The sequence below is a fragment of the Paracraurococcus ruber genome (assembly GCF_004353985.1).
GTDB lineage: Bacteria > Pseudomonadota > Alphaproteobacteria > Acetobacterales > Acetobacteraceae > Paracraurococcus > Paracraurococcus ruber.
This window is the reverse complement of the sequence record NZ_SMOA01000021.1, coordinates 1-46362: the sequence shown is the minus strand read 5'-3', so window position 1 is coordinate 46362 and position 46362 is coordinate 1. Positions and strand designations below refer to the sequence as shown.

The following is a 46362-nucleotide window of genomic DNA, read 5'->3' as shown; positions in this document are numbered from 1 at the left end:
CCGCGCCGCGCGGCGCCGCGCGCCACCGCCGGGACGGCCTGCGCGCCGCTGCTGGCCCGCCTGCAACTCGATGAAAGACCCAGCGATGGCGATCGTGCCCGGATCCGTGCCGCCTGTGCGCCGGCCCCCTGACCGCCGGCGCCGCGGTGTCCTGGCCCTGGCCGTGGCGCTGCTCGCCGCGCTCGGTGCCTGCGCCGCGCCGCCGGCCCGCCTGGCCGATGCCCCGCCGCCGCCCAAGGCGGCGCTGCCCTTCGATGACGCGGTGCTCGCGCTGGCGGAGGCGACCCTCGCCGGCGCCCGCACCCTGCCGGAGATCGCCGCCGGCGGCCGCCGCATGCTGGTCATCGACCCGCTGATCGACCGCGCCAGCGGCGCCGAGACGGCGGCGACCCGGGGCATGGAGGCGCGCATCGCCGCGCTGGTGCGCGAGCGGCATCCGGAATTCGACCTGCAGCCCTTCTCGCTCGCGGCGCTGGAGGCGCAGCCGCTGATCCTGCTGGGCGCCATGACGCCGGTGGAGGCGCCCGGCAGCCTGGCCAATGCCACGGCGCCGACCGACACCTTCCGCATCTGGGCGGTGCTGGGCGACCTGCGCAGCGGCACCATCCTGGCCCACCCCACCGCCTGGGTGCAGGGCGGGACGGTGGATGCGACGCCCACCGCCTTCTTCGCCGACAGCCCGGCCTGGACCGAGGACGCGATGGTCGCCGCCTATCTCCGCACCTGCGCCGGCGCGCCGGGCACGCCGATGGACCCCGCTTATCTGCGCGGGCTGCGCGCCCAGGCCCTGGTCGCCGAAGGCGTGGCGGCGCAGGAGGCCGGCCGGCCGGAACGCGCCCTGGCGCTGTTCCGCCAGGCCGGGACCACCGCGGGCGGGCGGCAATTGCGGGCGCTGAACGGCATCTACCTGGCCAACCAGGCGCTGGGCCGCGAGACGGAGGCCGAGCAGGCCTTCGCCGACCTGGTCGAGGTCGGGCTGGAGCAGGAGCGGCTGGCGGTGAAGCTGCTGTTCCGCCCCGCCACCACCGAATTCGTGCGCGACCCACGGGTGAGCGGCCCCTATCCGATGTGGCTGCGGCAGATCGCCGAACGGGCCGAGGCGCGGCGCGCCTGCCTGCAGGTCGTCGGGCATGCCAGCGTCACCGGCGGCGCGGCGGCGAATGACCGGCTCTCCCTGGCGCGGGCGGGCCGGGTGCGGGCGCGGCTGGTCGCCGCCGAGCCGCCGCTGCGGCCCCGCACCGCGGCGCTGGGCCGCGGCGCGCGGGACCCGATCATCGGCCTCGGCACCGACGACATGCGCGATGCGCTGGACCGGCGGGTGGAGTTCCGGCCGCAGCGCTGCGACCAGCTGGTCGCGGCGCGCTGATCCGGGCGGCGGACGGGCTCAGCCCTCGCCCGCGACGAAGGCGCGGAAGGCCTCGGCGTGGTCGGGGTGCCAGCGGGACAGGGCCGGGCGGTTCTCCACGATGTCGCCGGCGGCCCAGAGGATGCGCTTCTCGTCCAGCGCCCGCGGCACGTCGTTGTCCGGGCAGAGGATGTAGAAATCGCCGGCCGCCAGCCGGTCCAGCATGAAATCCACGGTCTGCTCCGGCGTCCAGGCGGCCGCCGGCTTCTCGGCGCGGCCCTTCGCCGTCAGCGGGGTGAAGACGAAGCCCGGGATCAGCAGGTGCGCGCCGATCCTGGCGCCTTCCGTGCTGCGCAGCTCATGCGCCAGGGCCTCGGTGAAGGCCTTCACCCCGGCCTTGGCGACGTTGTAGGCGGGGTCGCCCGGCGGCGTGGTGATGCCCTGCTTCGACCCGGTGTTGACGATCCGCCCCGGCCGGCCGCGCGCCAGCATGCCGGGCAGGAAGGCGCGGCAGCCATGGATGATGCCCCAGAGGTTCACCTCCAGGACGCGCCGCCAGGTCTCGAGGTCGCCGGGGATGGCGCTGCCCGGCTGGATGCCGGCGTTGTTCATCAGGATGTCGGTGCCGCCGAAGCGGTCGCGCACCGCCGCCTCCAGCCGCTCCACCTCCTCCGGCCGGCTGACATCGGTGGCCCGGGTCATCACCCCGGCGCCCGGCACGGCGGCGGCGACGGCGGCGGCGGCGCGCGCCAGCCGGTCCTCCCCCAGGTCGGCGAGGCAGACCCGGCAGCCCAGCCCGGCCAAGCGGATGGCGGCGGCGAGGCCGATGCCGGAGGCGGCGCCGGTGACGGTGGCGACGGGATCGGGCGGCAGGTCGAGCGCGGGCATGGTCGGGTTCCCTTCGGGCATGGTCGGGCGTGGCAACGCGCGAGCGGCGCCGGGGATGGCGGCGGCGGTCAGCCGGCCGGCCGCGGCCGGCCGCGCGCCAGCAGCACCACGCCGATCGCCGCCGCCGAGGCCGCCATGTAGAGGCCGAAGGCATTGGCATAGCCGATCATCGCGGCCTGCCGGTCGATCTCCCGCGACAGGCGGGCGAGGCCCTGCAGCGTCTCCAGGGTCCAGCCGCCCATCACCTGCGGCGCCGACAGCGCCTCGTTGTAGGGCGACAGCAGCTCGGTCATCCGGCCGTAATTCATCGCCTGGGAGCGGATGATCTCGGTCACGCTGACGGCGATGAACAGGCTCGACCCGAGGTTGCGCAGCAGGTGGAAGACCGACATCGCCTCGGCCGTCGCGCCCGGCGGCAGGGTGCGGAAGGTCAGCACCGTCAGCGGCACCCAGATGATGCCGACGGCGACGCCCTGCAGCACCGAATTCGCCAGCAGCACCCCGGTGCCGACATTGAGGTCGAGGCTCATCAGCCAGAGGCCGGAGACGACCAGCAGGCCGAAGCCGAGGCTCATCCCGATGCGCGGGTCGAAGCGGCCGATCAGCAGCGTGCTGCCGAAGCCGACGACGCCGCCCAGGCCGCGATAGCCGACGATCTCGCCGATGATGCTGTCTGGGTAGCCGGCATGCGACTGCAGCAGGCCGGGCAGCAGCACGATGGGGGTGAAATTCACCATGCCGTAGATGGTGACGAGGACGAGGCCGAGCGCGTAGTTGCGGTCCAGCAGCAGCCGCAGGTTCAGGAAGGGCCGCGGCGCCGTCAGCGAATGCGCCAGGAAGATCCAGAAGGCGAGGAGGGCGAGCAGCACCTCGATGACGATCTCCGCGCTCTCGAACCAGTCGAGCCGCTGGCCGCGGGAGAAGACGAGCTGCAGGCAGGCGATGCAGGTGGCCAGCGCCAGGAAGCCGGTCCAGTCCAGCGGGACCCGGCCGCCCGGGCGGTCCCGCGGCAGCACCAGCCATTGCGCGAAGGCGGCGACCGCGCCGGCCGGGACGATCATGTAGAAGGCCCAGCGCCAGCCATAGGCCTCGGCCAGCATGCCGCCGAAGACCGGGCCGATGACCGGACCCAGCACCACCGTCATGCCGAAGATGGAACTGACCAGCCCGGCCTGCCGGCGCGGGAAGCTGTCCAGCACGATGGCATTGGCCAGCGGCACCATGGGCGCGCCGAGGCCGCCCTGCAGCACGCGCCAGAGCACCATGGCCTCCAGCGTCTCCGCCTGGCCGCACATCCAGGTGGCGAGGGTGGAGCCGATGGTGCTGGCCAGCATCACCCGCCTGCGGCCGAATCGGGCGGCGAGGAAGCCGCTCATCGGCGTGGCGATGGCGGTGGCCAGGATGTTGAAGGTGGTGGTCCAGGCGATCTCGTCCGGCGTCGCCGCCAAGCTGCCCTGCATCTGCGGCAGCAGGGTGGAGGCGACCAGCAGGGTGGTGGCGTAGAGGGTCGAGCCCAGCACCGCCGCGGCCAGGATCAGCACCCGGCGCAGCACCGGCAATTCCAGGGCGTCGGGCGGGTCGGCCATGATCGCTGCCACGTAACCTTGACGAAAGTCTGCCGGGCGATGATGAGTTAGGCAACAATCCAGGCGAGCCCGCCATGCCCCGCCCAGGACCAGCCCGCCAGCCTCCCCCAGTTCCGGCCCCGGCCCCGGTCGCCGAGGATCGCCGCCAGATCGGCTTCCTCATCGCCGACGTGGCCCGGCTGATGCGCAGCGCCTTCGACCGGCGGGTGCGGCGGATCGGGCTGACCCGGTCGCAATGGCTGGTGCTCAGCCGCCTGCACCGCAATCCCGGGCTGAGCCAGTCGGAACTGGCGGAGATGCTGGAGGTGGAGCGGGCGACCGCCGGGCGGATGATCGACCGGCTGGAGCCGCGCGGCTGGCTGGTCCGCCGGGCGGACCCGGCCGACCGCCGCATCAACCGCCTCTACCTGACCGAGGAGGCGGAGCGGGTGCAGGCCGAGATGGGCCGCATCGCCGAGGAATTCCTGGACGACGCCATGGCCAGCCTGGACGAGGCCGAGCGCGAGGTGCTGAGCGACATGCTGGAGCGGATGAAGGCGACCCTGCTGGAAGGCGGCGCCCGCCGCCCCGCCGCCGCCGCGGCCGAGGCCCGCGCGGCCGCCCCATGAGACGCAAGCTGCTGCGGCCCCTGCTGCTGCTCGGCGTGCCCCTGCTGGTCCTGGCGGCGGCCGCCATCGCCTGGCAGCGCGGCGGGCGCTACGTCACCACCGAGAATGCCTATGTGAAGGCCGACATCGTGCAGGTGGCGCCCGAGGTCGCCGGCCGGGTGCTGGAGGTGGCGGTGCGCGACCATACCCGCGTGCAGGCCGGCGACCTGCTGCTGCGGATCGACCCGGAGCCCTACCGCCTGGTGCTGGCGCGCGCCGAGGCGGAGCTGGATGCCGCCCGCACCCTGGTGGAGACCGCCCGCGCCACCTACCGCGAGACCGAGAGCGAGCTGGGCGAGCTGCTGAGCCGCGCCGAATTCCTGCAGCGCCAGGCGCGCCGGCAGCAGGACCTGGCGCGCGGCGGCGTGTCGGCCGCGGCGAAGCTGGAGGAGGCGCTGAGCGATGCCGAGGTGGCGCGGGAACGCGTCAAGGTGGTGCGGCAGCGCCTGGCCCGGCTGCTGACCACGCTGCAGGGCAACCCGGACCTGCCGGTGGACGAGCACCCGACGGTGCGGCAGCGGATCTCCGACCGCGACCAGGCGCGGCTGGACCTGCGCCGCACCGAGATCGCCGCGCCGGTCGGCGGCACCATCGTCAACATGCGGCTGCAGCGCGGCGAGCAGGTGAAGGCGGCGACGCCGGTCTTCGCCCTGGTGTCGGAACGCCGGCCCTGGGTGGAGGCCAACCTGAAGGAGACGACGCTGACCCATGTGACCGTGGGCCAGCAGGTGCAGGTGATGCTGGACATCTACCCGGACGTGACCTGGGTGGGGGAGGTCGAGAGCATCAGCCCCGCCACCGGCGCCGAGTTCGCCATCCTGCCGCCGCAGAATGCCTCGGGCAACTGGGTGAAGGTGGTGCAGCGGCTGCCGGTGCGCATCCGGCTTCAGCCCTTCCCGGGGGAGCCGCCGCTGCGCGCCGGCATCACCGCGACGGTGGCGATCGACACCGGTCGCCAGCGGAGGTTCGAGGATGTGGCGGCGATGGTCGGCGGGTGGTTCCGCGGCAGCGCCAGCGCCGCCGGCGGCCCGGCGGAGATCGCCACGCGGTAGTGGGCGAAGCCGGCCGGCCCCGGTGCCCTCGCCTGATCGCGGGCCGTTGAAACCGCCTGCCGGACCGCGCATATCGCCGCCCGTCCGAGGCGGGGGCCGGACATGACCTGCCCCCGCCGATCCGTAGCCGGAGCGGCAGCGCGCCGCCGGGGCCTGCCCGGCCCGCCGCCAGCCGCTCCCGACCGAAGGGGGAACACGGTGAGCGAGAGCCTGGAGCGGCATGAATTTGGCGCCGAGGTGGGGCGCCTGCTGGATCTGGTCGTCCACGCCCTCTATTCCGAGCGCGAGATCTTCCTGCGCGAGCTGGTCGCCAACGCGGCCGACGCCGTCGACCGGCGGCGGTTCGAGGCGCTGACCCAGCCCGATCTCGGCCTGCCGGCCGAGCCCAAGCTGCGCATCGTGCCGGACAAGGCGGCGCGCACCCTGCTGATCAGCGATTGCGGCATCGGCATGGGCAAGGCCGAGCTGGCCGAGCACCTGGGCACCATCGCCCGGTCCGGCACGCTGGCCTTCGCCAAATCGCTGGCCGAGGCGCCGGCCGAGCAGAAGCCCAGCCTGATCGGCCAGTTCGGCGTCGGCTTCTATTCCGCCTTCATGGTGGCCGACCGGGTGGAGGTGACGTCCCGCCGCGCCGGCACCGGGGAGGCCTGGGTCTGGGCCAGCGAGGGCAAGGGCGACTACACCCTGGCCCCCGGCGCGCGCGACGATGCCGGCACCGACATCCTGCTGCACATGAAGCCGGATGCGGAGGAGTTCCTGGAGCCCTTCCGGCTGCAGGCCATCATCCGCAAATGGGCCGACCACATCACCATCCCGATCACCGTGACGCGGGACGGGCAGGAGGAGGCGGCGAACGAGGGCACCGCGCTGTGGCGCAAGCCCAAGGCGGAGGTGAGCGAGGAGAGCTACACCGAGTTCTACCGCCACCTTGGCCATGTCTTCGACAGCCCCTGGGCGACGCTGCACTGGCGGGCGGAGGGCATGCTGGAATTCAGCGCGCTGCTCTTCGTCCCCGGCATGAAGCCCTTCCAGGCGGTGGAGGGGGAGCGGGAGAGCCGCGTCCGCCTGCATGTCCGCCGCATGTTCATCACCGACGAGGCCGGGCTGCTGCCGCCCTGGCTGCGCTTCGTCCATGGCGTGGTGGACACCGAGGACCTGCCGCTGAACGTCTCGCGGGAGATGCTGCAGGCGACCCCGGTGCTGGCCCGCATCCGCAAGTCGGTCACCGGCCGCGTGCTGTCCGAGCTGAAGGCCCGCGCCAAGGATGCCGAGGACTATGCGAAGTTCTGGGAGAATTTCGGCGCCACGCTGAAGGAAGGCGTCTGGGAGGATGCCGAGCACCGCAAGGATGTCGCGGCGCTGCTGCGCTTCCGCTCCTCGGCGGTGGAGGGCTGGACCTCGCTGGCCGACTACGTCTCCCGCATGAAGGACGGGCAGGAGGCGATCTACACCCTGGCCGGCGACGATGCCGCGGCGCTGGCCGGGTCGCCGCAGCTGGAAGGCTTCCGCGCCCGTGGCGTGGAGGTGCTGCTGCTGACCGATCAGATCGACACGTTCTGGCCGGAACGCCTGGGCGAGTTCGAGGGCAAGCCGATCCGCAGCATCACCCAGGGCAGCGTGGACCTGTCGAAGCTGGGCGAGGCGACGCCGGCGGGCGAGGCGGCCGATGTCGCCGACCTGCTGCCGAAGCTGACGGCGGCGCTGAAGGACGCGGTGTCCGAGGTGCGGGCGACCGACCGGCTGGTGGACAGCGCCGTGGTGCTGGCCGCGCCGCAATACGGCCCGGACCTGCAGCTGCAGCGCCTGCTGCGCCGCGCCGGCCGCGAGACCGGCGGCGCCCTGCCGGTGCTGGAGATCAACCCGCGGCACCCGCTGATCCGCAAGCTGGCAGCGGCCGGGGAGGCGCAGGTGACCGAGGCCGCGGGCCTGCTGCTGGATCTGGCGCGCATCCAGGACGGCGACGCGCCGCGCGACCCGGCGGGTTTCGTGCGGCGCGTGGCGCAGTCGCTGTAGCCGCGCGTCCCTGGGAGGGGCTCTGCCCCTCCCGGACCCTCCCCGCCGGGCGATGACTCAAGGGTTCCAAGGGCCCTTCGGCCCTTGGCGGGAGGAGCTTGAGGAGGGCGGCGCCCGCCTCAATCGCCGTCACCGGAAGGGCGGCTCGTCGAAGCTGCGCAGCTTGCGCGAGTGCAGCGACGCGAGCTGCCCGCGCAGGATGTCCAGCGTCGCCAGCCCGATCATCAGGTGCTGGCCCACCGCGCGTTCGTAGAAGGCGCTGGCCGTGCCTGGCAGCTTGATCTCGCCGTGCAAGGGCCGGTCGGAGACGCAGAGCAGCGTCCCGTAGGGCACCCGGAAGCGGTAGCCCTGCGCCGCCAGCGTGCCGCTTTCCATGTCGACGGCGATGGCGCGGGAAAGGTTGATGCGCCGCCGCTCCCGCGACCAGCGCAGCTCCCAGTTCCGGTCGTCATAGGTGACGACGGTGCCGGTGCGCAGGCGCCGCTTCAGCGCGTCGCCCTCCTCGCCGGTCACCCGCGCCGCCGCCTGCTGCAGCGCCACCTGCACCTCGGCCAGGGCCGGGATCGGCACCTCCGGCGGCACCAGCTCGTCCAGGATGCGGTCGCGGCGCAGATAGCCATGTGCCAGGACGTAGTCGCCGATGGCCTGGGAATGCCTGAGGCCGGCGCAGTGCCCGACCATCAGCCAGCAATGCGGCCGCAGCACTGCCAAGTGGTCGGTGATGGTCTTCGCGTTGGAGGGGCCGACACCGATGTTGACCAGCGTCACGCCGCCCGTGCCGTCGGCGCGCAGCAGGTGGTAGGCCGGCATCTGGAAGCGGTGCCAGGCGGTGGCGGCGACCAGCGCCTCGGCATCCGGCGCCTCCCCCCGCGCCACCGCGACCCCGCCCGGCAGCACCAGGCGCTGCCAGGGCGATCCCTCCCGCGCCAGCTCCGCCAGGCCCCAGCGGATGAACTGGTCGACGTAGCGGTGGTAGTTGGTCAGCAGGATCCAGGGCTGCACCTGCCGCCAGTCCGTGCCGGTGTAGTGCACCAGCCGGCGCAGCGAGTAGTCGACCCGCACGGCATCGAACAGCGCCAGCGGGAAGGGCGCCTCCGGCAGCTGCCGCCACAGGCTGTCCGGCACCTCGTCGCCCACCTCGGCCAGCGAGGGCGCCGGGAAATGCCGCGCCAGCAGCGCGCCCGACACCGCATCGCCGTCGAAGGCGTCGCCGCGTTCGAAGACATAGGGATAGGGGATTTCTTGCGTGCTGGGGCGCACCGCGATGTCGGGGGCGAAATCCGCCGCCAGATGCTGCAGCTGCTCCAGCAGGTAGGGGCGGAAATGCCCGGGCTGGGTGACGGTGACGGCGTAGCAGCCCGGCTGCTGGAACCGCGCCCAGGCCCGGCGCGTCGCCGGCGGCGCGCCGGCCGGCGGGCTGCCGGGGGTCTCGCCCGGGGCCCAGGTCAGCCGCAATTCCGGATAGGTGAAGCGGGCGCGCTCGGCCGCGTCGGGCGGCGGGCCGCCGGCCAGCAGGCGCTCGAGTGCCGCGCGCTGCGCCGCCACGGCCTCGGCGTGCAGCGCCTCCAGCCGCGCCACCGCCGCTTCGGGCGTCAGGGAAGGGATCGGATGGTCCATGGCGTGCTCCGAACGCGCCATCCTGCCGCGGGATCGCCCGGCGTTGCTACCGGCCCAGTGCCTTCTTGAGCGCGGCCTTGTCCATCCGCGACCGGCCCTGGATGCCGCGGCGCCTGGCCTCCTCCAACAAATCCGCCTTGCTCGGCTCCGCGCCGTCCTGGCGGTGCCGCGCCGTCTTGCGCGCCACATCCTTGGGCTGGTCGGAAAATTGCCGCCCCGCCTGCATGTCGCGCCGCTTCTTCGCCGAGGTGCGGCGGTATTCGGCGGGGGAGAGGTGCTCGCGCGCCTCCTTCGGCAGGTAGCGCTCGCCGCTGTCGCGGCTGCGCCGGCCCGAGCCGGTGCCCCATTCCTCCTTGGTCCAGTGCTGCAGGCTGTTGTCGGCGCGCTTGCGGCCTTCGTAGCCGCCGCCCTGCCGCTTGTAGTCCTGCACCGCGATCTGCGCCTTGCGGGCCGACCATTGGCCCGGCTCGCCGCCCTTGTCGCCTGCCGTCACCGCCCGCTTCACCCGGTCCCACAGGGCCGGGTCGCTGCGCTTCGCCGTGCTGCCCATCGCCATTCCATCCGCTGCTTCGCCGCAGGTGGGCGGGTGCGGCCGGCTGTCAGCGGGGCCGCCCCCGCGCCGCCACGCGGTCGTGATGCGGCGGCCCATGGCAACGGCAATGGATGGTCCCGTCATGCCGAGCGCCCGGACGGGCGCCGCGGCCCATGCCGCGTCGCCAGGGTCTGCGGCGCAAGCCGCCCGGCGATCGGGGGGGGGCCGTTGACCGGTCACGGTCAACGGCCGTCGGCATCAGCCGATCAGCCAGTAGCTGCCCGGGTTGGGCAGCGCCGCCGAGGCGACGGGGCTGCCGCCGCTCATGATCCAGGCCACCGTCTCGCCGGCCTGGCCGTGCCAGACTAGGTCCGCCTGCCGGTCGCCGTTGATGTCGCCGACGCCCTGCAGGGTCCAGTAGGTGCCGGGATTGGGCAGTACCCGCGCATCGATCACCGTCCCGCCATCCAGCTGCCAGGTCGCCACCTCGCCATTGGCGCCGCGCCAGATCAGGTCGTTCCGCCCGTCGCCGTTCAGGTCGGCGGTCGCCGCCAGGGTCCAGCCATTGCCGGGATTGGGCAGCGTGGCGCTGCCGAGGATGTTGGCGCCGTCCAGCGCCCAGATCCCCACCTCGCCATTCGTGCCGCGCCAGATCAGGTCGGCCTTGCCGTCGCCGGTCACGTCGGCCAGGCCGGCGACGCGCCAGTTGGGGCCGGGATCCGGCAGCGCCGGCGTGGCGAGGACGTTGAGCCCGTCCATGGTCCAGATCGACAGCCCGCCCGCCTGGTTGCGCCAGAGGATGTCGGCGCGGCCATCGCCATTGGTGTCGCCGGTCGCCGCCACCGCCCAGGCGGTGCCGGGGGTGGCCAGGGATGCGCCGGCCAGCGGCGTGGTGCCGTTCAGCAGCCACACCGCCGCCTCGCCCGCCTGGCCGCGCCAGAGCAGGTCGGCGCGGCCATCGCCGTTGAAGTCGCCGGTATCGGCCACGGACCAGTAGCTGCCCGGGTTGGGCAGCAGGCCGCCGGCGACCGCGCCGCCGTTGAGCTGCCACACCGCGACATCGCCGCCCTGGCCGCGCCAGAGCAGGTCGGCCAGCCCGTCGCCGTTGAAATCCGCCGGGTGCACGGCCTGGGTGTGCAGGTAGAGCCCGGCGGCCGGCCCGCTGGCCGGCATGCCCTGGTCGTCATACACGGCATGGCCCTGGGCATTGCCGCCGAACGCCGTCTGCGCATTGCCGAAGCCGTAGTAGAGCCGGCCGCCGGTCGGCAGGTCCTGCCCGAAGCCCAGCACCAGCGTGTTGGCGCCGGTAATGGTCGCGCTGGTCGCCGCCGCCACCGCATCGCCGTTGCGCACCGACCAGTTCAGCCCGCTGGCGGCGCCGGCATCCAGCGCCGCCAGCGTCGCCGCCGCATCATGCTGGAAGGTGACGGTCAGCTGGCGGTAGCCGGACGGCAGCGCCTGCACCGCCTGCGGCCCCGTGTCGTCGATGTTGCCGCCGCCGGCCGCGACCGGCGAGCCCGGCTTGGCATAGGCGGCGAATTCCTCGGCGATGCTGCGCGCCGCCCGGGCGGCGACGATCCGCGCATCGGCATCCGACATGTGCCCGCCGGCGCCGAAGACATCCGTGTTCATGTCGAGGTCGAAGGTCGAGGCCGTCATGTCGGCGTTGAAGGCCGGGTCGGCCGCCAGTTCCGTCATGCCCAGCCGGATCGCCTGCGCCCCGGCATCGGTGCCCGAGACATAGGGGATCGGCTTGACGAAGATGTAGGGCACGTCCTGGCCGAAGGCGGCGCGCACCTGCGCCGCGTCGAACCGCACCGCGCTTTCCCAGGCGGCGGCGGTCAGCCCGGCATTGCCGCTGTCGTATTCGTTGTGCAGCCACAGCACCACCGTCGGCTCGGCCTTGGTCGATGGCGGCAGGGCGTTGACGTAGTTCAGCAGGCCCTGTTCCAGGGTGTTCACCTGCCAGCCATTGCCCACCGGCCGCAGCCAGTCGCCGATCAGGGCCGTGCCGCCGACCGAGGTGTTGGCGCCGGTCGGCGACAGCCATTCGAATTCCACGCGGACCGTGTCGGTGCTGCCGTTGAATCCCAGCAGCCGCTGCACCTCGCCGGAGATGGCCCCGGCATTCTGCTCGGCCCAGCCGAGGATGATGGAATTGGACTGGCCGCGCAGAAGGATGTTGAGGTTCAAAGCGCTTCTCCGAATTCGCGCCTTGGTTGCGGCGCAGCATGCATCGAAGGGAGCGCAGAATGGCGCGGCCGTCGCCCAAAGAGAGCGCCACCGCCCGACACAAGCCCGTCAGACACCGCAATGCGTGTTGCACGCGGGTAACTCGCCTCAGGCGGCGGGGCCGTTCCAGCGGACCGCGAGCAGGGTGATGTCGTCCGCCTGCTCGGCCGCGCCGGCATGGCGCGCCACCGCGGCCGAGACGGCGCGCAGCCCCGTCGCCGGGTCTGCCGGCCGCGCCTCCCGCAGCGCCGCCAGGAGCCCGGCCTCGGCGAACTGCGTCATGCCGGGATCCACCGCTTCCGTCACGCCGTCCGAATAGAGCAGCAGCGTGTCGCCGGGTTGCAATTGCAGCCGCCCCGTCGCGCCCTGCGCGCCGGCCATGATGCCGGCGACCGCGTTGGCCGGCAGGGGATGGAAGGCGGCGCCGCCTTCGGGGCCCAGCAGCACCGGCGGCAGGTGGCCGTAATTGGCGAAGGACACCTCCCCGCTGCGCAGGTCCAGCACCGCCAGCAGCAGCGTGACGAACATGGAAGCCGGGTTGTCCGCCGCCAGCGCGCGATTCACCCCGGCGGCGATGCCCGCGGCGTCCGCCGTCTCCGCCGCCTCGGCGCGCATCAGGGTCAGCGCCCGCACCATGAACAGCGCCGCGCTGATGCCCTTGCCGGCGACGTCGCCGATCGTCAGCAGCAGCCGGTCCGGGCCCAGCATCTGCGCATCGTAGAAATCGCCGCCGACCAGCCGCGCCGGCTCGATCAGCGCCGCCATGTCGCAGCGCCGCTCGGCCGGGAACCAGTCATCGGGCTGGCGCAGCATGCCCATCTGGATCTCCCGCGCCAGGGTCAGCTCGCGCGCCAGCGCCTCATGCTTCAGCCGCTCGCGCAGCGCCTCCGTCAGCCGCAGCGCGTCGGCGCGCAGCAGGCCGCTGAGCTGGCGCATGATGTCGCGCGCGGCGCCCGGGGCGGTCACCACCTCCTCCCAGAACACCGGCGCCGGCACCAGCAGCACCCGGCACGCCGTCCCCGCCAGCACATGCGCGGAGACCGGCAGCCCGTCGATCACCGACATCTCGCCGAACATCCGCCCGGCCGGGATGGGGATGGGCCGGGACCGCTCGGCCAGGTCGAAATGGATCTCCGCCTGGCCGGCGAGCAGGAAATGCAGCGATTCGTTCTGCTGGTCGCGGACCAGGATGGCCTCGCCCGGGGCGAAGCGGGCGATGCGGCAGCGCGCCAGGATGCGCGCCAGGAGGGGCGGCGGCAGCCCGCCCAGCAGGGCCAGCCCGGCGCAGTCGGCCGGCGAGGGCCGGTCTGGCGCGCCCTCTCGAGGTTCGGTCATCACGGCAGCGTGGCGCATTTCCGCGGCCGCCGTCGAGATGCCGCTGCGGCTGGCGCCGGCGCCTTGCCGTCAGTCGTCCGGTGCGCCGGGCAGGGTTTCCGCGACGCCCGGCGGGTCGGGATAGAGGTCGGACGGCACCTTGGCATCGGGGTTCCGGGTGGTGTTGCCGCGCTGGACCTCGGCCGCGGTGGTCTTGGAATCGGGGTCGCTGGTGCTCATGCGCTCGCGGCTGCCCTCGGGCCGGCCTTCGGTGGGGTTGGTCATGGCGATCTCCCTCGCACCCGCAGGCAACGCGCCAGAGCGGATCGCGGAGCGGCGGGACCGGCGCATAGCGTGAATCCGCTCGTCAAATGCGCGGTGCGGATCGCGGAGCGGCGGGACCGGCGCATAGCGTGAATCCGCTCGTCAAATGCGCGGTGCGGATCGCGGAGCGAAGTGGACGGCGCGCAGCGTCGATCCGTCCCGCGACCAGGGCGCCGCGGCGGTGAAGCGTCCATGCCGGACCGCGAGCCGCCATGGGCGCGGCAGCGTCAGCCGCCGGCCACCAGCCGCGCCGCCGTCAAATCCGCCAGCGCGGTGCCGACCGACTTGAAGACCGTGATCTCCGCCGGCCCGGTGCGGCCCGGCGCCTCCCCCCGGCAGAGGGCGCCGAGCGGCGCCACGGCATCCGCCCGCAGCACGCCTTCGGCCAGGGGGGCGATCAAGTCGCCGGATTCGGCCAGCGCCGCCGGGTTGTCCACCGCCACATGGGCGGCGCGGGCGAAGGCGGCGCTGTCCGCTTCCCGCATGCCGGGCGCGAAGCCGCCGATGAGGTCGAGATGCGCGCCCGGCCGCAGCCAGGCGCCTGCCAGGATCGGCGCCGTGGCCAGGGTGGCGCAGCTGACGATGTCGGCCTCGGCCGCCGCCGCCCGCGCATCCGCCACCGCTTCGGCGGCGAAGCCGGCATCGCCCAGCCTGGCCGCCAGCGCCTCGGCCCGGGCGGGGCGGGGGTTCCAGACCAGCACGCGGCGGATCGGCCGCACCGCGCGCATCGCCGCCGGGACCATGCCGGCGATATGCCCGGCGCCGAGCAGCAGCAGCACCTCCGCCCCCGGCGGCGCCAGCAGGTCCGCCGCCAGCGCCGAGACGGCGGCGGTGCGGCGCCCGGTGATCTCGTTGCCGTCCAGCAGCGCCTGCGGCCGCCCCGTGACCGCATCCGACAGCAGGTAGGTGGAGTGCAGCGCCGGCTCGCCGCGCGCGGCATTGCCGGGGAAGACGGTGACGAGCTTCACGCCCAGCGGCCCGCCCGGCTCCCAGGCCGGCATGACCAGCAGGGTGCCATCCGGCGCGCCGGGGACGGGAATGCGGTGGTTGGCGCGCGGCGGCGCCTGCACCGTGGCGGCGGCGAAGGCGGCGCGCAGCGCGGCGATCAGCCGCGGATAGGGCAGGGCGGCGGCGACCGCGGCGGCATCGAGGACCGGGAGGGTGGTGGCGGCCGCCATGGCATCGGTCTCCGGGCAGGGGATGGCCGCGGGCGGCGCGGCGGGCCATGCCCGCATAGCGCGTCCGCCGCGCCGCCGGCCAGCCGTGCCGCGCGCTGCCCGCGAAACTCGCAGCCCCTGGCCGCGCCGGCAGCGGATCGGCGCCGGATCGACGAGGGCGGCCCGGGATGCGCGCCGCCGGGGGCATGGCATGGATCGTGCTTTCTCCGACCATTGTGCGATCATCGTGCGATGCTGGCGTGGCGAGGGGGGAGACCCACCCATGGCGAAGCGGCGGATCCGGCTGGGCGTGTCCATGATCGGGCTGGGCTACCATCTGGCGGCTTGGCGCCATCCCGATGCGCCGGCCGGCGGCAACATGGAGCTGCCGCATTTCGTCCGCGTCACCCAGGCGGCCGAGCGCGGGCTGTTCGACATGGCCTTCCTGGCCGACGGCGTCGGCATCCGCTTCCATGACGAGCCGAAGGGCGCGCTGTGCCGCACCAGCAAGAACGTGCAGTTCGAGCCGCTGACCCTGCTGTCCGCGCTGGCGATGGTGACGCGGCGCGTCGGCCTGGTCGCCACCGCCAGCACCACCTACAACGAGCCCTACCACGTCGCGCGGAAATTCGCCTCGCTCGACCATATCAGCGGCGGCCGCGCCGGCTGGAACGTGGTGACCAGCGTCACCGACATGGAGGCGCGGAATTTCAACCGCGACAAGGCGCCCGGCTACGATGTCCGCTACGACCGCGCCGCCGAATTCGTCGAGGTGGTGCGCGGCCTGTGGGAAAGCTGGGAGGACGATGTCTTCGTCCGGGACAAGGAGAGCGGGATCAATTATCGCCCCGAAGGCCTGCATGTGCTGGACCATCAGGGCCCGCATTTCCAGGTCAAGGGCCCGTTGAACGTCGCCCGCACGCCGCAGGGCGCGCCCGTCATCGTCCAGGCCGGCGCCAGCGACCAGGGGCGCGAATTGGCCGCCGCCACCGCCGATGTCGTCTATGCCGCGGCGCAGACGCTGGCGGATGCGCAGGCCTACTACCGCGACGTGAAGGGGCGCATGGCACGGTATGGCCGCGACCCGGACCACCTGAAGATCATGCCGGGGCTGATGGCGGTGCCCGGCCGCACCCGGCAGGAGGCGCAGGACCGCTACGAGGCGCTGCAGCAGCGCGTCGATCCGCTGGTCGGGCTGGCGGCGCTGGCGAACTACCTCGGCGACCTCAGCGGCTACGACCTGGACGGGCCGGTGCCGGAACCGCCCAACCGCCGCATGCACAGCCGCGCGCAGATCTTCCTCGACATCGCCCGGCGCGGCAACCTGACGATCCGCCAGCTCTACCTCTCCATCGCCGGCGGCAACGGGCATCGCCTGGTCATCGGCACGCCGGCCGATATCGCCGACGCCATGGAAGAGTGGTTCCACCAGGACGCCGCGGATGGCTTCAACATCCTGCCGCCCTGGCTGCCGGGCGGCCTCGAGGATGTGGTGGACATGGTGGTGCCGGAACTGCAGCGCCGCGGCCTGTTCCGCACGGCATACGAGGGGATGACCTTGCGGGAAAACCTGGGCGTGGCGCCGGCGACGCATCGGCGGGCCGAGGCGCGCAAGCGCGCCGCCATGGCCGCCGCGCTGGGGAGCGCCGCGCAGTGAAGCGCCTGTTGCTGCTTTGCCTGCTGCTGGCGCTGCCGGCCGAGGCGCAGACGCTCCGCATCGCCTTCAAGGCGGCGGTGGATGCGGCCGACCCGCATCTGACCTTCACCCCCAACCGCAATGTCCAGCTGCATGTCTGGGAGACGCTGGTCACCCAGGATGCCACGCTGCGGCCGCTGCCGGGGCTGGCGGAATCCTGGCGCGCCCTCGACCCGCTGACCTGGGAGTTCCGGCTGCGGGAGGGCGTGGCCTTCAGCGACGGCACGCCGCTGACCGCCGCCGATGCCGCCTTCTCCATCCGCCGGGCGCAGCAGGCGCAGGGGCCGCGGACCTATGCCGCCTCCGTCAGGCACATCACCGCGGTGGAGGTACCGGACGAGCGCACCCTGATCGTCCGGACTGGCCAGCCGACGCCGCTGCAGCCCGACCTGCTGGCCGCCATCGCCATCCTCAGCGCGCGCGCCGCGGTGGATGCTTCCGACGCGGATTTCAACGGCGGCCGCGCCGCCATCGGCACCGGCCCCTATCGCTGGATCCGCTGGACCCCGGCGCAGGATGTTGTCCTGGAACGCAACCCGGCCTTCCGCGGCCCGGCCGAGCCCTGGCAACGCGTGGTCTTCCGCTTCGTCCCGAATGACAGCGCCCGCGTCGCCGCGCTGCTGGCCGGCGATGTGGACGCCGTGGATTACGTCCCCGCCGGCCTCTACGCCCGGGTGCGGGAGAATGCCGAGACGCGGCTGGTCACCGGCGATTCCATCTTCACCCACTATCTCTACCTGGATGCGATGAGCGCCCGCATCGGCAATGCGACCGGCGCCGATGGCCAGCCCCTGCCGGAGAACCCGCTCCGCGACCCGCGGGTGCGCCATGCGCTCTCCCACGCCATCAACCGCGCGGGCCTGGCGGAGCGGGTGATGGAGGGCAGCGCCACCGCCGCCGGCCAGGTCGCCGCACCCGGCTTCATCGGCCACGACCCCGGCATCCCCGTCCCGCGCTTCGATCCCGCCCTGGCGCGGCGCCTGCTGGCGGAGGCCGGCTACCCGCAGGGCTTCGGCCTGACCCTGCACTGCACGCTGGACCGCTTCGCCGGCGATGCCCGCACCTGCCAGGCAATCGGCCAGATGTTCAGCGCCATCGGCATCCGCACCCAGGTGGAGGCGCTGCCGATGCCGGTCTATCTGCGCCGCAGCGCCACGCTGGGCGGTGACGGCGCGCCGGAACTCTCCGCGCATCTCTCCATGTTCGGCTCCTCCACCGGCATCGCTTCGGAGGGGCTGACGGCGCTGGTGCGCACGCCGAACCTCGCGCAGGCCCAGGGCACCTGGAACCGCACGCGCTACTCCAACGCGGCGATGGACGCGGCGCTGGCGCGGGTGGACGCGATCTTCGACCCGGCGCAGAGGGAGCAGGCGATGCGCGAGGCCGTGCGGCTGGCGGTGGAACAGCCGGCGCTGCTGCCGGTCTTCCACGTCAAGGCCTCCTGGGGCCTGCGCCGTCCCCTCTCGCTCACGCCGCGCGGCGATGCCTACACCATGGCGACCGAGATCCGACCCGCACCATGACCCAACCCCGCCTGAAGCTCGCCGCCTTCTTCTTCACCCCCGGCAGCCATTCCGCGGGCTGGCGCCATCCGGAAGCGGTGCCGGAGACGGACATGTCCTTCGCGCACTACGTCTCCATGGCGCAGACGGCCGAGCGCGGGCTGATGGACTGCATCTTCTTCCAGGACACCGCGGCGCTGAACGGCAGCGCGGCGCTGGATGGCGGCAGCCCCTGGCGGACGGCGGCGGGCCGGCAGGTCTTTCCCGAACCGGCGACGCTGATCGCCGCGCTGGCGCCGGTGACGACGAATCTCGGCCTGGTCGCCACTGCCACCACCACCTATGGCGATCCGTACACCATCGCGCGTCGCTTCGGTTCGGTCGACCATATCAGCGGCGGCCGTGCCGGCTGGAACCTGGTGACCAGCCAGATCGAGGACGAAGCGGGCAATTTCGGCTTCGACCGCCACCCCGACCACGGCCACCGCTACGAGCGCGCGGAGGAATTCTTCGACGTCGTCGCCGGGTTGTGGGACAGCTTCGAGGACGGGGCCTTTCCGCGGAACAAGGAGACGGGTCAGTTCCTCGATCCGTCCAAGGGCCATATCCTGAATCACCAGGGCGAGTTCTTCCGCGTGCGCGGCCCGCTGAACCTGCCGCGCAGCCCGCAGGGCCGGCCGGTGGTGGCGCAGGCGGGATCCTCGGAGCCCGGGCGCCGCCTCGCCTCCCGCGTCGCCGACATGATCTTCACGGCGCAAAGCGTGTTGAGCGAGGGGCAAGCCTTCTACCGCGACATCAAGGCACGCGCCGTCGCGCATGGCCGCCGGCCCGACGACGTCAAGGTGATGCCGGGCTTCATGGCTATCACCGGGCCGGACGAGGCGGCGGCGCAGGCGCGCTACGAGAGCCTGCAATCCCTGATCGACGACACCACCGCAATGCGCCTCCTGGCGCGGCTTTGCGGCGACCTGGACATCCACCGCTTCCCGCTGGACGGCCCGCTGCCCGACCTGCCGCCCAGCAACGCGGCGCGCGCGCGGCAGGAGCACCTGGTGGCGAAGGCGCGGCGGGAGAACCTGACCATCCGCCAGGTCGCGCGCTATCTCGGCACCTCGCTCGGGCACCAGATGGTGGTCGGCGCGCCGGCGCGGATCGCCGATGTCATGCAGGAATGGCTCGAGGCCGGGGCGGCCGACGGCTTCACCCTGCTTTTCCCCTACTACCCCAAGCCGCTCGAGGATTTCGTCGAATTCGTGGTGCCGGAATTGCAGCGCCGGGGGATCTACCGCACGCAATACGAGGGGAAGACCTTGCGGGAGAACCTCGGCGTGGCGGTGCCGGCGAACCGCCATGCGCGGTAGCGCCCTGCTGCTCGCCGCGCTGCTGCTGGCGGCGCCGGCCGCGGCGCAGGAACTCCGCATCGGCATGAAGGCGGCGGTGGACGGCTCCGACCCCCACCAGAGCTACAGCCCCAACCGCAACGTGCAACTGCATGTCTATGAACCGCTGGTCTTCCAGGACCCGCAGCTACGGCCCGTCCCCGGCCTCGCCACCGCCTGGCGGCCGGTGGACGAGACGACCTGGGAATTCACCCTGCGCGAGGGCGTGCGCTTCCATGACGGCACGAAGCTGACGCCGGCCGACGTGGTCTTCTCCATCCGCCGCGCGAAGGATGCGGTGGGGCTGCGCACCTATGCGCCCTTGCTGCGCGCCGTCACGGTGGCGGAGGTGGTGGACGGCCGCACGGTGCGGCTGCGCACCCGTGGTCCGGCGCCCATGCTGCCCTCCGGCCTCGCCTCGGTCGGCATCGTCTCCGCCGCCGCCGCGGTGGATGCGGGGGAGACCGAGTTCAACGGCGGCCGCGCCGCCATCGGCACCGGCCCCTATCGCTGGGTGCGCTTCTCCCCCGGCGCCAGCGTGGTGCTGGACCGCATGCCGTCCCATTGGGGGACGGAGCGCGAGCCCTGGGAGCGCGTGACCTACCGCTTCATCCCGAACGACAGCGCCCGCGTCGCCGCGCTGCTGGCCGGCGATGTCGAGGTGATTGACGCCGTGCCCGCCACGCTGCAGGCGCGGGTGCAGGAGGATGCGCGGACGCGCCTCGTTGCCGACACCTCCGCCTTCAATTTCTACCTCTTCCTCGACACCCATCGCGAGCGCCCGCTGCACGCGACGCGGATCGACGGCCAGCCGCTGGACCGCAACCCGCTGCGCGACATTCGGGTGCGCCGCGCCATCTCCCATGCGCTGAACCGGCCCGCGCTGGCGGAACGCGCCATGCAGGGCGGCGCCGTCGCCTCGAACCAGATCGCGCCGCCCGGCTTCATCGGCCACGACCCGGAGATCCCGCCCGTCGCCTACGACCCCGCGCTGTCACGCCGCCTGCTGGCGGAGGCGGGCTGGCCGCAGGGCTTCGCCATGACCATCCATTGCACCGGCGACCGCTTCCCGGGCGATGCGCGGTCCTGCCAGGCGATGGGGCAGATGCTGACGGCGGTGGGCATCAAGACGGCGGTGGAAACGCTGCCGGCGGCGATCTTCTTCCGCCGCGCCACCAATGGCGCGAATGGTGAGCCGGAATTCACGGCATCCGCCAACATGTTCGCCTCCACCACCGGCGTGGCGGCGGAGGGGATGACCTCCATCCTGCGCACGCCCGATCTGGTCCAGGGCCATGGCGCCTCCAACCGCGGCCGCTGGTCGGACCCGGCGCTGGACGCGCTGCTGGCGCGCATCGAGGCCACCTTCGACGATGCGGCGCGGGAAGCGCTGATGCGCGAGGCGGCGCGGCGGGTGATGGCGGAGGCGGGCGTGCTGCCGGTCTTCTACGTCAAGGCCGCCTGGGGATTGCAGCGCGGCCTGACCCTGGTGCCGCGCGGCGACCAGTACACCATGGCGACGCTGATCCGCGCCGCCCCCTGACGAAAGGCAGCGCATCATGGCCGGCCGCAAGCCCCAACTGAAGCTCGGCGCCTTCCTGTCCGTACCGGGCAACCACCTGGCCGGCTGGCGGCACCCGGATGCGGTGCCGGACTGCGACATGGACTTCGCCTGGTACATGCGGCTGGCGCAGATGGCGGAGCGCCACCTCTACGACACAATCTTCTTCCAGGACACGGTGGCGGTGGCGGGCAGCGATGCGCTGAAGGCTGGCGACAGGACGCGCACGCGCCTGTCGCGCATCGTGAAGCTGGAGCCGACCGCGACCCTGGCGGCGCTGGCGGTCGGCACCAGCCGCATCGGCCTGGTCGCCACGGCGACCACCACCTTCAACGAGCCCTACAACATCGCCCGCCGCTTCGCGACCATCGACCATATCAGCAAGGGCCGCTGCGGCTGGAATCTGGTGACCAGCCAGATCGAGGACGAGGCGGGCAATTTCGGGCTCGACACCCATGTGGACCACGCCCTGCGCTACGAACGCGCCATCGAGTTCTACGAGGTGGTCAGCGGGTTGTGGGACAGTTGGGCGGAGGACGCCTTCCTGCGCGACAAGGAGAGCGGCGTCTGGTTCGACCCCGACCGCATGCGCTTCCTCGACCACAAGGGGAAGCATTTCGCCTGCCGCGGCCCCCTCAATGTTCCCCGCACGCCGCAGGGCCGCCCGATCGTAGCGCAGGCAGGATCCTCGGAGCCGGGGAAGGAATTGGCGGCGCGCACCGCCGACGTGGTCTTCACCGCGCAGACCGAGCTTCAGGCGGCACAGGAATTCTATGCCGATGTGAAGGGGCGGACATATCGCTACGGCCGCACGCCGGACGACATCAAGATCATGCCCGGCATCACGCCGGTGCTTGGCCGGACGATGGCGGAGGCGCAGGAGAAGTACGACCAGCTGCAGTCGCTGCTGCCGGACGAGGTCGCCCTGGCCGCGCTGGCCCGCTTCACCCGCGGCGTGGACATCTTCAGCTACCCGCTGCACGGGCCGATGCCGGAGCTGCCGGAGGCGAATTCGGCGAAGAGCCGGCAGAAGCTGATCATGGACATGGCGCGCAAGGGCAACCTGTCGCTCATCCAGACCGCCCGCGCCGTCTCCGCCGCCCAGGGCCACCGCGTGCTGGTTGGCACGCCGGACTACATCGCGGACGAGCTGGAGGAATGGCTGCGGAAGGGCGGCGCCGACGGCTTCAACGTGATCTGCAACTACTACCCCGGCCCCTTCCAGGACTTCTCCGAGATGGTGATCCCGGAATTGCAGCGCCGCGGCATCTTCCGCACGGAGTATGAGGGGACGACGCTGCGGGAGAATCTCGGCCTGCGCGCGCCGCCCTCGGTCTGGACCTGAGCCGGCTCAGCCGCCGCCATCCACGCTCAGCACCTGGCCGGTGACCCAGCCGGCGAAGGGGCTCGCCAGGAACAGCACGGCGTTGGCGATGTCCTGCGGCGTGCCGAGGCGGCGGAGGAAGATGCCCTCGACCAGCCGCTGCTTGCCCGCTTCGCCATAGGCCTCGTACTGCGCGAGGGTGGCGGGGTTGGAGAGGACGAAGCCCGGCGCCACGCTGTTCACCGTGACGCCATGCGGGCCGAGTTCGTGAGCGAGTTGCTTCGTCAGCCCGACCAGCCCGTGCTTGGCCGCGCAATAGGCCTGGATGCCGGTCTTGCTCGGCTTCAGGCCGGCGCCGCTGCTGATGGTGACGATGCGGCCCGCCTTTGCGCGCTTCATGCCCGGCGCCACGGCGCCGGCGAGGGCGAAGGCGGCATGCAGGTTCACGTCGAAGATGGCGTGCCAGTCCTCCTCCGGCACCTCATCGACCGGCCGCATCACCTGGCCTCGCACGCCGCCGGCATTGCTCACCAGAACGCCGATGGGGCCGCCGGTCGCGTCCTCGATGCCGCGGATCCACCCGGCGGCAGCGCCCTTGGCCGTCAGGTCGAAGGCGCTGGTCGTGATTTGGCCCTCGGCGCCCGCTGTCCCGGCCAGCTCGGCCTCCGACAGGTCGCAGGCGAAGACGCGGGCACCGAGCGCCGCGAAGCCGCGGGCGATGGCCTGGCCGAAGCCATGCCCGGCGCCCGTGACCGCGACGGTCACGCCATCGAACCGGATCTGCATGCGGGGTTTCCTCCTGAGCATTTTGGCGCGCAGCCGCCATGCCAACCCTGCGCGCGACGCCGCCATGCAGACGGAAGGACGTCTGCTCGGCGGCGTCAGGCATGGTGGCACGCCACCAGCGTGCCGTCCGCGCGCGGCGACAGCGCCGGCCGCTGCGCGCGGCATACATCCGTCGCGGCCGGGCAGCGCGGGTGGAAGGCGCAGCCGGCCGGCGGCGAGAGCGGCGAGGGCAGTTCGCCGCGGATCGGCTGGAATTCCACCGCCGCGCCGTCCAGCGACAGCTTCGGCACGCTGGCCAGCAGCCCGCGCGTATAAGGGTGCCGCGGCGCGGCATAGACCGTCGCCGCCTCGCCGATCTCGACGATGCGGCCGAGATACATGACCGCGACGCGGTCCGACACATGCCGCACCACCGCCAGATCGTGCGAGATGAACAGGCAGGTGAGGCCGAGCGCGCGGTGCAACTCCAGGAACAGGTTCAGCACCTGCGCCTGGATGGAGACGTCGAGCGAGGCGACCGGCTCGTCGCAGACCAGCACCTCCGGCTGCATTGCCAGGGCCCGGGCGATGGCGACGCGCTGGCGCTGCCCGCCGCTGAACTGGTGCGGGAAGCGCTGGGCATAGGCGGGGTCCAGCCCGACCCTCGCCAGCCAGTCCGCCGCCAGCTTCGGCGCCGCGGCGCGGGTGACGAGGCCATGCGACACGGGGCCCTCGGCGATCGCCTCCCCGATGCGCTGGCGGGGGTTGAGCGAGGCGAAGGGATCCTGGAACACGGTCTGGATGCGCGTGGTGGTCTTGTGCCCGGCGCGCATGGGCGGCGCGCCGTCCAGCAGCACCCTTCCCTCGCTCGGCGGCAGGATGCCGGCCAGCATGCGGCCGAGCGTGGACTTGCCGCAACCACTCTCGCCGACCAGGCCCAGCGTCTCGCCGCGCGTCACCGCCAGCGAGACATCGGTCACCGCCTGCACCGCGCGCCGGTCCACCCGGGCGCCGAGCGCGGCGGCGATGCGGTCCCCCAGCGTGACGCGCGGGGCGAAGCGGCGCGTCACGCCCTCGGCGGCGAGGATCGCGGTCATGTCAGAGGATGATGGCACAGCGCCATCCTCCCTTCAGTGCCCACCACGGGCGGGTCCTGCGCGCAGGCGGCGTCGGCGCGCGGGCAGCGCGGCGCGAAGGGGCAGCCCGGCGGCAGGCTGAGCAGCGAGGGCGTGCTGCCGGGGATCTGCGCCAGCATCTCGCCCGGCCGGCCCATGGCCGGCAGGCTGTCCAGCAGCCCGCGGGTGTAGGGATGCAGCGGCGCGCGCAGCACCTGCGCCACCGGCCCGCTCTCCACGATGCGGCCGGCATACATGACCAGCACGCGGTCGGCGAGCGAGGAGACGGTGGCGAGGTCGTGCGAGATCCAGACCAGCGCCGTGCCGTTCTCCCGCGCCAGCGCCTTCATCTCCGCCAGGATCTGCGCCTGGATGGAGACGTCGAGCGCGGTGGTCGGCTCGTCCGCCACGATCAGGTCCGGCTGGTGCAGCAGCGCGATGGCGATGGCAACGCGCTGGCGCATGCCGCCGGAGAATTCATGCGGGTAGGCGTCCAGCCGCGTGACGGCATCGGGGATGCCGACTCGCGCCAGGCTGCGTGCCGCCAGGTCCCGCGCCGCGCGGTCGCCGCCGCCACCATGCGCCTGCACCGCCAGCGCCATCTGCGCGCCCACGGTTAGCACCGGGTTCAGCGTGGCGGCCGGGTCCTGGAAGATCATCGCAATCCGCTTGCCGCGCAGTTCGCGCAGCCGCGCCGGCGGCAGGCCGACGAGTTCCTGCCCCTCGAAACTTATGGAGCCGCCGGCGATGCGTCCCGGCGGGTCCACCAGGCCCAGCAGGGAGAAGCCGGTGACCGACTTGCCGGAGCCGCTCTCGCCGACCAGGCCGAGGATCTCGCCGCGCGCGAGGGTGAAGGAGACGCCGTTGACGGCGCGCAGCACGCCCGCGCGCGTGTGGAATTCGGTGCGCAGGTCGCGCACGTCGAGGAGGGGCGCTGTCATGAGGGGGGCGTTGCCCCCCTCACACTCCCCCCACCAGGGGTCAAGCGACCCCTGGACCGGCCTGAGTCATCGCTGGAGGAGGGGCCCCTCGATGGGGGCCCCTCCTCCAGCGATAAACTCGCACGGGGGCCCGGGGGTCGGTTCGATCCCCGGCGGGGGAGGGTGCGGGAGGGGGCAGAGCCTCCTCCCGTGACGGCGATCCCTCCGATCACCGCCGCAGCCTCGGGTTGAACTGGTCCCGCAGCTGGTCGCCGACGATGTTGATCGCCGTGATCATGATGATCAGCGCGACGCCGGGATAGACGGAGATCCAGGTCCGCCCGCTCATCATGTACTGGAAGCCGTTGGAGATCAGCATGCCGAGCGAGGGCTCGGTCGGCGGCAGGCCGAGGCCGAGGAAGGACAGGGTCGCCTCCAGCGCGATGGCATTGGCCACCTGCACGGTGCCGACGACGATCAGCGGCGGCAGGCAGTTCGGCAGCAGATGGCGCAGCACCACGCGCCAGCCGGGCAGGGGGGTGGCGCGGGCGGCCTCGACATAGTCCTTCTGCCGCTCGGCAGTGGCGGCGCCATAGGCGGTGCGGGCGAAATAGGCGTATTGCGCCGCCACCAGCGCGATGACGAGCTGCGCCTTGCCCTGCCCCAGCACCGCCACCAGCACCAGCGCCAACAGGATGGCGGGGAAGGAGAGCTGCAGGTCCACCACCCGCATGATGGCGCCCTCCACCCAGCCGCCGGCATGCGCAGCGAGGATGCCGAGCAGCGCGCCGACCGCCATGGCGCTGGCGCCGGCGACGAGGCCCATCTGCAGGGAGATGCGCAGCCCGTAGAGGATGGCGGAGAACAGGTCGCGCCCCTGCGCATCCGTCCCCAGCCAGTGCGCGTAGCCGGAGGACCCGACGAAGCCCGGCGGCCGCCGCGCATCCATCAGGTCCAGGTTCGCCAGGTCGTAGGGGTCCTGCGGCGCGATCCAGGGCGCCGCCAGCGCCGCGGCCACCACCAGCAGGACGACGGCGAGCGCGACGAGCGCCACGCGATTCTCGGCGTATTCCTTCCAGAACGCGGTCATGCTTGGCGAAGCCGGGCCCGGCCCCCGGTGCCCGCCGCCGGATGGCGGCCGCGCCCATCGGGCGTGGTCATGCCCTGGCCCTGCGCCGCAGCCGCGGGTCCAGCGCGGCATAGGCCAGGTCCACCACCAGATTGATGGTGACGAACAGGAAGGCGACCAGCACCAGGTATCCGACCATCACCGGGCGATCCAGCGCGGTGATGCTCTCGATGATCAGCTTGCCGACGCCGGGCCAGGAGAAGATCGTCTCCGTCACCACCGCGAAGGCAAGCGTCGATCCGAATTCCAGCCCGAACACGGTGACCAGCGGGATGGCGATCAGCCGCAGCACGTGCCGGCGCAGGATGGTCCATTCGGACAGACCCGCAGCGCGGGCGAATTTCACCGTGTCGCTCAGCATGACCTCCCGCGTGCCGGCGCGGGCCAGGCGGATCATCATCGCCAGCTTGAACAGGGACAGGTTCAGCGCCGGCAGCGCCAGGTGCTGCAGCCCGTCCCAGGTGAGGAAGGACCAGCCGGCGCCCAGCACCCGCACAGTCTCCCCGCGGTTGCCGGCGGGCAGCCAGCCCAGGTTGACCGCGAAGGTCAGGATCAGGATCAGCCCCACCCAGAAGGTCGGGACGGAGAAGCCGAGGACGGAGGCCGCCATGATCCCGCGCGACAGCGCGCCATCGGGCCGGTAGCCGGCATAGATGCCCAGCGGCACGCCGACGAAGGCGCCGATGAGGACCGAGGCCAGCGCCAGTTCCAGCGTCGCCGGCAGCCGGTCCAGCACCAGCTCCAGCACCGGGATGTTGAAGACGAAGGACCGGCCGAGGTCGCCTCGCAGCAGCCGGCCGAGGAAGACGCCGTACTGCTCCCACAGCGGCCGGTCGAGGCCATAGGCGCGGATGGTCGCCGCCCTGATGTCCTGGGTGGCGTCCGGGGAGATCAGCACGTCGATCGGGTTGCCGATCGCATACACGCCCAGGAAGACCAGCGCCGACATCGCCAGCATCACCAGGGCGGCCTGCAGCAGGCGCTGGATCAGGAAACCGAGCATCCGTCGCAGTATCCGGCCATGGACAGCCCGCGCAAGCCGTTCTCAGATGCCCGGCAATGAAATCGGGGGAGTGCATCGCGATGCGCCGAGAGACGAGCCGACCGACCCTGGCCGCCGCGGCGGCCCTGCTGCTGGCGGGGCCCGCCGCCGCCCAGACCCTGACGATCGGCGTCCGCGCCGGCCCGGAATCCATCGACCCGCATTTCACCGCGACGGGCACCCATGCCGAGACGCTGACCCATGTCTTCGACACGCTGACGCGCTCCGGCCCCGAGCTCGAGATCCTGCCGGGCATCGCCGAATCCTGGCGGGTGCTGGACCCTACCACCTGGGAATTCAGGCTGCGCCAGGGCGTCACCTTCCATGACGGCGCGGCGATGACGGCGGAGGATGTCGCCGCCTCCATCCGGCGGATGCAGGTGCTGTCCGGCCCCAACCCGACGCGGATCTATGTCCGGCGCGTGCAGGAGGTGCGGATCATCGACCCGCACACCATCCACATCGTCACCGACGGCCCGGCGCCCACCCTGCCCAACGACTTCATCCGGGTCTTCGTCACCAAGGCCAGCATCACCGCCGGGCTGACGCCGGAGACGAGCAACGAGGCCTTCAACACCGGCCGCGCCGCCATCGGCACCGGGCCCTACCGCTTCGTCTCCTGGACCCCGCGGGAGCAATTCGTGGCCGAGCGCTACGACAATTACTGGGGCGGCCGCCAGCCCTGGGCGCGGCATGTGCGGCGGGAGATCCCGAACGAGGCGGCACGCGTCGCCCAGCTGCGCACTGGCCAGGTGGACATGATCGTCCGTGCCCCGGCGGCCGACGTGCCGACCCTGGAACGCGACCCGGCGATCCGCGTGGTGAAGGCCGACACGGTCTATGTCTTCAATTTCGGCTTCGACTTCCGCGAGACCACGCCGCAGGTGACGGCGAAGGATGGCTCCCGCCTTGCCAGCAACCCCTATCGCGATCCGCGGGTGCGGGAGGCGATCGACCTCGCCATCGATCGCCGCGCGCTGGCGGAGGTGGCGATGGAAGGCCTCGGCACGCCGCAGGGCCAGATGGTCACGCCGACCATCTTCGGCTTCATCCCCAACCAGCCGATCCCCACGCCCAACATCCAGCGCGCCCGGGCGCTGCTGGCCGAAGCGGGCTTCCCCAACGGCTTCCGCATGGCGCTGAACTTCACCAATGACCGGCTGCCGGGCGACCGCGGCGTCGGCACCGCCATGGCGCAGATGCTGGCCCGCATCGGGCTGGAGGTGCAGGCGGCCGGCCAGCCCGCCGCGGTCATCTTCCCGCAGCGCACGCGCGGGGAGCTGTCGAATATCATGGCCGGCTGGGGCACCCTGACGGGGGAGGCGAACTACACCTATTCCTCGAACGCCCATACCAACAACCCGCAGCTTCGCCTCGGCGCCTTCAACTGGCACGGCTACTCGAACCCGGAGATGGACCGGCTGATCCAGGCCGCGTCGGTCGAATTGGACGACGCCAAGCGCCGCGCGCTGCTGCAGCAGGTGGGGGCGCTGTTCAACCGGGAACGGATCGCACTGCCGCTCGCCTCCATCACCAGCGCCTGGGCGCTGCGGAAGGACCGCGTGGACATGGCGCGCGGCCGCGCGGACGAGGAGACCTATGCCATGGACATCAAGCCGGCCGGTCGCTGAACCGCGTCATGCCTGGGTGTACACCCGCCGGTTCGGCCCGGCGGGTGTACCCGGACCGCCCGATATCGCCCGTGAGTTGCTTGACACATCGAGTTTATTAACTGTTCGATAGGGTCTGGTGGAGGCCAGGACCCGCAGCGATCGCGGCCCCGACCTTGATTTGCGCCAATACGGCATTGCAGACCGACGCCCGGGGAGATTTTGCTTGACCGCAACGATTGGCGACTTCCGCACGCAGCTCGACTCGGTCTTCGCCACCCTGGCCGGGACGGCGATCGGCACGCTCACCGGCATCGACCTGCCGCTGCTGAACGGCGCGCCGGTCCTGCAGGGGCTGGTCGCCGGCAAGGTCTTCGACGAGCTGCAGGGCGCGATCTCCACCGCCCTCGCGCCCCTCGCGGCCGGGGATGCGGCGGATGCCGCGCTGGTCACCGCCCTCGACGACATCGTCGACAGTGCCGATCTCGGCGTCGCCGCCACGCTGGCCGGCGACGGCAGCGTCACCGTGACGCTGAAGGCCAGGGACAGCATCCCGCTGGCGCAGCAGGCGCTGCCCTCGCTCGACCTCGGCGGCCTGCTGTCCTTCGATGCCTCGGGCAAGGTGGACACCGCGGTCGTCGCCGGCCTCGACCTCGTCCTGCGCTACGACCCGGCGACGGACGAGGTCACCGTCGTCAAGGCGGATGCGCCGCAGCTTTCCGTCGACCTCGCGGCCGATATCACCCTTGCGGCGGAGGCGAAGCTCGCGGTCCTCAGCGTCTCGGTCGCCACGCCGCCCGGGCCGGCAGCGCCGGAGATCACTGCGGGCGCCGACATCACCTTCGCCACCGGCGCGCTGGACGCCGCCACTTCGACCACCGTGCTGGACGACAAGGTGGCGCTGGATGTCGGCCTGACCACCAAGCTGGCCGCCGACATCCTGCCGACCATCAGCACCGACCTGGTGGTCGATTACGACTTCCTCGGCCCGGACAAGGCCGCGCCGACGGTCGAACTGCAGGACATCACGCTCGACCTCGGCGGGCTGTTCAAGTTCCTCGGCGGCGTGCTCGACCCCATCGCCGATGTGCTGGACACCTTCCCGATCGGCCCGCTGATCGATGCGGTGACGGCGAAGCTGCCGATCGTCGATGACGGCTTCGGCCTGCTCGGCCTGCGGCCGGTCTTCGACAATATCGGCGGCAAGGGCGGCGAGGGCGATGGCACCATCACCCTGCTGGACCTGGTGGCGACGCGCTTCCCCGACCTGAAGGACCCGCTGAACGCCTTCGCCACCGCGCTCGGCTACATCGACGGCTTCAAGCAGGCCGGCGGCGGCGACGGGACGAAGATCGACCTCGGCGACATCGTCCTGACCGGCGGTGCCGGGGCCAGGGGGGCGCCGGGCCTCGCGCCGGCCGGGGCGCCGCCGGCGCCGGCCTATACCCCGCCGGCGACGGACCCGCTGAGCGCGGTGCGGGATGCCGCGAAGGACCAGCTGACCGGCGTGCCGGGCACCCGCCCGGGCCTCGGCGCCACCCAGCCGCTGGTGGATTTCCTGTCGGATGCGGGCGTCACCATCCCGCTGCTGTCGAAGCCGGAGACGATCGTCGACCTGCTGACCGGCAATCGCACGGTCGACCTCATTACCTATGACGTGCCGTCGCTGCCGGTGCGCGGCGATTTCAGCTTCTTCTTCCCCATCGTCGGTCCCATCGGCCTGAAGCTCGGCGGCAATTTCTCCGGGCTGGTGGATTTCGACATCGGCTATGACAGCAGCGGGCTGGCGACCGGCGACCTCGCCAAGGGCTTCTACTTCACCACCAAGGCGAAGCCCGAGGGCGGGTTCGAGCCGGCGGCGACCATCACCGTCGGCATCGACGCCTCGGCCGCCATCAGCATCGGCATCGCCTCGGTCGAGGTGGGCGGCGGCCTGAAATCCGGGCTGGAGGCCTTCTTCGACGGCGCCGACAACAAGCTGTATCTCGAGCAGCTGCTGGGCGACTGCGTCTTCGACCCGATCAAGGGGAAATTCTCCGCCGAGATCTTCGCTGCCTTCACCATCGACCTCGGCTTCTTCTCGACCACCGCGCGCTTCACCCTGGCCGAGGTGACGCTGGCCACCTTCGAATTCGGCTGCCCGCCGCCCACCACCCAGCCGGACACCGACCTGGCCACGCTGGGCCCGGATGCCAGCGGCGTGCCGGCCGGCACCCTGGCGCTGAATGCCGGCGAGCGCGCCGGCTTCCGGCAGATCAACGACGTCGCCGGCACCGATGGCGACGAGAGCTTCCGGGTCGGCTATGCGGTGGATGCCGATGGCAACCGCATCCCCGGCGCGCTGGCGGTGGAGGCCTATACCCTCACCAAGGCCTTCGGCGCCGCGCTCGGCGGCAAGCCCGACCCGACGCTGATCCTCGCCCGCATGGGGGCGGGGCGGGACTATGTGGTGGTCTCGGCCGATGTGACGGTGAATGCCGACCTGGCCGGCGGCGCCGATGGCGACCTGGTGGTGGGCGGCGCGGGGAACGACACCCTGCATGGCGACCTGGGCGCCGGCCCGGCCGGCGACGACCGGCTCTACGGCAATGCCGGCAATGACGAGATCTTCGGCGACGAGGGCAACGACCTGCTCGAGGGCGGCGCCGGCGCCGACCTGCTGGATGCCGGCGACGGCTTCGACCAGGTCAGCTACGAGAACAGCCCGACCGGCGTGCGCCTGCTGGCCCAGCCGGGGCCGAACAACACCTTCATCGGCCAGCTCGGCGACGCGCAGGGCGACGTCATCCGCAATGCCGAGGAGTTCATCCTCACCAATTTCGACGACACGGTGTTCGGCGCCGCCAATGCGGTGAACCGGCTGAATGGCCGCGACGGCAACGACCTGCTCTATGGCGGCGGGCTGGACGACCAGCTGCAGGGCGGCGCGGGGGCTGACAACCTGCAGGGCGATGGCGGCACCGATTCCACCGCCTATTTCGAGAGCAACTATCGCGTCCGCGTCGACCTGGCGCAGGGCCGCGGCTGGGACGGCCATGCCCAGGGCGACCGTTACCTCAGCATCGAGAATGTCGCCGGCACCGCCTGGGACGACGAGCTGACGGGCAACGGCGCCGACAACATCCTGGATGGCTGGTTCGGCAATGATGTCCTGACCGGCGGCGGCGGGGCAGACAGGCTGCGCGGCGGGGAGGGGGCGGACACCATCTACGCCTTCGGCGGCGCCGTAGAGATCAATGGCGGCGGGCTGCTGGGCAGCGCCGAGCGCGACCTGCTGAGCTATATCCGCAAGGCGGATGGCGGCGTCGTGGCGCGGCTGGACGGGCTGCCGGGCGGCGCCGACCCGGTGACCCGGGCGCAGGTGCCGGGGATCGACACGCTCGGCCGGCCGGTCCTGGTCGACCGGCCCGAGTACAGCAGCATCGAGGACCTGGAAGGCACCAATTCCGGCGACCAGCTGGCGGGCGATGCCGGCTACAACCGCATCTGGGGCCGCGGCGGCAGCGACCTGATCGCGGGCGGCGGCGGCAACGACACGCTGGCCGGCAATGCCGGGGCGGATGCCCTGTCGGGCGGCGCCGGCTTCGACGCCGCCGACTACCGCGAATCGCCCGGCGCGGTCTCGGTCAACCTGGCGGCGAATACCGGCGCCTTCGCCGATGCGCAGGGCGACACCTTCCTCTCGGTCGAGGATCTCTACGGCTCCGGCTTCAGCGATGTCCTGGTCGGCGACGACGGCAGCAACTGGATCTATCCGGGGCTGAGCCGCACCGCGGTGTTCGGCGACGTGGTCGACGGCCTCGGCGGCAACGACCGGATGTTCATCGACTACTCGGTCGAGGATACCGGCGGCGGGCTGTTCGGCGGCTATTCCACCAGCTTCCTTGCCCCCGGCTTCATCGTCCGGGGTCGCGGCGACGGGCTGTTCGACGCCGTCGTGTTCTCCAACATCGAATCCCTGAGCGTCGTCGGCACTCGCGTCGCCGACCAGGTCTTCGCCGGCAGCGGCGACGATGTGGTGGTGACGCAGGACGGCGACGACTTCGTCCTGGCCGGCACCGGGTCCGACCAGGTGCTGGCCGGCGCGGGCAATGACACCGTCGGGTCCGGCACCACGCTCAGCCGCACCCTGACCGATTTCGCGCCGGAGGTGGTGCGTTTCCTCGATGGCGGCCGCGGCATCGACCTGCTGCATTTCTCCGCCGGCCAGTCCTTCCAGGACATCATCCTGGTGGGCACCGACGGCACGGCCGAGTTCAACGGCGTGAACCTGCTGCTGGCCAACGGCACAGTGGTGCGGAATTTCGAGGTCCTCGGCGCCATCGCCATCGCCACCGGCTTCGGCGACGACCTGGTCGAGCAGCAGGGCCGGGTGGACAACATCATCTCCACCGGCGCCGGCGTCGACGAGATCCGCCCCGGGCTGGGGACGGATTTCGTCGATGGCGGGCTGGAATTCGGCCCCGAGGCGCTGCCGGAAGGCGACAGCAATTTCCTCGGCTTCCTCGACGGCGAGGATGGTGCGTTCATCCTGCGCAACCCGGGCGACCTGCTGGTGCTGGACTACAGCGGCGCGGAGCAGGCCGCCATCGGCCGCACCGGCATCAGCACGACGCCCTACTTCTTCCTCACCGGGAACCCGGATTCCGAGGCCGGCCAGGTCGAGGTGCCGCTCGAGACCAATTCGGGCACCTATGTGGTCGGCCCGGATGGCGTCACCTTCACCAATATCGAGCGGCTGTCGGTCATTGGCACCGGCTTCGGCGATATCCTGGCCGGCACCGAATTGCTGCTCGGCCGCGACCGCGGGTTCGAGGAAGGGACGGCCAGCCGCCGCGGCGCCGACATCCTGGAAGGGCGCGACGGCGACGACCTGCTCTGGGGCAAGACCGGCAGCGATACGCTGCTGGGCGGCGCCGGCAGCGACATCCTGATCGGCGGCGCGGTCACCTCCATCCGCAGCTTCGCCAACAACACCATCACCGATGTCAGGGAGGTGGACCGGCTGACCGGCGGCGCGGATGCGGATACCTTCGTCCTCGGCTTCGACCGGTTCTTCTCGGCCAGCCCGGTGGTGCTCTACACCGACAGCGACGGGTCGATCTTCAGCAGCTTCTTCTCCACCGACAACCGCGCCGTCGTCACCGATTTCGACGTGGCGGAGGGCGACCGGCTGCAGCTGGGGGGCACTGCCGCCAACTACCGGCTGGTCGAGCAGGGCGGTTCCACCTTCCTCTATCTGCGGGACGGCCTCGGCTTCGGCAGCGGGTTCGAGATCGGGGTGAATTCGGCGGCCGATGAGCTCATCGCCGAGATCCAGGGCGTCACCGGGCTCAGCCTGACCGCGCCCTATATCCGCTACGGCACGCTCGACTCCCTGCTGACCACGGCGCAGCGCGGCGCGCTGAACACCGATGGCGTCGCCGTCTCGGCGGAGCTGGCGATCGCCGATGCGCGCTTCGACACGCCGCTGGAGCCCGGCGCGGCGCCGATCGCGCCCGCCCCGTCCCCGGCGGGCCGCGCCGCCCTGGCGGCCAGCGCCGCCCCCGCCGCCTGGGTGACGCAGACCGGCGACACGACGGTGCTGCGCGATGCGCTCTTCGCCGGCGGCGCGGCCGGCATCGGCGGTGGCCAGCTTCTCCTCGAAGGCAGCTCCATTGCCTTCGGCACCTTCGACGGCGATCCCTTCGGCCTCGGCTCCGGCATCGTGCTCTCCACCGGCCGGGTCGCCGACCTGGCCGGGCCGAACGAGGAGGATGGCGGCACCAGCGCCATCCAGAGCGTGAACCGCCCCTTCACCCTGGTCGGCGACATCACCACCGCGAATGCGCAGGCCGCGCGGCTGTTCAAGGCGGACCTGTCGAGCCTCGGCTTCGACCTCAACTCGCTGATCCTGAAGGACCAGAGCGCCGGCAGCGGCGGCGCCAACGGCATCGCCAGCGGCTTCGACCTCGACGCGGTCTTCCTCAGCCGCGTCAACCTCGCCTCGGTGGCGGATCTCGGCAGCCTGCCGCGGCTCGACGCCTTCGCCTTCGACGCCGCGAATGTGCGATTCATCCCCGGCACCCAGCGGCCCACCAGCGGCCCGGGCGACTTCATCAATGCACGCGACCTGCTCGGCGCGCTCAACGGCCTGCCGGTCTTCGCCCAGGCGACGCTCGATGCCATCGATGGCCGCAACCCGCTGGCGGTCGACGGGTCCGGCGGGTTCGGCGCCCTCACCCTCGGCGATGGCGGGTCGATCGGCTTCGACCTGAAGGCGGCGCTGCCCGGCGACGGGCCGCTCTACCTCTACGCCGTGGAATTCGGCGGCGCCGGCGAACAGCTCTCGGCCGGCATCACCGCGTCCTCCAACCGGCTCGCGCCGAAGGCCGATCTCAGCACCGATCTCGGCCTGCCGGGCCTCGATGGCGACAGCACCGCGCTGGTCTACCGCTTCACCCCGGATGCCTCGGTCAACGCCATCGCCTTCGAATTCGCGCTGGCGACGGAGGAGCTGACGGAATGGGCGCAGTCCGGCTTCAACGACAGCTTCCGCATCAAGGTGAACGGCGCCAACCTGGCGAGGCTCAGCGACGGGTCCTTCGCCACCATCGACAACCTCTATGCCCCGCCCGGTGGGCAGGGCATCGCGCTCAGCTACCTCAACCTGTTCGGCAGCAGCCCGCAGCGCGGCAGCGACCTGGTGCTGAACCCGGTCGGCACCGGCCCGGCCGCGGCGGAGACCCGCGCCGATGCCTACAGCAAGGTGCTGCGCTTCGTCGCCCCGGTGAAGGCCGGGGAGGTGAACGAGCTGCGGATCGAGGTGGAGGATGTGCGCGACGCGCTGCTGGACAGCGCCATCCTGGTGCGCGGCGGCAGCCTGAAGGGCTTTTGGAAGCCGGATGTGATCATCCGCAGCCCGGAAGGCCCGCTGAAGGAAGGCGGCACCGGCACGCTGCATGTGGAGGTGACGGTGCCGCCCGGCGGCCGGCTGGACGCGCCGGTCACGGTCACGCTGGACCCGACCGACGGCATCGACCTGGGCAACGGCCCCGGCAGGCCGGTGACCATCGTGTTCGACCCGGACGGGCCGACGAAGCGCAACATCGACGTCAAGGCGCCGCAGGACTTCAAGGATGACGGCGACCGGGTCGAGAAGGTGGATGTGACGGTCGATGGCGGCACCCTGCCGGAAGACCAGCCGACCATCGTTCTGCCGGTGCAGGAAGTGCCCTTCGCGGTCGAGCAGCTCTGGTTCGGCATCCGCGCCGTCGGCTTCGAGAATGGCGGCAGCACCGGCCCGCAATTCGAGGCGGTGACGGACGCGGCGCAACTCGCCACCCGCAGCCTGCCGGCCAAGACCGTGCCCGGCTATGAGGGCGGCGGGCCGGCGGTGCTGGACTTCACCGGCAGCGAATGGCAGCAGCTGCTGGCCTTCCGCGGCAAGGCCCCGGCCGTCACCGCGCTGGGCATCGACCTGTCGGACGGCATCGACGGCGCGCAGACCGGCCGGGCGGACAGCACCGGCGACCTGCGCGTCGGCCCCGGCGTGGTGGCGGCGAACCTGGCGGACATGGCGGGCGGCGGCCGCATCAGCGACGTGACCCGCACGCTGGATGCGGCGGACGACCCGGTCGTCATCACCGGCCTCGGCCCGGCCAACCCGAACATCCTGGCACCGGCGGTGACCGAAGGCGACGGCCCGGCGAATTTCGTCACCTTCTCCGGCCCGCTCGGCTTCGGCTTCCTCGGCGGCACCGGCTGGGACCTGGGCGGCAATGCGCAGCGGCTGAACGGCGGGGAGAGCATCGGCTTCGCCCTGCAGCAGGGCCGCACGCTGGATGCCGCCAGCTTCGTCGTCCGCACCACCGGCGGCGCGGTCGGCGTAGTGCTGGACAGCGACGGCGTGACGATGCGCGACACCAACGGCGCGGCGCGCGGCGGCTTCGTGCAGGATGCCTCGGCCGGGGAGCTGGTGCTGGGCGACCTGGCGGACGGGACGGCGGTGAAGGTCGATTTCCGCGCCGGCACGGTGCTGGTGAACGGCGCGGCCGGCGGCTTCGATGCCGGCGGCTTCTTCGCCGCCTTCGCCGCCGCCGGCGCGGACCGGATCACCTTCGGGTCGCTGGTCGGGCAGTCCGGCGGCTGGTCGGTGGACGACCTGGTCCTACTGGCCCGCAACCCGGTCGTGGCGCCCGCCCCGGCGCCCGGCGCCGACTGGATCTTCTGACGGGCCGGCGCCGCGCCGGGCAACGTGCATTGCCCGGCGGCGGCGCCGATCCTATCGCCTGTGCGGCATCGGTCGCAGGCGCATGGACAGCAGCAGCACATCCGGCGGGGCTCCCGCCGTCAGCATCGTCGCCCCCTGCTACAATGAAGCGGAATGCCTCCGCGAATTCCACCAGCGCGCCGCCGCCGCGGCACGCGGGAGCTGCGGCGACAGCTTCGAGATCGTGCTGGTGGATGACGGGTCCCGCGACGGGACCTGGGGGCTGATCGAGGAGATCGCGCGGCAGGACCCGCATGTCGTCGGCGTGCGGCTGATGCGCAACCACGGCCACCAGCTGGCGGCCAGCGCCGGCCTGGCGCTGGCGCGCGGCGGCCGGGTGATGCTGATCGACGCCGACCTGCAGGACCCGCCGGAGCTGCTGGCGCCGATGATGGCCCGGATGGACGAGGGCGCGGACGTGGTCTTCGGCCAGCGCACCGCCCGCCATGCCGAGACCTGGTTCAAGAAGGCCACCGCCTTCGCCTTCTACCGGCTGCTGTCGCGGCTGGCCGCCGTGCCGATCCCGCGCGACACCGGCGATTTCCGGCTGATGCGCCGCCGCGTGGTGGACGTGCTGGTGGCGATGCCGGAACGGCAGCGCTTCCTGCGCGGGCTGGTCAGCTGGGTGGGCGGACGGCAGGTGGCGCTGCAATACGAACGGCAGTCGCGCTTCGCCGGCCACAGCAAGTACCCGCTGCGCAAGATGATCCAGTTCGCGGTGGATGCGATCACCAGCTTCTCGGTCGGGCCGCTGCGCTACGCCACCTATCTCGGGCTGATCGCCGCCGGGCTCGGCCTGCTGCTGCTGCTCTACACGCTGTGGCAATGGGTGCTGGGGGCGACCGTCATCGGCTGGTCCAGCACCATGACCGCCATCGTGGTCTTCGGCGCGGTGCAGCTCATCGTGCTCGGCATCCAGGGCGAATATGTCGGCCGCCTGTTCCAGGAAGCCAAGGCACGGCCGCTCTTCCTCATCGACCGCGTGGTGGCGGGCGGCGCCGACCACCGCCTGCCCATGGAGTTCAGCGGCCTCGCCCCCGGCATGCAGCGGGAGGTCTGGGACGCTGTGCGCGGGCTGGAGGTGGTGGCGGCGAACGACCAGGATGTGCCGCCGGGCCGTCGCGCCGGCGGCTGAGCCTCACTCCCGCGCAGCGGTCGCCGCCGGCGGGCTGCGGTCGATGCGCCAGAGCTGCGCGAAGCCCGCGTCGGCCAGCAGCGCCACGCCCTCCGGCGGCCGGAAGGGGCCGTAATGGTCCGGCATGTCGGCATTCACCACCAGGATGTAGTCGAAGCGCTCGCGCCAGAGCCGGGCATAGGGCGCCTCCCACCCCATGCGGCGCTGCAACTCCGCATCCGCCAGGATGTTCGGCGTCACCAGCCAGCCCTCTGGCACGGCGATGCCGTTCCAGGGCGGCAGCACGCGCAGCGGCTGCTTGCCGCGGGCGGTGAACAGCGTCGGCACGAAGGCCTGGCGGGTGCGGATTGCGATGGTGGGGTAGTGGCCGTAGCTCGGCTCGCCGCCGCTGAAATGCCGGCCGAAAGGACCGTAGTCGCGCGGCGGCGGCACATGGGTGAAGGGCAGGATGGCGGCGCCCGGCGGCACCAGCGCCAGCACGCGCTCCACCGCCGCCACATCCGCCTGCCGCGCCTGCCAGGCCAGGCCGATGAAGCCGGCGCGGCCCAGCCCCAGCGCCAGCAGCAGCGTCGCGGCCGGCCGCAGCAGCGCCGCCGGCACCTCGGGCCGCAGCGCCACCGCCAGCACGAAGGGCGCCATATAGGCGAAGCGGCGGTCCACCCAGAAGGTGCCGGCTAGCCGGAAGGGCGTGACCAGGAACAGCAGCACCAGCGCCAGCGCCACCAGCAGCAGCCCGCCATGCGCATGCAGCCGGCCGCGCCACAGGGCCAGCGCCGGCGGCACGGCCAGCAGCAGCAGCACCGCCGCATCCGTCGGCAGGTGGTAGGTCCAGATCCAGGACAGCGCCGATTTCAGCTTGTGTCGGGCGAACAGCGTCTCCAGCCCGGCGCGGATGTCGCCGAGCACGGAGCCGGCATTCGCCGCCGCATGCGCGCCCGGCAGGGCGGGGGCGGTCAGCAGGAAGGCGCCCAGCACCAGCACCACCAGGCCGACCACCGGCAACAGGCGCAGCGCCGCGGCGCGCAGCCCGGCGCGGTGGCGCAGCGCCCGCAGGTCCGGTCCCAGCGCCAGGCCGCAGAGCAGGGCGGCATAGAACACCAGGCCGAACAGGTGCACCACCACCAGCAGCGCCGCGGCCAGCGCCCGCGCCGGCAGCAGCGCCGCCTGGCCGCGCCGCGCCAGCCAGGGATCGGCGGCGGCGAAGACCAAAGCGAGGCCCATGGCGATCTGGAAATTCAGGAAGCCCGCCAGCACCGCGCCGTTCCAGACCAGCACCGGGAAGGCCAGGGACCACCAGTGCAGCCGGCCATGCAGCGCCCGGTGCAGCAGCGCCGCGCCCAGCGGCACCAGGACGATGCCGAGGCCGAGATAGAGCTTCGCCACCGCCTCGGCCGGGAAGATCCGGGTCAGCGGCACCGCCAGCAGGTCGATGCCGATATTGGTCAGCGCCGACCATTCCACGGCGTAGATGCCGGACAGCGGCGGCGTGGCCGCCCCGCCGCCGATCAGCCAGAGCCGCGAGAGATGGTTGGGGTAGTCGTAGAGCGGCGGCAGATGGGTGATGGCCACCGGCACCAGCAGGGCGGCCAGCACCAGCGCCAGGACCGCGGGAAGGGGGCCGGCACGGCGCATCGGGTCGGGCTCCGCTCGGGCAGGCGCGCCAGGCGGCGCCCTGCATTGCGGTGCAACATAGGCCCTGGGCGGCGGGGGCGGGAGGCATCCATCCCGAACGTGAAGCGGCCTCCCGCGCCCGTCAGCGGCGCGGCTGGATCAGGCCCTGTTCGTGCAGCGCCTCGGCGATCTGCACCGCGTTCAGTGCCGCGCCCTTGCGCAGGTTGTCTGCGACGCACCAGAAGGCCAGGCCATGCGGCACCGTCGGGTCCTGGCGCAGGCGGCTGACATAGACCGCATCCTCGCCGGCCGCATCCACCTGGGTCACGTAGCCGCCGTCCTCCCGCTTGTCGACCAGCTGGACGCCCGGGGCGTCGCGCAGCGCCTCCTCCGCCTGTTCCTCGGTGATGGGGGATTCGAACTCCACATGCACCGCCTCGGCATGGCCGATGAAGACCGGCACGCGGACGCAGGTGGCGATGACGGCGATGTCGGGGTCGAGGATCTTCCGCGTCTCCGCCGCCATCTTCCATTCCTCCTTCGTCGCGCCGTCGTCGAGGAAGCGGTCGATATGCGGGATGCAGTTGAAGGCGATGGGCTTGGGGAATTGCTCCGGCACCGTCGGGTCGTTCACGAAGATGGACCGGGTCTGGTTGAACAGCTCGTCCATCGCCTCCTTCCCCGCGCCGGAGACCGACTGGTAGGTGGCGACCACCACCCGCTTGACGCGGGCGATGTCGTGCAGCGGCTTGAGGGCGACCACCATCTGGATGGTGGAGCAGTTCGGGTTGGCGATGATCCGCCGCTTCTCGAAGCGCTTCAGCGCCTGCGGGTTCACCTCCGGCACCACCAGGGGCACGTCGGGTTCCATGCGGAACTGGCTGGTGTTGTCGATGACGACGCAGCCGGCGGCGGCGGCGCGCGGCGCATGCACGGCGGAGACGCTGGCGCCCGGGGAGAACAGCGCGATGTCGGTGCCCTTGAAGTCGAAGCGCTCCAGCGCCTGGACCTTCAGCACCGATTTCTCGCCGAAGGAGACCTCGATCCCGACGGAGCGGCCGGAGGCGAGCGCCACCACCTCCCGCACCGGGAAGTCCCGCTCCGCCAGGGTTTTCAGGATCTCCCGCCCCACCGCGCCGGTGGCGCCGACGACCGCGACCCGGTAGGCCATGCGTCTCTCCTGTTCGTGTGATCGGCTCTGCGTGTGGTCGGCGGGGGAGCCGCCGGGCCTTCCCGGGCAGGCTGGCCGCCGGGCGCGCCGGGCCGCGCCGGGCCGCGCCGACTGCTTAGGCGCGGCGCCGGCCGGGTTCAAGGATGCGGGGCGGGGCGGCGCCGGCGGCCTGCAGGCTTCGCTTGATCTGGCGGCGGCGGCCCCCCACTATGACAGCAGGCGATCACCGCCGTCACGGAGGACCCCATGGCCTGGAAGAAGCCGCGCGTCACGGAAGTCTCCCTCGCGCTCGAGATCAACAGCTACGCCTGCGCCGACATCGGCTGACGGGCTCGCCGGCCCCCCTTGGGCCGGTGCCGCCGACGGGAAGCCCCGCTGCCGGGATGCCGGCGGCGGGGTTTTTCATGCCCCGGCCGGACCGGACCAAGGGCGGGGTTGGCCGCGGCCGCCGCGCCGCCCTAGTCTCCCCGCCGCAAGGCCCGCAGTGGCCGGAGGAGGAGACACGCATGGCCCGCCGCGCCGCCCGCCCGCGCATCGCCTGAGGGTCCGGGCATGCTGCGCGCCATCGTCCTCGGCGCCGCCGCCGGCGGCGGCTTCCCGCAATGGAACTCGGCCGGGCCGGGCTGCCGCCGGGCCCTGGCCGGCGACCCCGCCGCGCCGATGCGCAGCCAGGCCTCCCTGGCCGTCTCGGCCGATGGCCTGCGCTGGGTGCTGCTGAACGCCGCGCCCGACCTGCGGCAGCAGATCATCGCCACCCCCGCCTTGCATCCGCGGCCGCCGGCGGGCGCCATCCGGCATTCGCCCATCAGCGCCGTGGTGCTGACGGGGGCGGAGGTGGACACCATCGCCGGCCTGCTGACGCTGCGGGAACGGCATGCCTTCGCGCTCTATGGCGCCGACCGGGCGCTGGCGGTGCTGGACGCCAACCCGATCTTCCAGGCGGTGAACCCGGCCATCGTGCCGCGCCGCGCGCTGCCGCTCGACCGGCCGCTGGCGCTGGCGGATGCCGAAGGCGCGCCGCTGGGGCTGGAGGTCGAGGCCTTCGCGGTGCCCGGCAAGGTGCCGCTCTTCCTGGAGGCGCCGACGGGCGAGGACCCGGGCCGGGCCGATGACGGCGACACGATCGGCCTGCGCGTCGCGGCCGGTGGCCGGTCGCTGTACTGGATCCCCGGCTGCGCCGCCCTGCCGCCCGACCTGGCGGCGCGGCTGGAGGGCGCGGACTGCGTCTTCTTCGACGGCACGCTGTGGCGGGACGACGAGATGATCCGCGCCGGCGCCGGGCCGAAGACCGGCGCGCGCATGGGGCATATGAGCATCGACGGGCCGCAGGGCACCATCGCCGCCTTCGCCGGCCTCGGCGTGCGGCGCCGCATCCTGGTCCATATCAACAACACCAACCCGGTCCTGCTGGCGGACAGCCCGGAACGCGCGGCGGCCGAGGCCGCGGGCTGGGAGGTCGCCTGGGACGGCATGGAGGTCAGCCCGTGACGGAGAGCGAGTTGCTGCCGCCCGAGGAGCTGGAGCGCCGCCTGCGCGCCATCGGCGAGGAGCGCTACCATATCCACCACCCGTTCCATCACCTGCTGCATGGCGGCAAGCTGACCCGGCCGCAGGTGCAGGCCTGGGCGCTGAACCGCTACTACTACCAGGCCAGCATCCCGGCGAAGGATGCGGCGGTGCTGGGGCGGCTGCCGACGCCGGAGCTGCGGCGGGAATGGCGGCGGCGGATCGTCGACCATGACGGCGACGGCGAGAAGCCGGGCGGCGTCGAGCGCTGGCTGATCCTGACCGACGGGCTCGGCCTCGACCGCGACTACGTCACCTCGCTGCGCGGGCTGCTGCCGGGGACGCGGCACGCCGTGGATGCATATGTGAATTTCGTGAAATCAAGGTCCGTGCTGGAAGCCGTGGCGTCGTCGCTGACGGAAATGTTCTCGCCGGACATCATCTCGCAGCGCGTCTCCGGCATGCTGCGGAACTACGACTTCGTGTCGGAACGGACGCTGGCCTATTTCACCCCGCGGCTGACCCAGGCGCCGCAGGACGTCGAATTCGCCCTCGGCTACGTCAAGGCGCATGCGCGCACGCGGGCGGAGCAGGAGCAGGTGATGGACGCGTTGCGCTTCAAATGCGACCTGCTCTGGGCGCAGCTGGATGCGCTGCACTTCGCCTATGTCGAGCCGGGCTATGTCCCGCCCGGCGCCTGGCGGCCGGACGGCGCCGCCCTGACCTCCGCCGTCGGGGTGCCGTGAGCCTCGCCGGCGCCAGCGTGCCCCGCCTCGGCCGCGGCATGAAGCTGCGGGAGGACAAGGCGCGCGGCCAATGGATCGTCATGGGGCCGGAGCGGATGTTCGTCCCCGACGAGATCGCGCTGGAGGTGCTGCGCCTGGTGGATGGCGCGCGCAGCGTCGATGCGATGGTGGACGACCTCGCGGCCCGCTTCGCCGCGCCGCGGGAGGAGATCCTGGCGGATGTCGTCGCCATGCTGGACGACCTGGCCGCCAAGGGGGTGGTCGTCGCATGACGCTTCCCGCGCGATGCCGGGGCGGGCTTGCGGCGCCCGCCACCCCATATGGTGCGGCATGAGCACGCCCCCCGCTGCCCCGCTCGCGCTGCTGGCCGAACTCACCCATCGCTGCCCGCTGCGCTGCCCCTACTGCTCCAACCCCGTGAACCTGACCCGGGTGGCGGAGGAGCTGGACACCGCCACCTGGGCGCGGGTGTTCCGCGAGGCGGCGGCGCTGGGCTGCCTGCAGGTGCATCTCTCGGGCGGGGAGCCGACGGCGCGGCGGGACATCGCCGACCTGGTGCGGGCGGCCAGCGAGGCCGGGCTCTACACCAACCTCATCACCTCCGGCGTGCTCACCGGCGACGCGAAGCTGCAGACGCTGGTCGAGGCCGGGCTCGAGCACGTCCAGCTCTCGGTGCAGGATGCCGAGCCGGGCTCGGGCGACCGCATCGGCGGGTATCGCGGCGGGCACGCGAAGAAGCTGGAATTCGCCCGCCTCGTGCATGACAGCGGCCTGCCGCTGACGCTGAACGCGGTGGTGCACCGGCAGAACCTGGACCGGCTGCCCGACATGATCGCGCTGGCGCTGGCGCTGGGTGCCGGGCGGCTGGAGGTGGCGCATGTCCAGTACTATGGCTGGGCGCTGGCCAACCGCGACGCGCTGCTGCCGACGCGCGCGCAGCTTGAGGCCGCGACGGCGACCGTGGAGGCGGCGCGGCGCGACCTGAAGGGCCGCCTCGTCATCGACTATGTCGTGCCGGACTACTACGCCAGGCGGCCGAAGGCCTGCATGGGCGGCTGGGGGCGGCAATTCCTGGCGGTCTCGCCGGCCGGCCGCGTCCTGCCCTGCCATGCCGCGGAAAGCCTGCCGGGCTTCGACTTCCCGAATGTCCGGGACGTCTCGCTGCGCTGGGCCTGGGAGGACTCCGAGGCCTTCAACCGCTTCCGCGGCACCGGCTGGATGCCCGCGCCCTGCCAGGGCTGCGAGCATGCCGAGCGGGACTGGGGCGGCTGCCGCTGCCAGGCCTTCGCGCTGACCGGCGACGCCGCCGCGACCGACCCGGCCTGCGCGCTGTCGCCGCACCATGCGGTGCTGTCGCTGGCGGTGGGGGCGGCTGCCGAGGCGGGGGAGGCGTTCACCTACCGCGAACCCCGACGGGACGTGACCTCGGTATCCGGCTGAGCACGGGGTTGCGGCGCCGCCCCGGCGCGCCACTTTCCAGGGCGTTGCTCAGAGTCCGCGAAGCGATCGCAGTTGCGAGACGATGCCCGCCGGGGAGTCACGGCGTCGCCGCCCGGCCAGGGCGCCGGCGGCCCTCCTCGCGCCCATTCCCAGGGGAAGAGACCGATGTTCCTGCCGCGTTGCACTCCGCCGGGCCTGCCCGGCCCGCTTTCGATGGTCGCGGCGCCGCTGACCATGGCCGGCACCGCCATGGGCGGCATGGCCATGCTGGCCAGCATCGGCCCCTTCCTGGCCGGCCTCGGCGTTGGGGCGGGCCTGGTTGGCGCCTCCCTCGTCGCTCGCAAGGCCATGGAGCGCCGGTCCGGCTGGCGGGATGATCCGGTGGATCCCCTTGCCGATGCCATGCCGGATGAGGGCGACGCCGCGACGGCGCCCAACCCGCTCTGAGGCCGGGGGGCGGCGACGGTCGCCCCCGCGCCGCCTCAGCCGAGGCCCGGGTCGGGTGTCAGGCGCCGACGCGATCCGCCTTCGCGCCGCGCCGGACGGCGAGCGGTGGCGATGGGCGCGCCGCCGGATGACACGGCCCGAACGGCTCGCGGAGCGGGGCGGGGGCCCCCCAGGGCGAAGCCGCCCCGGCCGCGGCAAGGCTACAGGCCTGCGGCGTCGGGTCCATGGAGCGGTTTCCGTTCACCATGGCGCACGGCAACCGCTCTAGTCATTGGAATCTACGAGCATCTCCACCCGATCAGGTGGTTCCACCCGATCGGGATCTGCTCGAGCGCTTGCCGCCGCAGCTTCCGCGCAAGGCTCCGCGGCCAGCCTCAGGGCATCGGGCCGCCGGCCGAATCGCCGCGCTTCTCCCGGCGGTGGATCGCCAGGCCGCTGGCATGGCCGGTCCCCAGCGCCTCCCGCGCCCAGCGTGGCGCGGTGGGCAGCCAGTCGGGCAGGGGCTCCCCGGCCAGACCCAGCCGGACGCCATGCGTGTAGCAGGCGGCGGCGATGCCTTCGTCCAGCGCGCGGCCGCGCCGGTTGGCCAGCGCCGCGCGCAGCGGCGCATCCTTCGTGCGCGGTGCGGCCGGCCGTTCCGGCCGCGGCACTCCGCTCGTCCCATCCATCCCCCGATCTCCGACCCTGGCGGCAGGCATCCCCGGGCCGCGGGGCCACGCGCTGCGTGCCTCCGTCCCGGGATGTTCCACCCCAAGCCTCCGGTCAGCCGTTTCGGAAATCCAATCACGCCGCCGGAAATCAGCCGCATGTGATTCGTCGCGCGGCCGGGGAGGCGGGGAGGCGTGGTTCCGGGCGCGGCGCCCGCTTCGCGGCGCCGGCCGTGCCAGCCTGCGGACCTGCGGAAAAGGGGAGGGGGATGGCGCGGGAGGGGAGTTCGCTCCCCTCCCGCGCGGGTCTCAGCGCAGCGGCTGGCCCGGGGCGGGCGGGCCGCCGCCGGCGCGCTGCACCTCGGCATTGCTGATGCCGCCCATGATGCGGCCGGTGCCGGGCACGATGGGGGCCTGCACGCCGGTGCCGGGCGTGGTCCGCTGCACCTCGGCATTGCTGATGCCGCCCATGATGCGGCCGGTGCCGGGCACGATCGGCGCCTGCGCGCCGGTGCCCTGCGGGATCCGCTGGATGTCGGCATTGCTCGACCCGCCCATGATGCGGGCGGTGCCGGGCACCACCGGCGCGGCGGCGCTGGCGCCGGGCACCGGCGTGGCCGTGGCGGTGGGCGCCGGCGGCGCCTGGCAGGCCGCGAGA

Annotated in this window: 35 protein-coding genes; 18 read left to right on the top strand and 17 right to left on the bottom strand. The window is 72.5% G+C overall.

Annotated elements, in window-relative coordinates; all coding sequences use genetic code 11:
* The first annotated feature begins 163 nt into the window (after positions 1-163).
* Positions 164-1366, top strand: coding sequence for an OmpA family protein (locus E2C05_RS06830; RefSeq protein WP_133218862.1), 1203 nt, complete (start codon positions 164-166; stop codon positions 1364-1366).
* 18 nt (positions 1367-1384) lie between these two features.
* On the opposite strand, the gene E2C05_RS06825 is transcribed toward E2C05_RS06830, so the two are convergent.
* Together E2C05_RS06825 and E2C05_RS06820 are read right to left on the bottom strand one after the other, a co-directional pair.
* A complete protein-coding gene (locus E2C05_RS06825; RefSeq protein ID WP_133218864.1) occupies positions 1385-2233 on the bottom strand; it encodes an SDR family NAD(P)-dependent oxidoreductase in 849 nt (282 codons plus the stop codon).
* Between the two features lie 68 nt (positions 2234-2301).
* Complete coding sequence (locus E2C05_RS06820; protein WP_158291983.1) at positions 2302-3819, bottom strand: DHA2 family efflux MFS transporter permease subunit; 1518 nt, start codon at positions 3817-3819, stop codon at positions 2302-2304.
* Positions 3820-3893: 74 nt separating this feature from the next.
* Here E2C05_RS06820 and E2C05_RS06815 point away from each other — a divergent pair, with 74 nt between their 5' ends.
* From E2C05_RS06815 to htpG, 3 genes are all read left to right on the top strand, one after another.
* A complete protein-coding gene (locus E2C05_RS06815) occupies positions 3894-4427 on the top strand; it encodes a MarR family winged helix-turn-helix transcriptional regulator (RefSeq protein WP_133218860.1) in 534 nt (177 codons plus the stop codon).
* Complete coding sequence (locus tag E2C05_RS06810) at positions 4424-5518, top strand: HlyD family secretion protein (RefSeq protein WP_133218859.1); 1095 nt, start codon at positions 4424-4426, stop codon at positions 5516-5518. The genes E2C05_RS06815 and E2C05_RS06810 overlap by 4 nt, the downstream gene beginning before the upstream one ends.
* Before the next feature lie 198 nt (positions 5519-5716).
* Complete coding sequence (gene htpG / locus E2C05_RS06805) at positions 5717-7531, top strand: molecular chaperone HtpG (RefSeq protein ID WP_133218858.1); 1815 nt, start codon at positions 5717-5719, stop codon at positions 7529-7531.
* A 129-nt stretch (positions 7532-7660) separates the two neighbouring features.
* On the opposite strand, the gene E2C05_RS06800 is transcribed toward htpG, so the two are convergent.
* The 6 genes from E2C05_RS06800 to lhpI all read right to left on the bottom strand — a co-directional run bounded on the left by E2C05_RS06800 (position 7661) and on the right by lhpI (position 14728).
* Positions 7661-9148 carry an AMP nucleosidase gene (locus E2C05_RS06800; RefSeq protein ID WP_133218857.1) on the bottom strand — a complete coding sequence of 496 codons (1488 nt, stop codon included), beginning with the start codon at positions 9146-9148 and terminating at the stop codon, positions 7661-7663.
* Positions 9149-9194: 46 nt separating this feature from the next.
* Positions 9195-9698, bottom strand: coding sequence for a DUF5872 domain-containing protein (locus E2C05_RS06795; RefSeq protein WP_133218856.1), 504 nt, complete (start codon positions 9696-9698; stop codon positions 9195-9197).
* A 240-nt stretch (positions 9699-9938) separates the two neighbouring features.
* Positions 9939-11873, bottom strand: coding sequence for an FG-GAP repeat domain-containing protein (locus tag E2C05_RS06790; RefSeq protein WP_133218855.1), 1935 nt, complete (start codon positions 11871-11873; stop codon positions 9939-9941).
* A 147-nt stretch (positions 11874-12020) separates the two neighbouring features.
* Positions 12021-13247 (bottom strand): PP2C family protein-serine/threonine phosphatase, encoded by a 1227-nt coding sequence (locus tag E2C05_RS06785; protein WP_158291982.1) that lies wholly within the window; start codon positions 13245-13247, stop codon positions 12021-12023.
* 69 nt (positions 13248-13316) lie between these two features.
* Entirely contained in the window at positions 13317-13511 is a 195-nt protein-coding gene (locus E2C05_RS06780) for a hypothetical protein (protein ID WP_133218853.1), read from the bottom strand.
* Between the two features lie 266 nt (positions 13512-13777).
* The gene (gene lhpI, locus E2C05_RS06775) at positions 13778-14728 is read right to left on the bottom strand and encodes a bifunctional Delta(1)-pyrroline-2-carboxylate/Delta(1)-piperideine-2-carboxylate reductase (protein WP_133218852.1); all 951 of its coding nucleotides are present in this window, start codon (positions 14726-14728) and stop codon (positions 13778-13780) included.
* Between the two features lie 262 nt (positions 14729-14990).
* Between lhpI and E2C05_RS06770 the strand changes: the two genes are divergently transcribed.
* Genes E2C05_RS06770 through E2C05_RS06750 form a run of 5 tightly spaced genes read left to right on the top strand, consistent with a single transcriptional unit; the run spans position 14991 to position 22190 of the window.
* Positions 14991-16364: an LLM class flavin-dependent oxidoreductase gene (locus E2C05_RS06770; protein ID WP_133218851.1), complete on the top strand. Its 1374-nt coding sequence runs from the start codon at positions 14991-14993 to the stop codon at positions 16362-16364.
* Entirely contained in the window at positions 16361-17926 is a 1566-nt protein-coding gene (locus E2C05_RS06765) for an ABC transporter substrate-binding protein (RefSeq protein WP_158291981.1), read from the top strand. The genes E2C05_RS06770 and E2C05_RS06765 overlap by 4 nt, the downstream gene beginning before the upstream one ends.
* Entirely contained in the window at positions 17923-19266 is a 1344-nt protein-coding gene (locus E2C05_RS06760; protein WP_133218849.1) for an LLM class flavin-dependent oxidoreductase, read from the top strand. Before E2C05_RS06765 ends, E2C05_RS06760 begins: the two co-directional genes overlap by 4 nt.
* Positions 19256-20827 carry an ABC transporter substrate-binding protein gene (locus E2C05_RS06755; protein ID WP_133218848.1) on the top strand — a complete coding sequence of 524 codons (1572 nt, stop codon included), beginning with the start codon at positions 19256-19258 and terminating at the stop codon, positions 20825-20827. The genes E2C05_RS06760 and E2C05_RS06755 overlap by 11 nt, the downstream gene beginning before the upstream one ends.
* 16 nt (positions 20828-20843) lie before the next feature.
* Positions 20844-22190 carry an LLM class flavin-dependent oxidoreductase gene (locus E2C05_RS06750; RefSeq protein WP_133218847.1) on the top strand — a complete coding sequence of 449 codons (1347 nt, stop codon included), beginning with the start codon at positions 20844-20846 and terminating at the stop codon, positions 22188-22190.
* Positions 22191-22196: 6 nt separating this feature from the next.
* Here E2C05_RS06750 and E2C05_RS06745 read toward each other — a convergent pair whose 3' ends face one another.
* The 5 genes from E2C05_RS06745 to E2C05_RS06725 all read right to left on the bottom strand — a co-directional run bounded on the left by E2C05_RS06745 (position 22197) and on the right by E2C05_RS06725 (position 27101).
* Positions 22197-22955, bottom strand: a complete 759-nt coding sequence (locus tag E2C05_RS06745; RefSeq protein ID WP_133218846.1) for an SDR family NAD(P)-dependent oxidoreductase — start codon at positions 22953-22955, stop codon at positions 22197-22199.
* Between the two features lie 95 nt (positions 22956-23050).
* The gene (locus E2C05_RS06740; RefSeq protein ID WP_133218845.1) at positions 23051-24031 is read right to left on the bottom strand and encodes an ABC transporter ATP-binding protein; all 981 of its coding nucleotides are present in this window, start codon (positions 24029-24031) and stop codon (positions 23051-23053) included.
* Complete coding sequence (locus tag E2C05_RS06735; protein WP_133218844.1) at positions 24028-24990, bottom strand: ABC transporter ATP-binding protein; 963 nt, start codon at positions 24988-24990, stop codon at positions 24028-24030. The genes E2C05_RS06740 and E2C05_RS06735 overlap by 4 nt, the downstream gene beginning before the upstream one ends.
* 208 nt (positions 24991-25198) lie before the next feature.
* Complete coding sequence (locus E2C05_RS06730) at positions 25199-26059, bottom strand: ABC transporter permease (RefSeq protein ID WP_133218843.1); 861 nt, start codon at positions 26057-26059, stop codon at positions 25199-25201.
* A gap of 67 nt (positions 26060-26126) precedes the next feature.
* Positions 26127-27101 (bottom strand): ABC transporter permease, encoded by a 975-nt coding sequence (locus tag E2C05_RS06725; RefSeq protein ID WP_133218842.1) that lies wholly within the window; start codon positions 27099-27101, stop codon positions 26127-26129.
* Positions 27102-27181: 80 nt separating this feature from the next.
* Here E2C05_RS06725 and E2C05_RS06720 point away from each other — a divergent pair, with 80 nt between their 5' ends.
* The 3 genes from E2C05_RS06720 to E2C05_RS06710 all read left to right on the top strand — a co-directional run bounded on the left by E2C05_RS06720 (position 27182) and on the right by E2C05_RS06710 (position 38136).
* Positions 27182-28771: an ABC transporter substrate-binding protein gene (locus E2C05_RS06720; RefSeq protein WP_133218841.1), complete on the top strand. Its 1590-nt coding sequence runs from the start codon at positions 27182-27184 to the stop codon at positions 28769-28771.
* 205 nt (positions 28772-28976) lie between these two features.
* Entirely contained in the window at positions 28977-36962 is a 7986-nt protein-coding gene (locus tag E2C05_RS06715) for a choice-of-anchor L domain-containing protein (protein WP_133218840.1), read from the top strand.
* Positions 36963-37044: 82 nt separating this feature from the next.
* Entirely contained in the window at positions 37045-38136 is a 1092-nt protein-coding gene (locus tag E2C05_RS06710) for a glycosyltransferase family 2 protein (RefSeq protein ID WP_133218839.1), read from the top strand.
* 3 nt (positions 38137-38139) lie between these two features.
* Here E2C05_RS06710 and E2C05_RS06705 read toward each other — a convergent pair whose 3' ends face one another.
* Positions 38140-39768, bottom strand: coding sequence for a hypothetical protein (locus E2C05_RS06705; protein ID WP_133218838.1), 1629 nt, complete (start codon positions 39766-39768; stop codon positions 38140-38142).
* Between the two features lie 121 nt (positions 39769-39889).
* Positions 39890-40918: an aspartate-semialdehyde dehydrogenase gene (locus E2C05_RS06700; protein ID WP_133218837.1), complete on the bottom strand. Its 1029-nt coding sequence runs from the start codon at positions 40916-40918 to the stop codon at positions 39890-39892.
* A gap of 246 nt (positions 40919-41164) precedes the next feature.
* On the opposite strand from E2C05_RS06700, the gene pqqA reads away from it, so the two are divergent.
* From pqqA to E2C05_RS06670, 6 genes are all read left to right on the top strand, one after another.
* On the top strand, positions 41165-41245 hold the full coding sequence (gene pqqA / locus E2C05_RS35395; RefSeq protein WP_133218863.1) for a pyrroloquinoline quinone precursor peptide PqqA: 81 nt from the start codon (positions 41165-41167) through the stop codon (positions 41243-41245).
* Positions 41246-41470: 225 nt separating this feature from the next.
* Positions 41471-42406: a pyrroloquinoline quinone biosynthesis protein PqqB gene (pqqB, locus tag E2C05_RS06690; protein ID WP_133218836.1), complete on the top strand. Its 936-nt coding sequence runs from the start codon at positions 41471-41473 to the stop codon at positions 42404-42406.
* Positions 42403-43170: a pyrroloquinoline-quinone synthase PqqC gene (gene pqqC, locus E2C05_RS06685; protein ID WP_133218835.1), complete on the top strand. Its 768-nt coding sequence runs from the start codon at positions 42403-42405 to the stop codon at positions 43168-43170. Before pqqB ends, pqqC begins: the two co-directional genes overlap by 4 nt.
* Entirely contained in the window at positions 43167-43442 is a 276-nt protein-coding gene (gene pqqD / locus E2C05_RS06680; RefSeq protein WP_192912426.1) for a pyrroloquinoline quinone biosynthesis peptide chaperone PqqD, read from the top strand. Before pqqC ends, pqqD begins: the two co-directional genes overlap by 4 nt.
* 58 nt (positions 43443-43500) lie before the next feature.
* A complete protein-coding gene (gene pqqE / locus E2C05_RS06675; protein ID WP_200305231.1) occupies positions 43501-44610 on the top strand; it encodes a pyrroloquinoline quinone biosynthesis protein PqqE in 1110 nt (369 codons plus the stop codon).
* 165 nt (positions 44611-44775) lie between these two features.
* Positions 44776-45057, top strand: coding sequence for a hypothetical protein (locus E2C05_RS06670; RefSeq protein WP_133218832.1), 282 nt, complete (start codon positions 44776-44778; stop codon positions 45055-45057).
* Between the two features lie 374 nt (positions 45058-45431).
* On the opposite strand, the gene E2C05_RS06665 is transcribed toward E2C05_RS06670, so the two are convergent.
* Positions 45432-45725 carry a hypothetical protein gene (locus tag E2C05_RS06665; RefSeq protein ID WP_133218831.1) on the bottom strand — a complete coding sequence of 98 codons (294 nt, stop codon included), beginning with the start codon at positions 45723-45725 and terminating at the stop codon, positions 45432-45434.
* 288 nt (positions 45726-46013) lie between these two features.
* A partial coding sequence (locus tag E2C05_RS32845; protein ID WP_205082745.1) for a hypothetical protein occupies positions 46014-46362 on the bottom strand: 349 nt, incomplete at its 5' end.

Coding starts and splice junctions, on each gene's coding strand:
- E2C05_RS06825 (WP_133218864.1), bottom strand. CDS start 2,233: ATGCCCGCGCTCGACCTGCCGCCCGATCCCGTCGCCACCGTCACCGGC.
- E2C05_RS06820 (WP_158291983.1), bottom strand. CDS start 3,819: ATGGCCGACCCGCCCGACGCCCTGGAATTGCCGGTGCTGCGCCGGGTG.
- E2C05_RS06815 (WP_133218860.1), top strand. CDS start 3,894: ATGCCCCGCCCAGGACCAGCCCGCCAGCCTCCCCCAGTTCCGGCCCCG.
- E2C05_RS06810 (WP_133218859.1), top strand. CDS start 4,424: ATGAGACGCAAGCTGCTGCGGCCCCTGCTGCTGCTCGGCGTGCCCCTG.
- E2C05_RS06800 (WP_133218857.1), bottom strand. CDS start 9,148: ATGGACCATCCGATCCCTTCCCTGACGCCCGAAGCGGCGGTGGCGCGG.
- E2C05_RS06795 (WP_133218856.1), bottom strand. CDS start 9,698: ATGGGCAGCACGGCGAAGCGCAGCGACCCGGCCCTGTGGGACCGGGTG.
- E2C05_RS06785 (WP_158291982.1), bottom strand. CDS start 13,247: ATGACCGAACCTCGAGAGGGCGCGCCAGACCGGCCCTCGCCGGCCGAC.
- E2C05_RS06780 (WP_133218853.1), bottom strand. CDS start 13,511: ATGACCAACCCCACCGAAGGCCGGCCCGAGGGCAGCCGCGAGCGCATG.
- lhpI (WP_133218852.1), bottom strand. CDS start 14,728: ATGGCGGCCGCCACCACCCTCCCGGTCCTCGATGCCGCCGCGGTCGCC.
- E2C05_RS06770 (WP_133218851.1), top strand. CDS start 14,991: ATGGCGAAGCGGCGGATCCGGCTGGGCGTGTCCATGATCGGGCTGGGC.
- E2C05_RS06760 (WP_133218849.1), top strand. CDS start 17,923: ATGACCCAACCCCGCCTGAAGCTCGCCGCCTTCTTCTTCACCCCCGGC.
- E2C05_RS06755 (WP_133218848.1), top strand. CDS start 19,256: ATGCGCGGTAGCGCCCTGCTGCTCGCCGCGCTGCTGCTGGCGGCGCCG.
- E2C05_RS06750 (WP_133218847.1), top strand. CDS start 20,844: ATGGCCGGCCGCAAGCCCCAACTGAAGCTCGGCGCCTTCCTGTCCGTA.
- E2C05_RS06745 (WP_133218846.1), bottom strand. CDS start 22,955: ATGCAGATCCGGTTCGATGGCGTGACCGTCGCGGTCACGGGCGCCGGG.
- E2C05_RS06740 (WP_133218845.1), bottom strand. CDS start 24,031: ATGACCGCGATCCTCGCCGCCGAGGGCGTGACGCGCCGCTTCGCCCCG.
- E2C05_RS06735 (WP_133218844.1), bottom strand. CDS start 24,990: ATGACAGCGCCCCTCCTCGACGTGCGCGACCTGCGCACCGAATTCCAC.
- E2C05_RS06730 (WP_133218843.1), bottom strand. CDS start 26,059: ATGACCGCGTTCTGGAAGGAATACGCCGAGAATCGCGTGGCGCTCGTC.
- E2C05_RS06725 (WP_133218842.1), bottom strand. CDS start 27,101: ATGCTCGGTTTCCTGATCCAGCGCCTGCTGCAGGCCGCCCTGGTGATG.
- E2C05_RS06720 (WP_133218841.1), top strand. CDS start 27,182: ATGCGCCGAGAGACGAGCCGACCGACCCTGGCCGCCGCGGCGGCCCTG.
- E2C05_RS06710 (WP_133218839.1), top strand. CDS start 37,045: ATGGACAGCAGCAGCACATCCGGCGGGGCTCCCGCCGTCAGCATCGTC.
- E2C05_RS06705 (WP_133218838.1), bottom strand. CDS start 39,768: ATGCGCCGTGCCGGCCCCCTTCCCGCGGTCCTGGCGCTGGTGCTGGCC.
- E2C05_RS06700 (WP_133218837.1), bottom strand. CDS start 40,918: ATGGCCTACCGGGTCGCGGTCGTCGGCGCCACCGGCGCGGTGGGGCGG.
- pqqA (WP_133218863.1), top strand. CDS start 41,165: ATGGCCTGGAAGAAGCCGCGCGTCACGGAAGTCTCCCTCGCGCTCGAG.
- pqqB (WP_133218836.1), top strand. CDS start 41,471: ATGCTGCGCGCCATCGTCCTCGGCGCCGCCGCCGGCGGCGGCTTCCCG.
- pqqE (WP_200305231.1), top strand. CDS start 43,501: ATGAGCACGCCCCCCGCTGCCCCGCTCGCGCTGCTGGCCGAACTCACC.
- E2C05_RS06670 (WP_133218832.1), top strand. CDS start 44,776: ATGTTCCTGCCGCGTTGCACTCCGCCGGGCCTGCCCGGCCCGCTTTCG.
- E2C05_RS06665 (WP_133218831.1), bottom strand. CDS start 45,725: ATGGATGGGACGAGCGGAGTGCCGCGGCCGGAACGGCCGGCCGCACCG.